Source organism: Xanthobacter tagetidis (assembly GCF_003667445.1).
GTDB classification, from domain to species: domain Bacteria; phylum Pseudomonadota; class Alphaproteobacteria; order Rhizobiales; family Xanthobacteraceae; genus Xanthobacter; species Xanthobacter tagetidis.
In genome coordinates, this window is record NZ_RCTF01000009.1 from 56413 (window position 1) to 114083 (window position 57671).

Below are 57671 nucleotides of genomic sequence, written 5' to 3' on the forward strand. Positions count from 1 at the left end.
GGCTACGCCGGAGAAATACAGGTTGGCGCGGAATCGGATCGGGTCGAGCGCCATGGAGAGATGGCGCGACAGGTCGGCGACGGTGTCGAGATTGATCAGCGAGATGGAGCGCATGAGCGCCACCGAATGCACGCTGACATCGGTGAACTGGTGCCCCGGCGCGTGCACGAGCACCGGGTTGCCCGGCAATGGCACACCCACCACGCCCGCCAGATGCTGCGCCAGCGCGGCGCTTCCCACCGCGTCGAGCGCGAAGGTCTCGGCCGCGTCGCCGTCTTGTACCTCCAGCCGGTCCGGCGCTTGGAGGAGGCGGGTGCGCAGGCGGGCGAGGCTCTCGTACTTCGCCAGCATCAGGAACTGGATCTTGGGCGCGGGCTTCGGATCGGCGGGATCGAACCGCAGGGAACCGTCGGTTACGGCATAGGCGCGGTCGCGAGGAAAACCCTGGCCCTGCGCCAGCGCCACGTCGGCCAACGGCTCGGCGGACAGGCCCTTCACCGGGTAGCGGAACAGACTGTCGATGCGCATCCGAGCCTCGCTGCAGGCATTCGAGCAGCAAGCTGAGGCCGCCGCCCCCCACCTTCAAGCACATTTGCAGGCACATTTGCGATCGGCCGTGCAGGCGCCGTCACGCGGCGCCCGCCGCCCGGCAAGGCGGGGCGCGGTCGTCGCGCCCCGCCTCTGCACGTTGCGCGGCGGCCGCTACCGGATGGACTCCGGCAGCGTCATCACGATCGCCGGGAATGCGATCATGAGCCCCAGGAAGAGGAAAAGCAGCGCGATGAAGGGCATGACACCGGAGATGACCTCCGATATCGGCCGCTTGGCGATGCCGGTGACGACGTAGAGCACCATGCCCACCGGCGGCGTCACCAGGGCGATCTCCATGTTGATGACGAACAGGATGCCAAACCAGATCGGGTCGATGTCGAGCGCCACCATCGCCGGGTAGAGGATCGGCACCACGATGTAGATCACGGAGATCACCTCGAGGATGCAGCCGAGGATGACCAGCATGACCATCACGGCCAGCACGAACATGGTGGCCGAAAGATCGAAGCTCTCGATGATCGACATCAGGCTCTGGCTGATCTGCAGCGTGGTCACGGCATGGCCGAGGATCACCGAGCACGACACCAGGAACAGGATCATGCAGGACGTGGTCATGCTGTCCATGAACACGGAGAACAGATCCCGCAGCTTCAGGGTGCGGTAGATCAGCAGCGTCAGGATCAGCGAATAGAGGACGCCGATGCCGGCGGCTTCGGTCGCGGTGAAGATGCCGAAATAGATGCCGCCGATGACGATGACCGGAAGGACCAGGGCGCCCGAGGCATAGCGGGTCTGCGCCCATCGGTCGGCCCAGGAGGCCTTGGGCAGCGGTATGTACTTGGAATCGGTGATGGCTCGCACGACCACATAGGCGATCAGCATCACCGTCAGCACGATGCCGGGCACGAGGCCTGCGGTGAACAGCTTGCCGACGGACTGGTCGGTGATCGCGCCGTAGAGCAGCAGCGGGATCGAGGGCGGGATGAGGATGCCGAGGGTGCCGGAGGCGGCGATGAGGCCGAAGGTCAGGCGCCGGTCATAGCCGCGATCGAGCATGGGCTTCATCGCCACCATGGCCATGCTCGCGGCGTTGGCGATGGAGCTTCCGGTGATGCTGGCGCCGATGGCGCTGGTCACCACCGTCGAGACCCCGAGGCCGCCCGGCAGATGGCCGACCCAGCGCGTGACCGCCTCGAACAGGATTTCCGTCACGCCGGCGCGCCGCAGAATCTCGCTCATGAGCACGAACAGGGGGATGGCGGTGATGAGGAAGGAATTGTTGGCCGCGTAGAGGGTCGGGCCGAGCATGGACAGAGCATGCGGACCGTCCAGCAGCACGGCGACCCCAAGTCCGATGATCCCGAGGCCGATGCCGATGGGGATGCCGGTGGCCAGAACGAGGAGCAGGACGACGATCAGTGTGAGGGCCATAATCTGCTCCCGTCAGACAGGAAGGACGGGATCGGCGGCAACAGGTGCCGCCTCGCGGTGCACAAGGCCGAGGCGAACCAGCGACCGCGCCAGGAATTCGAGCATCAGCACGCAGAACGATACCGGGATGATGGATTGGGGGATCCACAGCGGGATCCTGAGTTCGCCGACACTGACCGCGCCGAGAATCTGCGACAGCTCGACGAAGCTGATGCCGGACCACAGCACCATGGCGCAGAACACGGCGGCCACAAGGTCGGTCGCGGCGCCGAGGCCGTTGCGCAGGCGCGGGCTCAGGCGCGAGGTGATGAGATCAACTTCCAGATGCCCGTTCAGGCGCAGGACGTAGCCGGCGCCGAGGAAGGCGATGGCGATCACGCCATAGATGGAGAATTCGTTGCTCCATATGGTGGCATGTCCGAACACGCTGCGTGCGATCACCTCCCAGGTCACGGAGACGAACACGCACGCCAGTCCGGCAATCGCCAGGACGGCCGCGGCCAGGGATATCCAGCCGATCACGCGGTCCAAAAGCTTCAACATCGCTCACTCCTCCCCCGCAGGAGGCACGGCGGCGAACCGCCGTGCCGCGCCGCTCAAAGACCCTTCACCCATTCCACCAGGGCCTTGTCCTCGGCATCCGCGCGCTTGCCCCAGCTCGTATAGACCGGCCCAAGAACCGCCGCCCACGCCTGCTTCTGCTCCGGGGTGAGGATGGTGACGTTGCCCTTGGTGCGCAGGAACTCGGTGCTCTTCTGGTCGCGGGCGATGGATTCATCGACGCTCCATTCGAACGCCTCGCGCCCGGCTTCCAGCAGCGCCTTCTGGTTCTTCTCCGACAGCGAATTGAACTTGGCGAGGTTCATGTTCATGGCGAACACGCCGAACGCGACCTGCGCCACGGTGGTTTCCTTGCCGGCCTCCCAGAGCTTGCGGGAATCGATCGAGGATACGCCGGTGATGGCGCCGTCGATCGTGCCGCTCTGGATCGCGAGGTACATCTCGCCGGGGTCCATCGTCACCGGCGAGGCGCCGAGGATGCGCAGGGCCTCCGAGGCCAGCGCCCCGTAGCTGCGGATCTTCGCGCCCTTGAAGTCCTCGAGCTTCACCAGCGCGCGGTCGCGCATGGAGAAGTCGAACAGCGAGCCGAAGAACATGACGCCCAGCGGCTTCATGCGCCGCTTGGCCATCTTGCGGGTATAGGCCTCGAACAGCTGGCCGCCCGGCGCCCAGGCCTTGGCCGCGTGCCGCGCGTCGCGGAACAGGAAGGGCAGGTCGTTCAGTTCGGAAATGGCGTCGGCGGTCCACACATTGGTGAGGTTGTCGCCGATGTCGAGCGCGCCGGACGCCACCGCGGTGGGGATGTCGTGCGCCTTGTAGAGCTGGCCGGAGGGATAGACCTCCACCTTCACCTGGCCGCCGGTCTTCTCGGCGACGAGCTTGGCGAACAGCTTCTGCCCGTCGGTCATGTGGTGCGAGGCCGGCAGCGTGCCGGCATAGCGCAGCGTGACCTCCTGGGCCGACGCGGCCGACGGCACGGCGATCGCCGTAACGACAGCAGCCGCAATCACGTTCATCGCGTGCCTAAAGTCCATAATGGGCTCCTGCGTCATGTTTGGATACCGACGGCAATCAAATGCGCGGGCGGGCGGGGCGTCAAGGACGGAATAGGGCAGGGGGGCTGTCCTGGCGCGGGAAATGCAGCCTTCTTGCGCAGACGTCTAAAATATCCGCACCGTCTGGCGTCGCCTTAGTCAGTCCGGCTGCATGTGGGCGCGGATCATGCCGAGGTTCGGCGTGATGCCGAGGCCGGGCGCTTCGGAAATGCGCGCGAGCCCCGTTGCGGGCAGCGGCACGTCGACCACATCGGCCGCGAGATACCGGTGGGTCAGGCTGACGCCCCAGGCGGCGTCATGGGCCAGCGCCGCCAGATGCAGGCTCGCCGCCGAGCCGATGCTGGTCTCGGCGATCTTGCTCGCCACCACGGGGACGAGATCGTGCGCGCGCATCAGGTCGATGGCCGCGACGACGCGCGACAAGGGACCGAACTTCAGCGCCTTGAGGCCGGCGCCTGCGATCGCCCTGTCCCGTGCATAGGTCTTGAGATCGGCCAGCCCGTGCAGCCCCTCGTCGAGGCAGAGCGGGGTGGGATCCGCGCGGGCGAGGGCGGCGAATCCCTCCGCATCGCCGTCACCCACGGGCTGCTCCAGATAGGCGAGTCGCGCAGGCCGCGCGGCCGACAGGTAGGCCTGCGCCTGCGCGACGCTCCAGCCCATATTGGCGTCGGCGGAGAGGTGAGACTCGGGTCTGATCGCCGCGCGGACCGCCTGAGTCAGCCGCACGTCGGCGTCCACATCCGCCCGCCCCACCTTGATCTTGAAGTGGGTGAAGCCCTCGGCGAGGGCGCTTTCGGCCTCCGCAAGGAAATCCTTGGTGCCGATCATGGCGATCAGGGGCACGCGCTCCTGGCGGCGCGGCCCGAGAACCGCATGGAACGGCACCCCCCGGCGGCGCGCCAAAAGGTCGGTGAGGGCGATGGCGACGGCGGCCTTGGCCCCCGTATTGCCGCGGATCGCGCCATCGATCCGCTGCTCCAGCCCTGGCAGGCTGTCGCAATCCTGGCCGAGCAAAGCCGGCGCCAGCCGCTGGCGGACAGCGGCGGTCATCCCGGCGAGCAGTTCGCCGTTCATGGTGGGGGCGCTGGCGCTCTCGCCCCAGCCCCAATGGCCTTCGTCGTCGCCGATGCGGACGATCAGGTTCTGCGCGGCTGAGATGGTCTCGCTGGCCAGAACCATGGGCGTCCGCAGCGGAATGGCGACCGGGTAGATGTCGATGCGCTCGATGGTGGCCATGGCCGCTCCGTCACCGCACGTCTTGCATTTCGAGGCGGTTCGTTACAGACAGTAATCAATAGCGGATCGGTTTGAAAAGCAGGTGGCCCTTGGACAATCACATGGATGCACTTCTCGGCATCGGCCGGCTGGCGCGCGAAGCGAGCTTCGCGAAGGGACCGGAAGAGGCGCTGTGGGTCGTGACCCGCGCGCTGCCGTCCTTGTTCCTCGAACGCAATGACGGCGCCCAGCCGACCACGGCCTGCACGGCCTTCATCCTGACGCCCGACCGGCGGTTCCACCTCATCACCGCGCCGGTGAACTTCGCCGCCGAGCAGCATCACGAGAAGGTCGCTCTGGAGCTGGGCCACCCGGGCCATGTGGCGGCGACGCAGCAGCCGCTGCTGCTCGCCAATACCGGCCACCACACCTCGTTCGTGAAGATCCTCCAGACCTTCCGCGCCGGCTCGGCGATGTTCGCGCCGCTCATGTGGGGCAATGATTATCTCGGCTGCGTGATCTGCGCGAGCGCCGCCCAGAACACGTTCCGCGAGCGCGACCTGATGGTGCATCAGGCCTATGCGGCGCTGGCTGCGACGCTGTGGGTGGCGAAGGGCGGGCCGGCCTGGCTCGCCGCGCTCGACCTCGCCGCGCTGCCCGAGCGCACCGCCCCGAGCTGAATCGCGCACCAACTTAATGACGGAGAACGCGGTATCCGATCAGCGAGCGGTGCACGCTGATCGGCGCGTGCTCTAAAGCGGCGCCAGCTTTTCCCACGGGCTCTGGCGGTCGAGGGCGTCGGCCAAGCCGATCAGCCGCTCCTCGCTGCCGGCGCCGCCGATGAGCTGGATGCCGATGGGCAGGCCGCTCGCCGACGGCGCCGCAGGGACGCTGATGGCGGCAAAGCCCGCCAGATTGACGAAGGTCGTGAACACGGCCGAGGCCCGGGGCGAGGCGGCCTGTCCGTCGATCGTCGCCGGGAAGGCGTCCTCGCGCGGCCAAGGCAGCGCCGCCGCGGTGGGCGTCAGCAGCAGGTCCAGCCCCTCGAACACCCCCATGAGGCTCCGCCGCATGGCGTGCACGGCATCGAGCGCATCCAGATAATCGGTGGCCGCGAGCCCGAGGCCGGTTTCGGCCATGGCCGCGATAGGGGCGGTGACGCGGCCGCGCCAGTCCGGGAACCGGCGCACCGTGCGCGCCACGCCGGCGGCGGCAAGGGTGCCGAAGAGCCGGTTGACCTCATCCGGATCGTAGGGTGCCGGGATCTCCCGCACCCGGTGGCCCAGGCTTTCAAGCCGGCGGATCGCCTGCTGGTAGCTGCGGCGCACCTCGCCGTCGAGCGGCCAGCCCGGCAGGTCGCAGAACGCGCCGATCACCTGCGGCGCGGCGGCATCCTGAGGCGGGGCAGGGGCGATGGGAGGGGCGATGGCAGGGGCGATGATCGCCATCACCGCCTGCACGTCGCCGGCCGTGCGGGCGATGACGCCGATGGTCTGGAGATCGGAGGTCAAAGCGGGAAAGCCCGCCCCGCGCGCGATCCGCCCCACCGAGGCCTTGAGGCCGACGCATCCCGCATGGCTCGCCGGCCGCCGGGTGGAGCCGCCGGCATCGGTCGCGATCGCGATCGGCGCGATGCCGCCCGCGACGGCCGCCACCGCGCCGCCGCTGGAGCCGCCGGGCGACAGGCGCGTATCCCAGGGATTGGCCGTCGATCCGAACACATCGTTGGTGGTGAAGCCGGCGAGCGACAGTTCGGGCGTATTGGTCTTGCCGATGATGATCGCGCCCACGGCCCTGAGGCGCGCGACGGGCAGGTCGTCCTCCTCAGCCACATGGTCGGAGTAGAGCCGGCTGCCCCAGGTGGCGCGCAGCCCGCGCACGAACAGATTGTCCTTGACGGTGATCGGCACCCCGTCGAGGCCGGACAGGGGCGCCCCGCGCTGCCAGCGCGCGCGCGACTGCGCCGCCGCCGCCCGCGCGCCGTCCGCATCCAGGGTCACGACGGCATTGAGCGCGCCGTTCACCGCGTCGAGCCGGCCGAGGCAGCTTTCCAGCGCCGCGACCGGATCAGCCGTGCCCGCGGCGTAGGCCGCCGCGAGTTCCGCGGCGGAGAGGCGCCAGAGCACGCCGGCCGGGTTCATTGACCGAGGATCGCGACCGCGCGGATCGGGCTGCCGGTGCCGCCGCGGATCTTCAGCGGAAAGCCGATGAAGCGGAAGCGCCCCTTGCCGATCAGCGCCTCCATGTTCACGAGGCCCTCCACATGGGTGAAGCCCATGTCGCGGCATACCATGTGGACCTCGAAATTGTTCTTGCCCGGCCGGCCGGGGCTCACCGCCTCGACGCCGAACATGGCGATCTTCTTCGCCCCCAGCCACTCGGCCGATTCCTTGGTCAGACCGGGGAAGTCGGTGAGATATCCGGGCGTGTCGTAGCAGCGGTTGTAGAAGTTCATGTGCAGCAGCACCATGTCGCGCGGCCCGATGGTCACGCCCGCAGCCTTCTCGGCCGCCTCCAGGTCGGCGATCGAGATGTCCGACTTCAGCTCCTTGTGCGAGAGGTCGAGGCACACCGCTTCGAGGTAGAAATCCTCCAGCGGCAGCTCGTGGATCGCCTTCGCGCCCGGGTCGGCGTTGAAGTGCACCGGCGCGTCCACGTGGGTGCCCGCATGGTCGCCGATGGCGAGCGACAGGGTCGCCGACGAGAACTTCACGCCCTCCGCCTCGCGGATCTCGTCATGGGTGCTGTAGGGCGTGATGACGATGGACGGATGGTTCAGGAGCCGCGGCATCTTGTGGTAGATTTCACGGCTGAGATCGATGAATTGCATGCGGCCACCTATTTGATTGCTGACGGCAATTAAATGGGAAAACCGCGAGCCGTGCAAGCACGGGCCGTCGGAGAATCTGGGGCAGGGGGCTCAGGCCGCGAGCAGGAATTCCGCTAGCGCGAAGATTTCGGCGGCACGCCGGTATCCGGTCTGCGACACGTGGACCGGCGGCGGGACCTGGTTGACGCGGGAATACGTCTCGCCGAGCCCGTCACGCACGCCATCCGCATAGGCGCCCGCCTGCGGCACCGGCCCGGCGAGCGTGATCCGCTGCGGCGGCAGCACGCCGCTCGCCGGCGCCAGCTGGAGGCCGAGAGCCATTCCCGCATTGTGGAACAGGCTCGCCCAGGCGGGATCGCCGTCGTTGGCGCGGCGCACCGCATCGACGATCGCGCTCATCTCCTGACTGACGTCCTCGGCGCCCACGGGCGGCATGGCGTGCTTCACCGAGAGCTGGCGCAGCAGCGCATGGCCGGAGGCCAGGGTGGTGAGGCAGCCCACCGCGCCGCAGCCGCAGCGTTCGATGGAACCGGGCACCGGCGTGTGGCCCAGCAGGCGCTCGTCCTGCGTGCTGCGGTACGGCCGCCCGTCGATCATCACGCTGGTGCCGAGGCCGAGGGCGACGTGGATCAGCATCTCCACCGCCGGCTGGCCGACCTCGGGGTCCTTGCGCTGGTAGGCCTCGGCGCTGCTCAGCGCATTGCCGATGGTCTCCAGGCGCACCGGCATGCCCAGCGCCTGCTCCAGCGCGGGACCGACGGACAGCGCGGTGAGGGATCGGATGGAGGAGACGAGAACCGTGCCGCGCCCGTGGTCCACCGCTCCCGCGGTCACGAGGCCCATGCCCAGCACCCGCTCGCGCGGAAGTCGGGCCGAACGCAGGATCTTGCGCGCCTGCGCGGCGATGAAGCCGACCGCCGCCTGCCCGTCGAGATTGAGCACCTCGGCGAGCGGTTCGGTGCGGATCGCCTCGCCGGCGAGATTGACCAGGCTGAGGGTCTGTTCCGAGATGGCGAGGCAGGCGGAGAGCACATAGGCGCCGCCGGGATTGAGTTCGAGCCCGATATGGCGCCGCCCGGGCCGCGAGACGACGATCTCGCCCACCTCGCGAATCAGCCCCTGGTCGATCAGATCGCGGCTGATGCGCGAGACGGCGGCCTCGGTGAGATTGATGCGCTTGGCGATCTCCGAGCGCGAGATGCCCGACTGCCGCGCCACCTCGCGGACGATGTGCGTCCGGTTGTTGGAGCGGAGAATCTGGACACCGACCGGCTCCGGCCGTCGCTTGATCATCGAGACCTCGATTTCGGCTGCGTCTGCCAAGCCCCCGCCCGCGTGAATTTGGCGCGATCCGAGGGTCCAGTGCAAATGCCCGACGAGGCACCGTTCTGACAAGCGAAACAGGCAGAGGCCGGCATCCGCTCTGTGGGCTGCGGCCGTCGGCTGGCGAACGGCGGAAGAGCTACCGCCGGTGCAATCCTGCTGATCGAGGGGCGGCGCAACCGGGGCCGGCGCGCCGGGCCTGTATCATGCCACCGGCTGGAACGTCGGGAGCCCGAACCTGTCGGCCCAGGTATCAAGTCCTTCCGCTGCGGCAGGGGAAAGCGGAACGCCATGGGCCAGCGCATCCCGGCGCAGGTCCATCGCCCGGTCGCCCGGAACGCGCACGGCATCGTGCCCCGGCAGGGGCTTCGCGGCACGGCAGGCATCCACCAGGAAGTCGGACTGGCGCTCGAAGGCTTCGAGCCCCGCGAAGGCCTCGGGGTCGATCACCTGGATGAACACCGAAAGACTGGTGCCTTTCGGGGCGTCCGCGCGGCCGTACCCGGGCAGGCCCTGGGACAGCGCTTCCGCGATCAGGGCCCACGCATAGCCCTTGTGCCCATGGTCGAGACCGCCGGCCGGCAGCAGCGTTCCGGCCCGCTCCAGCACCGCATTCGGATCGTCCGTAGGCCGCCCGTCCGCCTCGATGGCCCAGGGCTGCGGAAAGCGCCCCCCCGCCTTCGCGGTCTGCTTTGCCGCATTGATGGTGGTGATGGAGGCGCTGACGTCGATGAGGATGGGGTCGGCGCTGGTCGGCACCCCGGCAGCGAAGGGGTTGGGCGTCAGAACGGCCTGTGCCGCGCCGAATGGGGCCACGCCCCTGACAGAGGGCACCGAGGAGGCGATCTGGATCATGCACCCCTGTTCGGTCGCCTGCCTCAGATAGGCGGACAGGGCGCCGATATGGTGGCTATCGGAGATGGCGACCGTGGCGATACCATGCTGGCGGACACGCTCCAAGGCGAGGCCCACGGCCTGACGCACCAGCCACGGACCCGGCAGCCGGCGGCCGCGCCAGGTGATGCATCCGCCGCGGTCGGAAACCACGTCCGGAGCGCCGGACAGAGCCATCGCACCGCTCGTGGCGGCCTCAAGGTAGAACGGCGCCAGCGCCACGCCGTGGGTGCGCCGCCCCATGGTATCGGCCTCGACGAGAATCTCCGCGACCGCGTCGGCCTTCTCCGCTTCCATGGCGGCAGCCTTGAAGATGGCCGAGACGCCCGCGATCAGCGTGGCGACGTCGTAGCGGCGGCCCGAATCTGCGGTGCCCGATGTCATTCAGTCCTCCGAGAACGCAGTCAGAGCGCCGCGGCGATCGCGCGCGGTTTCCGAGACGATGGTGAGCGAGGCGCGTATCAGCTCGCCTCCCGTGATGGCGAACGGTGCCTTGTACGCGGTGCTGACCGGATGGCCTGCATCGCGCCCGCAGGAGAGCCCGGCGGTCATGCCATGGGTCGGCCACGCCTTGAGCGACGTGCCCCGCGCGGTGCCGAGGCCGTCGCCCGAAAGCGTCAGGTCCAGTCCGCCATCCCCCGTGCGATCGAAGCAGGCGAGGATGCGTCCCCGGCCGGTGCGGGCATCGTCCTTGATGGCGACGCGGACCCGCTCGTCCTGCGAGAAGACGTATTCGACGACGAATTCCCCGTCCTGCGCGTAGAGGACGAGGCCGCCGAAGCCGCTTCCCCATGCCAGGATGACGCCGTTCAGGGCCGGCGCGGTCTTCTCGAACGTCGCCTCGATGGCGAAGCTGCGGCCGGTCACGTCCGGCGCCATGAGTCGGTCGATGCGGGCCATGTCCGGGAAATAGTCGTACCGGTCCCGCGCCTGGTCGCGGATCCGCTCGGCAGCCCGTTCCCATTCCCGGTCATCGAGCGGCAGAACGGAATATCTCTCCGCCTCCCGCAGCCAAAGCCGCGTCAGGCTGTCGAGGCGTTCGGGCTGTTCGGCGGCAAGATCACGGGCCTCCGAGAAGTCGGCGTCCAGATGGTAGAGCTCCCACCGGTCGCTCTCGGTGGGCGTGCCCTTCGTGTGGCGCGTCACCGCCTTCCAGCCCTGGTGCCACACGGCGCGGTCGCCGAGCAGCTCGAAATACTGCGTCTCGCGCGTGGTCGGCGCTTCGGCCGCAGCGAAGCTGTAGGCCATGCTGACGCCGTGGAGCGGCTGCTGCTCGATGCCGGCGAGCGTGCCGGGGGGGTCGATCCCCAACAGCTCGTAAATGGTCGGCGCGACGTCGATGACGTGGTGGAACTGGCCGCGCATGCCCTTCGCGCCCACGCCATCGGCGGCGATGCCCTTGGGCCAGCGCACCAGAAGCGGTGCGCGCACGCCCCCGCCATGGGTGTCCTTCTTGTACCATTTGAGCGGCGTATTGCTGACCTGCGCCCAGCCGGTCGGATAGTGGTTGTACGCGTCCGGGCCGCCGATCTTGTCGATATGGGCGAGCGCGCGCGCCGGCTCGTCCAGCTCGTAGACCATGTGCTTGCGCAGGTTGATGGCCCCGGTCGCGCCGCCTTCCGGGCTCGCGCCATTGTCGGACAGCAGCACCACGATGGTGTCGTCAAGAAGCTCCAGACGCTCCAGGTAGTCCAGCAACCGGCCGATATGCTGGTCGGTATGGGTCATGAAGCCGGCATAGGCTTCCTGCAGGCGAGTGCTGAGCCGAACGACCGCGTCATCCTTCTGGACATCATCCCACGCCGCGACGTCGTCGTTGCGCGGGGCAAGCTCGGTGTCGGGCGGCACGATGCCGCGTTCGATCTGGCGGGCCAGGCGGTCGCGCCGGACCTCGTCCCAGCCGTGATCGTAGCGTCCCTTGAACGCATCGATGAAGCGCGCCGGCGCCTGGTGGGGCCAATGACACGCGCCCAGCGCCAGATAGAGCATGAACGGACGATCGGGCGCGCTGGTGTGGTGATCCCGGATCATGGCGATGGAGCGATCCACCAGATCCTCGGTCAGGTGGTAGCCTTCAGGGGGATTGAGGTGGATCGGATGGTTGTCCACATAGAGTTCGGGATAGTATTGATCGGCGAGCGCGCCGTGAAATCCATACCAGCGGTTGAAGCCCTTGCCCAAAGGCCAGTTGTTGAACGGTCCCGAGGCGCCGTATTCCTCGGTGCCGGCCAGGTGCCACTTGCCCACGGCCATGGTGTTGTAGCCGGAAAGCCGCAGCACCTCGGGCAGGGTTCCGGCGCTCGGATAGATCCGCCCGTCATAGCCGGGCTCGCCATTGGCCCACTCGGCGATGATGCCGACGCCGACGGAATGCGCGTTTCGACCGGTCAGCAGACACGCCCGCGTGGGCGAGCACATCGCCGTGACGTGGAAGTTGTTGTACAGCAACCCCTCGGCAGCGATCCGGTCGATGTGCGGCGTCGGAATCTCGGAGCCGTAGCAGCCGAGATCGGAGAAGCCGACATCGTCCAGAACGATGAACAGCACGTTGGGGCGGGTCTTTCGGTCGGTCATTTCAAGCGCCGCGTTGGGTTCAGTTCTTCTCGAGGCCGGCCTTGGCGACCAGCGCCGGCCATTGGGCGATTTCGTTCTTGATGTGGCTCGCGAAAGCCTCCGGCCCGTTCGGCGGATAGGGAACCGCCCCGATATTGCGGATCTTGCCCTGGAGGTCCTGTCCCGCCAGCGCATCATGCAGCGCGCCGCGCGCCTTGGCGAGGATCGGTGCCGGGGTCTTGGCGGGGGCGAACAGGCCGAACCAGGGGACGACGTTCACGTCCGGGTAGCCGGCTTCCGCGATGGTCGGCACGTCGGGCAATGCGGTCAGGCGGCTGGGCGCAACCACGGCCAAGGCGCGCAGCGTGCCATTGGCCACATACTGGCCAACCAGCGAACTGCTGATCATCATCGCCTGGACGCGTCCCGCCAGGAGATCCACGATCGCCGGCGGCTGGCCCTTGTAGACGATGCCCATGATGTCGAGGCCGGCCACCTGCTTCAGCATCTCCATGCCGAGATGGTTCGAAGAGCCGTTGCCCGGATTGGCGTAGTTGAATTCGCCGGGCTTGGATTTCACCAGCGCGACGAATTCCTTGACCGTCTTGGCCGGCACGCTGGCGGGAACGACCAGGACATTCGGGCTGCTGGCGATCATCTGCAACGGTGCGAAGTCCGCGACGGGATCGAAACCCGGATTGCGCGACAATGCGGGGCTGACCGTGAAGGGAACCGACGCGAACAACCATGTATAGCCGTCCGGCTCCGCGCGGGCAACAAAGCGCGTTCCGATCATATGGTCGGCACCCGGACGCGGCTCGGTGACGATAGGAGTCTTCAGGACCGGCGAGAGCACGTCGCCCACTGCGCGCGACAGAAGGTCGATGATGCCTCCAGCGGCGACCGGCACGATGATGGTGATCGGGCGGTTCGGCCAGCCATCGGCTCCTTGAGCAAAGGCCGCGGTGCCGGAAAGCAGACCCGCCGCACCCGCCGCGCCGGTGGTGAGCGCAGCCTTCAGAATGCTGCGTCGGCTCAGGTTTCCGTCCATGGTTTCCTCCTCGTTTGCTTTTGTCGTTATCGCCGGGCCGGCGGGATTATCACGGGATGTCCACGCATACGGACCCGCCCCGTGGCAGGGCAATCCAGCCACCCGGACGAGCCGCAGGCGTCCCACGCCGTTGAACGCTGCCGGCGATCCTGCTTGCGCGAAGCGCTCGGCGTCAATCAGATTTTTGCTCATAATGCGCATCAGTTGGGAGCTGATGCGAGAATTATGATTGATATGCGCAAATCTGGCTGAGACAGCCGCTCGAAATTCAGCTAATTTGCGCATAGTACGCACGATGGGGCTTCCGCAGCCTGGGCCGGCCTGGCCTTCGGCCGGTGGCGAAGCCAGGTCCGCCCGGGTTCAAGCGGGCGCATCGGTGGCAGGATGTCCAAGGCGGGAAGGGCGGGACCGGACGTGTCGACGCGCTGGCTCATCATTGCTGACGATCTCACGGGAGCGGCCGACTGCGCGATCGCCTTCGCCCGCTGCGGTTTCGCCTCCCGCGTCCTCTGGGGAGCGACGCGGACGCAGGACGATGTCCCGGTCGTGTCCTACAATGCGGACAGCAGAGAGATCGGCGCGCAGGGCGCCGTCGGGCGCCAGATGTCCGCTCTCGATCGCCTCCACACGACCGATCGCATTCTTTTCAAGAAGATCGATTCGACACTGCGCGGCCATCCGGCCGTCGAGACGGCCGCCGCCATGGCGCTGCTGACGGGCCGTTTCGGCCGCGCCTTCGCGGTCCTCGCCCCCGCATTTCCGGCTGCGGGCCGCACGGTGGTGGGCGCCCATGTCCAAGTCGGCGGCGTTCCGCTGGAAGAGAGCGAGATCTGGCGGCGGGGGCATGCCTGCGCCAGCGCGAACCTCGTCGAGATGCTTGCGTCCTCAGGTCTCGGCGCGGCCCATGTGGATCTCGCCACCGTGCGGCGCGCGGCAGGGCCGGCATTGCAGGCCATCGCCGCATCCGGAGGCGTGGCGGTCTGCGACGCCGAGACCGATCAGGATCTCGAATTGATCGCCCGTGCCGCTCTGGCGGTGGACATGCCGGGCCGCTTCTTCATCGGCTCGGCCGGCCTGGCCCACGCCTTGGCCCGGCTCGGCCGAAGTTCCGCTTCAGAGCCTCCCGCGCCGTCGCCGTCGCGAGGCGGCACGCTCATCGTCGTCGGCTCCACGTCCTCCGTATCGCGTGCGAGCGCCGAGCGGCTCGTCAGCAGCGGGGATGCGCTCCGCCTGTCCGCCGCTCCTCGGATGCTGATGGAGGGCGCGCCATCCCACCGCGCCGCCTTCGTCGAACAGGTCGCCGCCACCCTTTCGGCCGGCCGGGATGCCCTGGTCGAGATCGGGATGGGGGACGAACCGCCATGTGCGGATGGGCCAGCGCTGGCGGCCGCCCTGGCTTCGGTGTTGGCGCCGGCTCGGCCGTTCCTCGGCGCGCTCGCCGCCACCGGCGGGGAGACCGCAGCCGCGCTGATGGGCGCTCTGGGCATCGATGGCCTTCACCTGGTGGAAGAGATCGAGCCCGGCGTCCCGCTGGGGCTCTCGCTCGGCCAGATCACCATTCCCGTGGCGACCAAGGCCGGTGCCTTCGGCAACGAGGGCACGCTTAGCGCCATCGCCGGCCGCCTCAGAGCCGTACGACTGAAAGGAAGCTTCTCGTGACCCGTCCTACCATCGCAATCACCATGGGCGACCCGGCCGGCATCGGACCGGAGATCATCATGAAGGCGCTGGCGCGGCCGGAGGTGCACGCCATCTGCCGGCCACTGGTGGTGGGCGACGCGGCGCGGCTGGTCCGGGCCGGGGACATCGTCGGCGCGGAACTCGCAGTGGATCGGCTGGAGCGCGCCGTCGACGCGAATTTCAGCGCCTCTGCGGTCCAGTGCGTCGATCTCGCCGTGGTTCCCGCGGATCTGCCGTTCGGCAAGATCTCGGCCGTCGCGGGGGATGCCGCCTATCGCTACATCACGAAGGCGGTGGAGATCGTCTCCGCCGGGCACGCGAGCGCGATCTGTACCGCGCCGCTCTCCAAGGAGGCCCTGCACGCCGCCGGCCACCGCTTCCCCGGCCACACGGAATTGCTGGCGCACCTGACCGGCACGCCCGAAGTCTCGATGATGCTGGTCTCGCCGAAGCTGCGGGTGATCCATGTCACCACGCATATCGGCCTGGTCGACGCCATCGAGAGGATCGAACCGGGCCTGGTGGAGCGCGTGATTTCGCGCGGCCATGACGTGCTGGTCAAGGCGGGCATCGCCGAGCCGAAGATCGGCGTGTGCGCGATCAATCCCCATGCCGGCGAAAACGGCCTGTTCGGACGCAACGAGGAGGCGGAAAAGATCGCCCCCGCCGTCGAGGCCTGCCGGGCCAAGGGATGGGACGTCCGTGGTCCCCTCGCTGCCGATACGCTGTTCTTCCTCGCCCAGCGCGGCGACTACCACATGGTCGTCGCCATGTATCACGACCAGGGGCACGGCCCGATCAAGGTGCTCGGCCTTGAGGCGGGCGTGAACATCACGGTCGGGCTTCCGGTGATCCGCACGTCGGTCGATCACGGCACCGCGTTCGACATCGCAGGCAAAGGCATCGCCGATGAGCGCAGCCTGGTGGAGGCGCTGCGCCAGGCGGCGGACCTGTCTCCGGCCCCGGGGATCGACTGAGCGCCGGCGGCAGGCAAATATCGCGCATCCAAGACCGGCCGCCGCACGCCGAGGGTGAGACATGCGAATGAAAGACCGCCGGACCCGCCTGCTCGATGCGCTGGCTGCCGGCGAGATGGACGTGGACGAGCTGGCCCGGCGGTTCGAGGTGTCGGCCTCCACCATCCGCCGGGACCTGCAGCGCCTTGATGGCGAGAAGGCGGTTCGGCGCACCTACGGCGGCGCCATACTCGCGAACAACCCCTCGGAACTGACGCTGGACGAACGGATGGCGGTCAACGGCGCCCAGAAGCGCGCCATCGCCCGTGCGGCCGCCGGCCTGATCGGTGAAGGGGAGACCGTCATCCTCGACGCCGGATCGACGGTGGCCGCGCTCGGGCAGCTGCTGCGTGGCCGCAGGCTCCGGATCGTCACCAACAATCTCTCGCTCCTGCCGTTTCTCGGGCGCGACCCCGGCCTCGAACTGATCGTGCTCGGCGGCAAGTTCCGGCCGACCAGCATGAGCACGGTCGGCGTCCTGGCCGTGGAGGCGATGCGCCGGATCACCGCCGACCACGTGTTCACGAGTGCCGACGGGATCGTGGCCGAGCATGGTCTGTGCGAGGCGAGCCTCGACCAGATCGCCTTGAAGAGCCTCATGATGAGCCAGGCGCGTCAGGTCGTCGTATTGGCCGATGCGAGCAAGCTCGGTCGAGCGGCCCAGCCGTTCTGGGCGCCGCTGCCGCCGCGCTTCACGCTGGTGACGGACGCGGCCGTGCGGGACGGACAGCGTCGCGCGCTCGAAGCGGCCGGCGCGGACCTGCGCATCGCCGAGGCGTCATAGGCTGCCGAGGCGGTGGCCGGCGGTCGAAGCGCATGCGGTCGCCGCGTCGCGCCATCGCCCGGCTGCGAGCGTGCTCACGCAGTCGCGGCGGGATATCCCGGCGCGTCCAGAGGGCGATCCGGCGCCTCGACGCTCAGGAGGCCGCTCAGTTCCGGCCCGGTCATGGGCGCGGCCATGGGGCAGGCGGCGCCGGGCAGCACCACCACGTCGAACAATTCCCTGACCGCCCCGTCGAGGCGGATCCATTCCACCACGTCGCCGGTGGCGAGCCGGATGATCTGGACGCCGCACCACGGCGCCCCGCCGCGCCGCGCGATCTCGGCCTCGATCGGCAGCCCCGAAAAGCTCAGGTCGCGCGGCAGCGACAGGGTGACGATCGCATGGCCGTCATGGAAGGCGAGGCCGCGCAGGAAGCCGGGACAGAAGGCGACATCCTCCTTCGCGCCGGTCGCCGGATCGATGCGCACCAGATAGCCGCGCGCGGAATCCAGCACCCACAGGAAGCCGTCGTGAAGCCGCGGGGAGTGCGGCATGGACAGGCCGTCCGCGACCACGGCGTCGTCGTCCACCCGAATCACCACGCCGCCGCCGACCCGGTGCTCGCGCCAGCCGTCCACCACATCGGTGCGCGCGACGGCGGTGACGTAGCGCACCCGTCCGTCTTCGAGGCACACGCCATTGAGATGGCAGCGGTCCTCGGCGGCGAGGCGGGACACGAACTTGGGCCGCCAGAGCGGCTTGAAGCTGGCCGCGTGGCTGAGCGTGGCGAGGCAGGAATACTTGGTGTTGACGAACACCAGCCGGCCGCTGGCCTCCACCGCCAGTTCGTGCGCGTCGAGATCGCCGGTGACGAACGCGGCCCGCGGCACGTAGAGGCGGTCGAAATGCGTGTTGGCGCGCTCGTTCGGGCCGAGCATGTTGGACAGGCGCCAGATCTGGAGCAGGGAGGCGAGAAACAGGTCGCCGCCGCGGCTCCACAGCCCCATGGCGCGCGTGAAATCACGCTGGTGGAACGAGAGGTTGCCGTCGCCGAACTGGCCGATGAGGAACAGCTGGCCCGACTGGTAGGACGAGAATGCGAGGCTCGCCCGGTGCTGCACAAGCCAGTTCGCGAAGGTGCGCGAACAGGAAATCTGCGTCGCGTCGGGCGCGAGCGCGCCTGTTTCGCTTCCGGCCGCCTGGGGCAGGCCGTCTGCGATCGTCTCTGACTGATTCATCGAGAAGTCCCCGGCCGAACCTTCGGGCCTGCGAAAGCCGGCGTCAATATCGGCCCCCGCGATGCCACCTTGTTCAGGTTGCGGGACCCTCGACGGGAGATATGCGTCAATTCGGAACGCCGTTCCCCATTGCGATTTCCCTGGTGCGGGAGCACTATGGAACCGCTAGGCATGCTGGGGGCGGGAATGCTGGGTGGCGGTGTTGCGTTGAGCCGTGGTGTCCGCACCACGGGATCGTCGGTCTATGGTGCGTCCACGGCGCGCATGCTGCTGTCGACCGCCCTCACCACCTCCCTCTGCGGCCTCGTCCTGGTGGCGGCGCCCGTTGCAGGCGGGCCGGCGGCGGCGCAGACCGCAGTCACCATTCCCTATTCCTACAATCCGCCCCAGGGGGAATCCGGCAAGCACGGCAAAGACGTCTCCAACATTGACGACAATGCCAACGGCGGCGACGGCGACCCGGGCGCCGCCATCGGCGCCACGTCCATCGTCATTACGGGCGGGACGACCGGCACCTATACCATCTCCACGACCACCACGGGCGGAGACGGTGGCCGCGGCGGGAACGCATCGGTCGATCCGGGCGACGGCCGGGCCCGGGGTGGCACCGGCGGCGCGGGCGGCGCGGGCGGCGCCTTCACCGCGGTCGTCTCCGGCGTCACCGCCTCGGCATCGTCCGACCCGCAGATCACCATCCGCTCCGTCGGCGGCGCCGGGGGCAAGGGCGGCGACGGGTCGAGCACGGCGGGCCGGGGCCTCGGCGGCTTGGGCTCTACGGGCGGCAGCGGGGGAGCGATCAACCTTACGCTCAGCGGATCGAGCATCGCGTCGTCCGTCGGCTCCATCGTCATCTCCTCTAAGGGCGGTGTCGGCGGCAAGGGCGGCGATGCGGACACGCGCGGCGGCGACGGCGGCACGGCGGGCACGGGCGGCGACATCATCGTCTCCCTGACCTCCTCGACCATCACGAGCGGCAGCGGCCTTGCCGTCAGCCTCATTTCCTCCGGTGCGGAAGGTGGGAAGGGCGGGCGGAGCAATGCCACATTCAGTGCCGTCGACGGGGGACGCGGCGGCGACGGCGGCGGCGGCGGGTCGGTGCATGCCACCCTGACCGGCGTCTCCGTGACAAGCTCCGGGGCCGGCGCGGTCTACGCGGCGTCGCGCGGCGGGGACGGCGGGCGCGGCGGCGAAGCCGATTCCACCTCGGCCAACGCGACCGGCCATCTGGGCGGTCGCGGCGGCGATGCGGCGAGCGTGACCATCGTCGTGTCCGGCACCATCCAGGCGGCGCAGCCCGGCATCATCGCGCGGGCGGACGGCGGCACCGGCGGTCGCGGCGGCTACGGCTACGGCGGATTCAGCGATTCGTGGGGCGGCGACGGCGGCAGGGGCGGCGACGGCGGCACGGTGGCCGTCACGATCCAGCCGCAGACCCAGATCACCACCACGGGCGATGCCGCCGCCGCCATCGGCGTCTACGCCAATGGCGGCGCGGGCGGCAGCGGCGGCGATGCGCGCTCCGATTGGACGGCCAAGGGCGGCGACGGCGGAGCCGGCGGGGCGGGCGGCGTCGCCAGCTTGAGCGTCCTGGGCGGCGCTGTCATCACGACCAGCGGCGATCAGGCCCACGGCATCATCGTTGCCGCCAATGGCGGCGCGGGCGGCAACGGTGCGCCGGCGAACGATTCGGCCAACGAGTCCGGCGGCGCGGGAGGCTCGGGCGGCAATGCCGCGGCCGGCACCGTCGTCAATGTCAGCATCGCCGCAGGGGCGACCATCCAGACCAGCGGATACGCTTCCAACGGCATCGTCGCCCAGAGCCTCGGCGGCACCGGCGCCAACGGTGCCTCGGTGGGCGGCTTCGTCACCAGTTCCGGCGGCGTCGCCGGCCCGGGCGGCAGCTCGGGATATGTCTATCTGAAGTCGGCGGGCAACGTGTCCACCACCGGCAACGGCTCGGTGGGCATCGTGGTGCAGTCGGTGGCCGGCGGCGGCGGCAATGGCGGCTCGGCAGACGCGGTTTTCGTCTCCATGGGCGGCAACGGCGCCGTCAGCGGCGCGGCCGGCGGCGCCACCGGCATCAATACCGGCAGCGTCACCACCACCGGCAACTACGCCCACGGCATGCTGGTGCAGTCGGTGGGCGGCGGTGGCGGCAACCTCGTCATCGGCGACTGCGGCGCCTCGGGAGCCGGCTGCGTCGCCGTGGGTGGCTCCGCCACAGGGTCTTCCGGCACCGGCGGCAGCGCCGCAGCGACCGCGAAGAACTACGGCTCGATCACCACGAGCGGCAAATTCTCCGACGGCGTTCTCGCCCAGTCGGTGGGCGGCGGCGGCGGCAATGGCGGCGGCTCCGGCGGCGTGGTGTCGCTCGGCGGGCAGGGCGCGGCGGGCGGCAACGCCGACACGGCAACGCTGTACAATTCGGGCCGCGTCTCGACCTCGGGCAAGAACGCGCTCGGACTGGTGGCGCAGTCGGTGGGCGGCGGCGGCGGTCGGGGCGGCGGCGCCATCAGCGCCGGCATCGGGGTCTCGGCCGCGATCGGCGGCGGCGGGGGCACCGGCGGCAATGGCGGCAACGTCTACCTGACCAATTCCGGCGCCACGCCCGGGACGCTGACCGTGTCCACGGCGGGCGACTACGCCACCGCGCTCCTCGCCCAGTCGGTGGGCGGCGGCGGCGGCGCCGGCGGCAGCGCGGTGGCGGACACGCTCGAAGGCGTGGCCCTCACCATCGGCGGCACCGGCGGCGATGGCGGCCATGGCGGCACCGTCCACGTGGACAACACCGCCCGCATCGTCACCACCGGCGACCGGGCGTCGGCCATCCTCGCCCAGTCGGTGGGCGGCGGCGGCGGCTCCGGCGGCAGCGCGCTGTCGCAGAGCGCGGGCCTCTATTTCGCCGCCGCGGTGGCGCTCGGCGGCTCCGGCGGCTCCGGCGGATATGGCGGCAACGCCTATGTCACCAATTCCGGGCAGATCGCCACCAGCGGCCTCGATTCCATGGGCATCGTGGCGCAGTCCATCGGCGGCGGCGGCGGCAATGGCGGCTCATCGGCCGCCAAGAGCATCTCCGCGGGCATCGATGCGTCCGTCTCGGTGAGCGCCAGCATGGGCGGGACCGGCGGAGATGGCGGTTTCGCGCAGGACGTCTCGGCGACCAATTCCGGCACCATCACCACCACCGGCGCGGGCGCGACCGGCATCCTGGCGCAGTCCATCGGCGGCGGCGGCGGCACGGGCGGCGACGCCAGCGCCCTCGGCGTCAGCGTGTCCAGCGGCATCGCCGTCACGGTTTCGGCGGCGCTGGGCGGATCGGGCGGAACCGGCTCCAATTCCGGCGACGTCTATGTCGGCAATTCCGGCATCATCAAGACCTCCGGCAATTTCGCCGACGCCATCATCGCCCAGGCCATCGGCGGGGGCGGCGGCAATGGCGGCGTGGGCACCACGTCGTCGAACGCGGCGTCGCTCTCCGGCAAGACCTCGGTCACGCTCTCGCTGGGCGGCGGCGGCAGCGGCGGCAGCGCCGGCGACGCCTATGACGTGGCGGTGGTCAATTCCGGCAGCATCAGCACGTCCGGCACCAGCGCGCGGGGCATCCTGGCGCAGTCGGTAGGCGGCGGCGGCGGCACCGCGGGCGGCGGCACGGCCGACGCCTCGGGTGGCACCGTCGATCTGACCGTCAGCCTGGGCGGAACCGGCGGGGGCGGGGGCAAGGGTGGCGCTGTCACGGTGATCAACACCGGGCAGATCATGACCACCGGCGCCGACGCGGATGCGATCCTGGCGCAGTCGGTGGGCGGTGGCGGCGGCACCGGCGGGTCCGCCTCCGGCAAGACCAGCACCAAGTCCACCGACCTTCAGGAGGGCTCCGGCAGTTCCTTCACCCTCGGCGCCCAATTGGGTGGCAAGGGCGGCATGGGCGGCAATGGCGGAGATGTCATCGTCACCTCCACGGCCTCCGGGCCCGTATCAACCGTGCAGATTCTCACCACCGGAGACCACGCCTCGGCCATCGTGGCGCAGTCCGTCGGCGGCGGCGGCGGCAAGGGCGGCGCGGCGGCGGGCTCCGCAAGCGGCGGGCAGGCGAGCCTCGACTTCGCCCTGGGGGCGACCGGCGGCAATGGCGGCTATGGCGGGACCGTATTCGTCACCACCAACGCGACCATCGAGACGCGCGGCGACCAGTCGGTTGCGATCCTCGCCCAGTCGGTGGGCGGCGGCGGCGGCATCGGCGGCAACGCCAATGCCATCGCATCGTCCACCATCGGGCTCGGCGCAGCGATCGCCGCACAGGGCGCCAACGGCAATGCGGGCGGCGCGGTCACCGTGAACACCGCGGGCAAGATCACCACGTCCGGCAAGATGTCGGATGCCATCCTCGCCCAGTCGGTGGGCGGCGGCGGCGGCAAGGCCGGATCGGCCGGCGCGGACGCCCATGCCTCGGGCGGCCAGTCCGTGTCGGCGACGCTCACGCTCGGCGGCTCCGGGGGGCAGGGCTCCTATGGCGGCGCCGTCACCGTCACCAACCGGGCCGCCATCGCCACCGCGGGTGAAATGTCGAACGGCATCCTCGCTCAGTCGGTGGGCGGCGGCGGCGGCAAGGCCGGCTCGGCCACCTCCAAGGGGGACGGCGGCAGCTATTCGATCAATGCGAGCCTCGGCGGCGCGGGCGGCGCCGGCTCCCAGGGCGGCGCGGTGACCGTGTCGAATTCCGGCACCATCCTCGTCGCCGGCGACCATGCCAGCGCCATCCTGGCCCAGTCGGTGGGCGGGGGCGGCGGCGTTGCGGGCGCCAGCGCGGCGGCGAGCGCGTCCAAGACCGCGAGCCTCGGCTTCGCCCTCGCCGGGCAAGGCGGCTCGGGCGGCGACGGCGGCGCGGTGACGGTCACCAGCACCGGAAACATCCGCACCGAGGGCCAGAGCGGCGTCGCCATCCTGGCGCAGTCCATCGGCGGCGGCGGCGGCGCGGCCGGCAGCGCGACCAACGCGGCGACCGGCAAGTTCGCCGTCGGCGCGGCCATCGGCGGCACGGGCGGCGGCGGCGGCGATGGCGGCTACGTCACCGTCAACCTCTACAATGCCAAGCTCGGCAGCCTCGTCACCACCGGCAATTCCGCCGACGGCGTGCTGGCGCAGTCCATCGGCGGCAGCGGCGGCAATGGCGGCGCCGGCTCCGGCAAGGCGGACGGCGCGGGCGGCAACAGCGCGAGCCTCGATGTCGCCGTGGGCGGCGGCGCGGGATCGGGCGGCAAGGGCGAGAAGGTCGTCGTCAACAATGGCAGTTCGTCCGCCAAGGGGGTGAACATCACCACCCTCGGCACCGGCTCGAACGGCCTGGTCGCGCAGTCCATCGGCGGCGGCGGCGGCAAGGGCGGCGCCGGCACCTCGTCGAGCGCCGCCACCGGCGCGTCGTCCACCGCCACCCTGACGGTCGGCATCGGCGGCAATGGCGGCTCGGGGAACGTGGGCGGCAACGCCTATGTCACCGTCGCACGCGGCACCATCGCCACCGGCGGCGACCATGCCTCCGGCATCGTCGCCCAGTCCATCGGCGGCGGCGGCGGCATCGCGCTCGCGACCCATGCGGCGGCGGACGGCACGAAGGCCGATGCGGCCGTCAGCGCCACGCTCGGCGGCTCGGGTGGATCCGGCAATTCGGGCGCCACCGCCTCGGTGCAGAACGGCGCCGACATCATCACGCTCGGCACGTTCAGCTATGGCATCCTCGCGCAGTCCATCGGCGGCGGCGGCGGCAAGTCCGGCACGGCCGGCAACGCCGCGAAGGGGGGCACGGCGGGCGTCGGCCTGAGCCTCGCCGGATCGGGCGGCAGCGGCAGCAATGGCGGCACCGCCACCGTGTCGACGTCCGGCAGCGTCTACACCTTCGGCCACGGCGCCACGGCGGTCCTGGTGCAGTCCATCGGCGGCGGCGGCGGCGCGGCGGGCAGCTCCGACAATGCCGCGACGGGGAAGATCAGCGTCGGCGCGGCCATCGGCGGCACCGGCGGCGCCGGCGGCAACGGCGGCACGGCGTCGGCCACGCTGGGGGCCTCCGGCGGCGGCCAGATCATCACCACCGGCGACGCGGCGGACGGCGTCCTCGTGCAATCCATCGGCGGCGGCGGCGGGTCTGCCGGCGCGGGCACGGGCAAGGCCGACGGCAAGGGCGGCAGCGGCCTCAGCCTGACCGTCGGCCTCGGCGGCGGTGGCGGCAGCGGCGGATACGGCGCCGCGGCGAGCATCACCAACGGAACCGGTGCCAAGCCCGGCGCCACGGCCTTCACCATCGCCACGTTCGGAACCGGTGCGAACGGCCTCGTCGCCCAGTCCATCGGCGGCGGCGGCGGCAAGGGCGGCGCGGCCTCGTCCACCGCCGGCGGCGCCGACGCCGCGAACATCTCCGCCACCCTGGGCGGCGCCGGCGGGACCGGCAGCTACGGGGGCAAGGCCAGCGTCACCAATGCCGGCGAGGTGCAGACCTCGGGCGACCATTCGAACGCCATCCTGGTGCAGTCCATCGGCGGCGGCGGCGGCAATGCGGTATCCACCGTCTCCACCGCATCGGGCGAGAGCGCCAAGCTGAACCTCTCCGCCGGCCTCGGCGGCAGCGGAGGGTCCGGCGGCGACGGCGGCGCGGCCACCGTGACCAATTCGGGGCCCCTCTTCACGTCCGGCGATTTCAGCAACGGCATCCTCGCCCAGTCCATCGGCGGCGGCGGCGGCTCGGCCGCCGTCACGGGAGACAGCGGCACCGGCGGCACGGCCGATGTCAGCCTGTCCCTGAACGGCAGTGGCGGGGCCGGCGGGTATGGAAAGACCGTGACCGTCACGACGACGGGCGACATCTACACCACCGGAACCGGCGCCAGCGCCATCCTCGCCCAGTCCATCGGGGGCGGCGGCGGCTTCGCCGGCAGCGCGCAGAACGCCGCCACCGGCCAGGTCGCGGTGGGGGCGATCATCGGCGCGTCCGGCGGCTCGGGCGGCAATGGCGGCCTGGTGAACGTCTACGCCCAGGGGGCCATCACCATCTCCACCACGGGCGGGGCGGCCGATGCCATCGTCGCCCAATCCATCGGCGGCGGCGGCGGCGTGGGCGGCGCCGGCAAGACCAAGGCGGACGGCAAGGGCGGCAACAGCTTCGCGCTCTCGGCGACCATCGGCGGCAACGGCGGCAGCGGCGGCTACGGCGAGGCGGTCACGGTGGTGTTCGGCAGTGGCCGTTCGTCCGTGATCTCCACCGGCGGCCACGATTCGGCAGGCATTCTCGCCCAGTCCATCGGCGGCGGCGGCGGCAAGACTTCCCTGGCCTCTTCGTCGAGCGGGGATACCGGCGGCGCGGCGAGCGTCGGCGCCACCTTGGGCGGAACCGCTGGCGGCGGCGGCAGTGGCGGCTCCGTCACCGTCACCGTCGACGGCGTGATCCAGACCCTGGGCGCCGGGTCAGACGGCGTCCTGGCGCAATCCATCGGCGGCGGCGGCGGCAATGCCTCCGCGGCCAACAGCGTGGCGAGCGGCGGCCAGAACACCGTGACCGCCACCCTGACCCTCGGCGGCGCCGGCGGTGTCGCGGGCGACGGCGAGACCGTCACCGTCACCCAGAACGGCACCCTCCTCACCTTCGGCGACCACGCCAACGGGCTCGTGCTCCAGTCCATCGGCGGCGGCGGCGGGCGCGCCTCGACGGTGGCCACCGATTCCGGCAATGGCAGCTTCGCTGCCTCGGTCGGCCTCGGGGCCTCAGGCGGCGCGGGCGGCAGCGGCGGCAATGTCTTTGGCAATGTCTACGGCACCATCCAGACCTCCGGCGACGCCGCCATCGGCGTGCTGGCGCAATCCATCGGCGGCGGCGGCGGCATCGCCGTGACCAGTTCCTCGACCTCTGGCGGCAGCCACGCGGTCTCTCTGACGCTCGGCGGCGACGGCGGCAGCGGCAGCAATGGCGGGAACGTCACCATCGACCTTGGCACCTCGTCGGTGATCCGCACCTCCGGCGCCAATGCGTTCGGCCTGCTCGCCCAGTCGGTGGGCGGCGGCGGCGGCATCGGCGGGACCGGCAGCGCGGACGCCACCGCGGCCGTCGCGTTCGGCGGCGCGGCGGGGCAGGGCGGCGGCGGCGGCAACATCTACGCTCTGGCCGCCGGCTCCATCTCGACCACCGGCAGCGGCGCGGCCGCCATCTTCGCCCAGTCGGTGGGCGGCGGCGGCGGCATCGGCGGCACGGCATCGAGCGCGGTCTTCTCGATCTCGGACAGCCTCCAGGGCAGCGGCGGCGGCAACGGCAATGGCGGCGCGGTCAGCGTGAGCCTCACCGGCACCGCCGTGACCAGCGGCGACAACGCGCCGGTGATCGTCGCCCAGTCCATCGGCGGCGGCGGCGGCCTCGCGGTCACCGCCGACGGCGTCGGGCTCGGCTCGGCCGGCGGATCGGGCACGGGCGGCGTGGTGACGGTGCTGGTCTCGGGCCGCGCCATCGCCACCGGCGACAATTCGGCCGCCATCTTCGCGCAGAGCCTCGGGCCCAGCGGAAACGGGCAGATCCAGATCGTCGTCGCCGAAGGCGCCGTGGTGCAGGGCGGCACCGGCAGCGCCGCCATCGTGGTCTCGGGGGGCGAGCAGAACGTCGTCTCCATCGAGAAGGGCGCGGTGGTGTCCGGGCTCAGCGGGATGGCCGTGCACGGCGGTGCCAACGACGACGCCGTCGTCAACAAGGGCACGCTGAACGGCAGCGTCGATCTCGGCGGCGGCACCAATGGGCTCATCAACGAGTCCACCGGCACGTTCAATTCCGGCATGGTCGTCAGCGCGACCGCGCCGACCGATACGTTCTCCCGCAACGCAGGCCCGGCCGAGCCGCGCTTCATCAACCACGGCACGGTCAATCCCGGCGGCCTCGGCGTGATCGCGACGACCAATATCGCGGGCGGCATCGGTTCCGACGGCGTGGTTCAGGTTGACGTGGATTCGGTCTCGGCCCGCAATGACGAACTCCGGGTCATCGGCGGCGCGACCCTCTCCGGCATCATCGATCCGCGCGCGTCCACCATCGCTCCGGGCGACAGCTACACCTTCTTCTACGCCGACCATCTGACCAGCACCGCCGTCACCAAGGACAGCGGGCTTGCCTATAGCTGGGACCTGCGGGTGGACGATCACACGCTCACCATCAGCCCGGTCGCGCATTTTGTGCCGCAGGGCGTGTGGCTGTCGGGCAACCAGGCGTCCGTCGGCACGACCCTCCAGCGCGTGTGGGACAGTGGCGACATCGGCGGCATGTCCAAGGTGTTCAGCGGCCTCATCGACATCAACGGCCCGTTCGCCTACCAGGCGGCGCTCGGCCAGCTCTCGCCGCAACTGCTCCAGGGGCCGGCGGGTCTGCGCGTCGGCGAAAGCCAAGCCTTCCTCGACCGCACCATGAGCTGCCCGGTGTTCGTGGCGGACAGCACCCAGCTCCAGGAGGACCGCTGCGCCTGGGCGCGCGTGATCTATGGGCGCGGCAGCCAGGCCACCACCGCCGAAATGCCGGGCTTTGCCTCCGACAGCCTGATCTTCCAGGCCGGCGTCCAGAACGAGCTGACCTCCAACCTGTTCCTGGCGCTGTCCGGCGCCTACCAGCAGTCGTCCATCTCCAGCACCAGCGACTGGTTCTCGGCCACCGGAAATGGCGGCGACATCGGCCTCGCGCTCAAGTATCAGACCGGGCCCTGGCTGCTCTCGGCTGCGGTGGATGCCGGCTGGATGTCCTACGACAACACGCGGTACATCCCCATCGTCGGGGGCCGCGCGGCCAGCAGCTCGGACGTCTACAACCTCGCCGGCCGGCTTCGGGCATCCTACGAATTCTCGTTCGCGAACTTCTATGCACGCCCGCGCCTGGACCTCGATCTGATCCATGTGAGCATGCCGGCCTTCGCCGAATGGGGCCGGACCGGCGCCGAGCTCTCGGTTGCCGCCTCCAGCCTCACCACGTTCGTAGCGACCCCGGCGGTGGAGTTCGGCGGCCGTATCGACATGGCGGACGGGGTGGTGCTGCGGCCCTATCTGACGCTCGGGGCGTCGTTTGCCTCGAACGACGCCTGGCTGACCACAGCCCGCTTCCAGGCGGCCCCCCTGTCGGCCGGCAGCTTCATCACCACGACGCCGCTGCCGGACATTCTGGGCAATCTCGATCTCGGACTTCAGGCCGTCACCCGCGACAACCTGGAACTCAAGGTCGAGTACGGCCTCAATGCCGGCCAGGACTATATCTCCCAGCGCGGCATGGCGCGGTTCGCGGTGCACTTCTGAGCCGCGGCGCGCCGTTGCCGGATCGACGATGAGCGTGTCTGGACGATAAGCCTGTCCGGGCGCGGCAAAGACCCCGCCCCGCCGCAAACCGGGCGGGGCGGGGCAGCCGCCATGCCTACCGTACCAGCTGCGGCAGGAACAATACGATCTGCGGAAACGCCGCCATCAGGGCCACCACCGCTGCCGCCGCGAACGCAAAGGGAATGATTTCCCGCGAGATGCGCTCGATCGGAACCTGCGCGATGCCGGTGATGGCGAACAGGTTGGTGCCCACCGGTGGCGTGAACAGCCCCAGCATCAGCGCGCAGATCGAGACCAGCGCCATGTGAAGCTGGTCGATCCCGGCGGCCGATGCCGTTGCGGCGAGGATCGGCGCCAGGATGATGACCAGCGAGGTCGCCTCCACGAGGCAGCCGAGGCCGATCAGGATCGCCGTCAGCACCAGCATCAGCAGAACGGTGTTGCCGCCGGAGAAATCCGTCAGCACCGTTCCCACCAGTCCGGGCGCGTCGAACAGCGCCAGGAAGAACGAGAACGGTCCAGCCGCGGCGATGATGAAGCCGAACGTTCCGGTCGCCGTTGCGGTGTTCATGGCGGCCCCGCCGAGATCGCCCAGTCGCAGCCGTCCGGTCACGAAGCCGAAAAGCGCGACATAGGTGGCCGCGAGCACCGAGGCCTCGGTGACGGTCACGACGCCGCCCAGGACACCGCCCAGCACGATGGCCGGAGCGACCAGCGCGGGAACCGCGTCCAGCACCGTGCGGCCAAATCCGACCTCTTCCTCACCGTCGAGCGGCATGTCGGCGGTGGCAAAGGCGCGTGTGCGCCAGACGACGATGACGAGGAAGGAGAGGCCGATCAGGATCCCGGGCACGATGCCGCCGATGAACAGCGCAGACACCGACACGGTGGGCGCGATGCTGGCATAGATCACCATGGGAATGGAGGGCGGGATGATCGGCCCAAGGCTTCCGCCCGCCGCGATCATCGCCGCGGAGAATTCCTTCGGATAGCCATGGCGGGTCAGCATGGGGATCATCAGCATCCCGATCGCCACCGTTTCGGCGAGCCCCGACCCGGTCATGCCGCCGAAGAACATGCAGGCGACGACGGTGGCCGCACCCATGCCGCCGCGCCAGCGCCCGACGATCTTCCGCGCCAGTTCACCCAGCGAGCGGGTGAGACCGACCATGTTCATCAGCTCGCCCATCAGGATGAAACCCGGAATGGCGAGCAGGGGAAACAGCTTGACCTGCGAGACCGCCTTCTCGGCGATGAGGTGCAGCGGGACGATGCCGCCGAAGAGCAGGATGACGGTGGTCGCGAACAGCATCGCCAGCGCGATGTCGAGCGAGAGGATCAGCGCCCCGAGGAACGCGACCGCGAGCCAGATCAGATCGCTCATTTGCCTTCCTCCCCGGCGCTCCACTCGGCGGCGTCGGGCTGCGGCCAGATCAGGTTGCGCAGCATCGCCCAGATCGCCAATGCGAGGCCCACGGGCAAGGCAGCCCATTCCAGCACCACCGGCAGATCGATGCTCGCGAACCGCTGGCCGCGAAAGACCCAAGCCATCTTCACCGCGACACAGAAGAAGGTGATCAGCAGGCCGATGCCGATCAGCGTGACCAGACGGTCGACCACCGCGCGGAGCCCCGGCGGCAGGCAGGCCGTGCCGAGCGTGAAGCGGATGCGCGCGTGGTCAGCGAAGGCCACGCCGGCCCCGACGAAGACGATCCACAGGAACAGCACCAGCGATATCTCGTTGGCCCAAACCAGCGGGCTCCCCAGAAGCTCGCGAAGGACGATGCCGGCCAGCAGCACGCCGATCATGGCGAGGACCAGGATTCCACCCAGCACGCGGTATCCGCGGCGAACACGCTCGAATATTGTCGTCATGACCGTTCCAAAAGGAGGAGCTGCGTGGAAGGCGGGCGGGGCCGTGCAGCCCCGCCCGGAGGGGCTACTTCTGCGCGTCGAGCACCTTCTGGATGGTCTCTTTGGGGATCTTCGCCGTCACGAGCTCGCTGTCCCAGATGCCGCGGCCGGCCGCGCGCCATTCCTTGAGCTCAGCCTCGGTCGGCGTGTAGATCTTGCCGCCCCGCTTGCGGAACTGAGCCAGCGACGTCTCGCGCAGCTCGCGGTTGTACTGGTAGGCGCGTTCCTCGAACAGCGTCATCGCGCGCTGGAACGCGGCCTTCTGCTGTTCGTCCATCTTGTTGAAGCTCTTATCGTTGATGACGAGGATGCGGTAGACCGCGAGCGCGTCGATCTCCGTGCCGTGCTTCACCACCTCGTCATGCTTCAAGAGCGTCAGCCAGGCGGGCTGGAGGTGCTCGCCGTTCACCAGGTCCTGCTGCAGTGCGGAGTAGGTCTCGCCGATGTCGACCGGCGTCGGGATCGCGCCCATGCGCTTCCAGAATTCCTGCTCCAGCGGCGTCGCCGTGGTGCGGATCTTCAGCCCCTTGGCGTCGGCCGGGGTGCGGATCTCGCGGCTGTTGTTCCACAGGATGCGATAGCCGCCGCCGCTCGGGGCAAAGGCGAGCGCGCGGAGCCCCAGGTTCTTGCGCATGGTCTCGCCGATCTGCTGGCCGATCGGGCCGTCCCAGACCTTGCGGCCGTTGTCCATCTCGGACCACAGATAGGGCAGGTCCGAGAACAGCATGGAATCGGTCTGCTTGGTCATGTTGCAGGTGCAGGCGATGGCCATGTCCACCAGCCCGCTCTGCGCCGCGCTCATGCCGGCGATCTCGTCGAACAGCGCGGAGGCGAAGAACGGCTTGAGCGTGACGGTGCCGTTGGTCTCCTTGGAGAGAAACTCGGCGGCGTCCTTGAGCGCGCGGCTGTCGTCCATGCCCGCCGGCGACGCAGAACTGAGACGCAGCGTTACTGAAGGAGATTTTGTGAAATCAGCGGCATTCGCCGCCGAGACTTGAAGTGCTGTAGCGAGCGCTGCCGTCAACAGGCATCGTTTGATCGTGGACATTCAATCCTCCCTAGTACTGTTCTTCGCTCTTTCAGAGAGATGCCCCGGTTCTGAGCTGGGGTATGGGATCATGACCGGTGTAGATCACGTCCGGGCGCAGGGCTCGGATGCGATCGAGGCTGGCGATGGACTGCCCGAGGTCCTGGAGAATTCCGTTGGGAAGGTCGTCGGTGTAGTTGCGGTTGAAGGGCACCGCGTCCGACGTGATCACTGCGCGGCCCTCTTGCGTCGGCAGAACGATGCCTTGGAGCCCCGGCGTATGGCCGCCGAGCGGCACGAGGCGCAGGCCGTTCGGCAGTTCCGCCTCGCCCGCGACCAGCTTCAGGCGCGGCGAGCCGAGCAGTTCGCGGATGACGTCGTGCCGGCCGAAATAGCGGTCGATGGCGGGATGGGTGCGCAGCGGATCGTCGAAGAAGTCCGCCTCCGCCCGCTGCAGCCAGACCGTGGCGTTCGGCATGGCGTCGACGGCGCAGGCGTGATCCCAGTGCAGGTGGGTCAGGATCAGCGTGCCGACATCCTCGGGGCCGATACCGTAGGGCGCCAGCGCCTCCTGCAGCCCGCGTTCGACCGTGATGCCGCGGCGGGCGGCTTCTTCCGTCGTCAGCCCGGTATCCACAACCGTGATGCCGTCCGGCCCGTGGACCAGCCAGAACCGGTAGACCAGCGTGAGCATCCGCCCGGCGTCCGTATGCAGAAGGAACGACGAGCTGTCAGCCTGCCGTCGGGCAACCTCGACCGGCTCGACGCGGAACGGGGCGCCCATCACCCCGCCTCATCCACGCCGCGCGCAGCTTCGGCGCGGGCGAATTCTTCCATCAGGATCGGCACCGCGAGGTTGCACGAATGAATGCCCATGACCGTGGTCAGCTGGATCGTTTCGAGGATTTCCTCGCGCGTCGCCCCTTCGCGGATCGCATTCTGGATGTGCCGACGCACCCCGGGCCCGTAGAGGTGCGTGGTCGCGGCGTTGATCGCGATCATGATCAACTCCTTGGTCTTCTGCGGCAGCGGCCCGTTGCGGTGGGGAACGCTGCGAAACGCCAGGTAGGCTTCCAGGAACTCCGGATCGAGCGCCTCGAACTGCGCCCACAGCGGATTCCAGTCCTGCGACAGGCGCTGTCTGCGGGTGAGGGGATAGGGGTCCTCGCTCATGGGCTGGTCTTCCTCAGCGGGCATCGGCCAGCACCAGATCTGCGCCCCGCTCGCCGATCATGATCGCGGGGGCATTGGTGTTGGATGACGGGATCTCGGGAAATACGGAGGCATCGATCACCCGCAGGCGGTCGACGCCGCGGACCCTGAGCTGCGGGTCCACGACCGATTGGGCGTCGCCGCCCATGCGGCAGCTGCCCGCCGTATGCCATGCGGTCTGGCCGGACCTGCGGATATAGTCGAGCAGCGCCTCGTCGGTTTCCGCGCTGCCGTTCGGCTGGTCCTCGCGGACGATCACGCGGCTGAACGACGGGGTTTCCGCCAGCCGCCGGATCAGCTTGAGGATGCGCAGGACCCCGTCCACATCGTCGGGGTGATCGAGATAGTTCGGCTGGATGGCGGGCAGGGCGGTCGGATCCGCCGTCTTCGCATGCACCCAGCCGCGCGACTTGGGCAGCAGCAGGAAGCCGCCCACGGTGAAGCCGGAGAACGGGTCGATCCCGCCGGCCTTCGAGCGGGAGTAGCGATCCTTGCCGCTGATCATATACAGCCGGATCATGACATCAGGGGCGGCGAGCCAGGGCGCCGAGCGGGCGATCGCGTGAGCGGTCGACGAGGTGCCCGCCAGGAGCCCGGTGCGCGTGAGGACGTACCGCAGGCCGGACAGGAGCCTGAACATGGGGTTGCCGACCACGTCGTTGATGGTCCGCAGCGTCCGCGTCTCATAGGTCCGGCGGACCTGGAGGTGATCGCTGAGGTTTTCACCCACCGCCGGCAGATGATGCACGACCGGCAGGCCGAGGCTCTCAAGGCGGGCGCCGTCGCCGATGCCGGACAATTCGAGCAGATGCGGCGAAAGGATCGCGCCGGCCGAGAGGATCACTTCGCCATTGGCCAGCGCCAGGGTGCGCTCGCCGCCACGAATGAACTCGACGCCCGCTGCCCGCTGGCCCTCGAACAGCACGCGCGTCACCCGCGCGCCGGAGACCACCTTGAGGTTGGGCCGGCGCATCGCCGGGTGCAGGTAGGCGACGGCGGTGGACCAGCGCCGGCCGCGGAAGGCGGTCTGTTCCAGATAGCGGGCGCCCTCGTAGCTCACCGCGTTGTAATCCGGGGTCGACGGGACCCCGAGTTCGCCGAGCCCGGCGAGGAAGGCATCCGACACCGGATCGGGCGAGCGGACGCCCACGTCGGTAATCCGCATCGGACCATCTTTTCCGCGCCCGGCGAGGCGGGAATAGGCGTTGGATTCGAGTTTGCGGAAATAGGGCGTCACATCACCCCAGGACCAGCCGGGCAGTCCATTCTCCGCCCACCGGTCGTAGATCGCCGGATCGCCCCAGATATAGGCCATGCCGTTGATCGCGCTCGATCCCCCCAGCACCCGCCCGCGCGGCGAATAGATCTCCAGCCCGCCCATGTGCGGCTGCGGCTCGGAGGTGAAGGGCCACACATAGCGTTCGTTCGTGAGCAGCTTGCCGACGCCAAGCGGAATGTGGATCCAGACGTTGCGATCCCGCTCGCCGGCTTCGAGCAGGAGCACGGAATGCTTTCCGCTCTCGCTGAGGCGGGCGGCGAGCACGGCGCCGGCAGAGCCGGCGCCGACCACGATATAGTCGAACGTCCCCAGCATGGCTCACGCCGTCCGGTGCTGGAAGGAGTCGCGCCGGAAGCTGTACAATGCGGCCGGGTCCACCATGACGTCGATGACGGCAGGCTTGCCGCAGCCGAGCGCCGCGCGGATGGTGTCGCCGAGGTCGGCCGTCCGCTCGACCCGGTAGCCCTTGGCGCCATAGAGCTCGGCCACCTTGTCGAAGGGCGGATTGTTGAGATCGGCGCCGATGTAGCGCTTCCCGAAGAAGTCGCGCTGATAGGCCTTCTCCGCGCCCCAGCAGCCGTTGTTCATGACCACGGTGACGGTGTTGATCCCGTAATGGACCGCCGTTGCCAGCTCCGAGAGGGTCATCCCGAACCCGCCGTCTCCCATCAGGCTGATCACCGGGCGATCGGGGCACGCCACCTTCACGCCGAGGCCGCAGGCGAAGGAGAAGCCGACCAGGCCGAAGTCGAGCGGCGTGAACAGGCTCCTCGGACGGTCGAAGCGCAGCGCGTCGGTTGCCTGGAGGCACAGTGTGCCGGCATCCATCGTCACGGCCGTGCCGGCGGGCATGACGCCGCGCAGCTCGTGGAACAGGCCCGACGGCACGATGGGAAAGGCCTCAAGATCGGCGTCGTCGTCGCGCTGGCGCAGATACGCGGCGCGCTCCTTGCGGAAGCCGGCGCTCCAGGCCTCGACGGCCCGCCGGTCTTCGAGATTGCCGAGCGCGTCGCAGAGCTGCTGCGCCGCGGTCGCTGCGTCCGACCAGATGCCGAGCGTGATGGGAAAGTACCGTCCCAGCGCGGTCGGCTCGATCTCCACCTGGATGATCTTCGCGTCGCGATTGATGTTGTCGTACGAATAGAACGTCGAATTGAACCCGAGCCGCGTTCCGAGCGCGAGGATGACGTCGGCCTCCCGGACCAGGCGCGACGCCACGGGATTTCCTCGCGGCCCCATCTGTCCGCCATTGAGCGGGTGATCGGAGGGAATCGCGTCGCCATGGCCGGGCGAGGTGACGATCGGGGCGTTGAGGCGCTCGGCCAGAGCGAGAACGCTCGCCGTGTTTGCCGTGTTCTTGATGCCGCCCCCGGCGATGATGACCGGCTTCGACGCCTGTGACAGCAAGGCGGCGGCCGCCACCACGCTGTCGTGCGGCGCCGCCGGGACGACGGCGGGGCGATACGTCTCCGGCCGCGCCATTGCGGCAAAATCCTCCGACTTGGAAAGGATGTCCCGCGGCAGGTTCAGCTGCACCGGCCCGCGCCGCGGCGCCATCGCGGTGCGGAACGCCTCGCGCATCATCTCGGGAACACGCGCGGTCTCGGTGACGGTCCAGGTCTTCTTGGTGATGGGCCGGAACAGCGCCTGCTGATCCACCTCCTGGAAGGCATCGCGGTAGACGTGGCCGGACGAGAGAGAGCCGGCGAGGGAGACGACCGGCGAATAGGCCGCGGCAGCCTGGGCGAGACCGGTCACGAGGTTGGTCGCGCCGGGACCGTTCTGTCCTGCGAGGATCACGCCCGGATTGCCGCTGGCGCGGGCATAGCCGTCCGCCATGTGGGTTCCGGTGCGCTCGTCGCGGACGCCGATGAAGTCGATGCCGTCTGCGTCGTACAGCGCATCGAACATTTCCATTGTTGCCGAGCCGATCAGCCCGAACACATGGCTCACGCCTTCGGCCTCCAGTGCGGCGACCGCCGCCTGCCCACCCGACATTTTGGTCATTCTTATGCCCTTCGTTTCTCAGGCCGGGCCGGCAGAACCCGATGTCGGAAAGAAAACAAAATTGTTCACAAAACTCAAGATGGCGTGGGGAAAATTTATTAACGATTTGAAATGTCGTTTAAATATATAAGAGGGCCCCCTTCGCGTGGACCGCCTTCGCGAAGATAGGTATGTTCACAACGGCCTTCCGGGTGGCCAAGCGTGACCGTAGGCCAGGGAAGGCTGGAGGGCATTCGTGGGGAAGGGCGCCGGGCGATTGCGATCGCTCCTCGGAGCCTTCATGAAACGCGTCATTTCGGGCACGCGCGCTTTCAGCCATATTGCATCGCGCTGCGCCGCGGCAGGCTGAACGGAATTCGGAACTGCCGTACGGGCGATGGACGGGCCATGAGTCGACTGAAGAATCTCCACGAGGTGCGGATCCCCGGCGCTATCGATCCGGCGAAGGCGCAAGGTCGCGGTCGCGAAAGCCCGCCGCATGCGAGCCGGGTCTGGCGGATCGTCGAAGTCCTCCAGGAGCGCATCGCCAGCCAGCAGCTGCGCGGCGGCGAGCGCCTCCATGAACAGGCCCTGGCCACGGAGTTCGGCGCCTCCCGGACGGTGATCCGGGAGGTCCTCGGATCCCTGGAGCAGCGCAGCCTGGTCCAGCGCATCCCCAATCGCGGCGCCTATGTGAAGGGCCTCGGCGAGAAGGAGGTCCTGGACATATTCGAGATCCGCGAGTGGCTGGAGGCTCTGCTGACGCTGCGCGCGACGCAGAACGCGCCCGACGGCCATTGGGTGCGCTTCATCGCGCTGTTCGAGGGGCCGCTGGCCGCCAGCATCCAGGCGGGAGATTTGACCGCCTACAACGACGCGCTTGAGGACCTGCGCCTGGAAACCGCCAGGATCGCCGACAACGAGATCGCCAACGGCTTCATCTATCAGGTGCTGGACCGCGCGCGGGTGATCAAGATCCGCGTCACCCTGTTGCCCGGGCGCGCCGAGGCCGGACGCCTGCTGCACCTGAAGATGCTGGGCTGCATGGCCGGCCGGGACGGGGAGGGGGCGCAGCGCTACAAGCGGGAGATCATCTCGTCTGCGCGAGATCTCTTCGTGAAGTACAAGGCGCTGATCCTCTGATCGAGCGAACCGCCCCCGCGGGCGGTTCAAGACCACGCCCGCGTCCCGCTGGTGCGCGCGAGGGCTCGCCGGACTCTCGTGCGCTCTAAGTCCGCCCTAGAGCACGCGCCCGCTCAGAAGCGGACGCTCAGCCGCGCGTTGAAGCCGTTGTCGCTGACCCCGTCGCCAAACTGACCGGTATAGGCCACGCCCAGGGTGGCGCCGGGGGCGAGGCGCATGTCGAGCCCAGCCTCCAGAACCGCGGCGTCCTGTGCGATCGGCGCGCCGGTGATGGTGAAGGCGTCGGAACCCGCAAAGGCCTGCGTCACCGTGGGCAGCACGTCGCCGAAGGCGTGGCGCCAGCCGACGCTGCCGCGCAGCGTGGCCGTGGTCGGGCCGAGCGCGACGTCCCTGGCGAGGCGCAGGCCCAGCGTGGTGAAGGTGGTGGCCATGGTCTGCGCGTCGCCGGTGAGCGCCGCCGCGCCGCCCTGTTCCCGGTAGCCGTCCTGGTGCAGGCTCACATAAGCGAGGTTGGCGAACGGCTCGAAGGCGATGCCGGCGGCGTCGATCCGGTAGCCCAGCTCGCCGAAGGCCTGCACGGTGCCGGCATCATAGTCCGCCGAGAGGTTGTCCCTGTAGCCCGTGAAGGCGACCGACCGGCTGGTGGAGATGTCCTGGAGCGTATAAGCGAGGCCGGCGCGCAGCGCGAGCGGTCCCCAGGTCCGTCCGCCATAGAGGCCGGCATGCCAGTTTTCGCTGCTGCCGGAGGCGTTGCGACCCGAGATGGAGAAGGCGGTGTCGCTGTAGCCGCCGGCCACGCCGAGCCGCCAGCCGTCGCCCACCATGGCATCGGCGCCGATCAGGAAGCCGCCGGTGGAATCGGAGACGGCGGCGGCGTTTCCGGTGCCGTCCATCTCGCCCCAATTGCCGAAGCCGGTGGTCCAGAAGGCGAAGCGCTCGGTGGTGGCGGGAGCGGCGACCGCGTTCAGCGCCTTCGAGGCATCCGCGCTCTGCACCGCGCCGGGTGCGGCATAGGCGCGGGCCGTCGTCTCGTCGAGGGCGACGACGGGGCCGCTTGCCGCGCCCACGCCGCCCTGCGCCGCGCGCAGGCGGTCGTTCAGCGCGCCGCGGATCAGCGAGGACTGTTCCATGAACAGGCTCTGCGTCGAGGCGTGGACCTCGCCGGAAAGCTGGTCGAAGGCCCACCGCGCCTCGCTCGCCGAGGTGAGGAACAGCAGCGAATTGTACAGCGCCAGCGAGGGGCCGGTCTGGGGCAGGGTGCCGAGCGCGGTGGCGGTGGCGTACTGGTTCGGGGTGGCCGCGACGGAGGTGAAGGGATCGGGCGAGGTCACGGTGATGACCACATCCACCCCCGTGGCGGAGGGGTCGGTCTGCGCCGTCAGGAACAGAGCGCTCGTGGTGACCTCGCCGAAGGCGCCGTTCACTCCGCCGGCCGCCTCCAGGATGGTGTAGCTCTGGCCGTTCACGTAGCTCGCCTGGGGGTCGAGCGCGATCAGCTTCAGCGCCGCGCCGTTGATGGTGGCCGTCCCGGTTGCCGAGATGAGGTCGCTGTCGCCGTTGCCGGCGATCTCCACCTCATAGGTCGAGCCCGCCGCGAACGTCACGTCGCCCGCCACATGATAGGTGCCGATGGAATTGCCCGGCGCCAGCGTGCCGCCGGCCGCGACCTGCACCGAGCCCGTTGTGCCGATGCCGCCGAGGGTAGCGCCGCTGCCGACCAACACACCGCCGGCCAGCGACGCGCCGGGATGGGCGGCGTCGCCCACCACCAGCTTGCCGCCGGACACGGTCATGAGGCCGTCGAAGCTGGAGACGCCGTTCAGCGTCAGCGCGGCACTGCCGGCCTTGGTGAAGCTGCCGCTGCCGGTGATGGCGCCGGCATAGACGCTGTCGGCGGTGACCGTGGTGGTGAAGCTCTTCGCGCCGAGGGCGAGCGTCGCGCCCGTTGCGGTGCCCGAGAGCGCGCCGACGGTCACGGCACCGGTGGCGGCGGTGATGTCGAACACGGCCGTCTCGCCGACGAGCGCCAGCGAGCCGGTGGGCGAGAGCGCGCCCGCGCCGGATAGCGCCAGGGTGCCGGCCTCGATCACCGTGCCGCCGGTGTAGCTGTTGGCGCCGTAGAAGGTGAGCGTGCCCTCGCCCTGCTTCACCAGCGCGCCGGCGCCGGTGAACACGCCCTCGGCGCCGATGCTGAAGCCCTTGCTGTCGATATAGCCGCCGCCGGCCGCGAGCGTGATGGTGTCGGCGCCGAACAGGTAGATGAAATAGTCCTCGTTGCCGGTCGCGCGCAGCACGCCGCCGTCGAAGGTGACGCCGGTCGTGGCGGCATCACCCATGAGCTGGCTGGTCTCCAGCACGCCCCGTCCATCGGTCGCATTGCCCGAGAGGGTGAGGGTGGAGCCCGCGGCGACATAGACGGCGGGCGTCTTCACCACGCCGCCGCTTTCGATGGTCAGGGCGCCCGTGCCGCTTCCGCCGACATTGATGCCGCCGAAGGTGGTGGTCAGCGTCGAGACCGCGGTCTCGCCCTCCTTGCGGCCGACGATGAGCGAGGCGACGCCGCTCTCCGCGCCCAGCGTGATTGCCCGGAAGGAAATGGTGTCGGTGGTGCGGACCTCGATGGTTCCGCCGGACGAGACGATATAGCCGTCATAGTCGAACGCGCCGGTGAGGGTGAGCGTGCCCGTGCCCGCTTTCGCCACCCCGAACCCGCCGCTGAAGGCACCGGCATAGGTGCCGTTCTCGGACTGGTCGATGGTGAGTTCGTTCGCAATGACGATGTTCCCTCCCGACCCGCCCGAGAGATTGGCGAAGCGGGTGGTGCTGGACAGGCTCGAAATATCCAGCGTGCCGTCGACGGTGACGCTCGCCGCATCCGCGAGGCTTCCCGCGCCCGTGAGCTTCAGAGTGCCTTCGCTGATGGCGACGGCGCCTTCATAGCCGAGGCTTTTCGTCAGCGTCAGCGTGGCGCTGCCCATCTTGGTCAGGGTGCCGGTGCCGGTGATGCTGCCGGCATAGGTGTCGGCCGTGGTCTGGTCGATGGTGAGGCCGGTGGCGCCGGCCGTGATGGCCGCTCCCGCCTGCGTGCCGGAAAGGTTGGCGATGGTGGTCGCGGCGGACAGGCCCGAGAGGTCCAGCGTGCCGTTGACGGTGACGCCGGTCGCGTCGGCCAGCGTCGCCGCGCCGGTGAGCTTCAGCGTGCCGGCGCTGACGAGGACCGCCATGCCGTCGCCGACGCTGCCCTCGGTGATGGTCCAGGCCGAGCTGCCGGACTTCTCCAGCGTGCCGAAGCCGCTGGCCGCAAGGGTGCCGAGCGTGCCGGTGAAGGCCGCCGAGGTGTTGTTGCTGCCGCCGAGCACCAGGCGATCGCTCGTACCGGCGCCGGTCACGGCGCCGGTGATGGTGCCGAGCGCGCCGTCCCCGTCTGCGCGCAGTTCCAGCGTGTTGGTGCCGCCGGTGAAGGCGATGGCGGCAGCGGTGCCCGAACCTTGCGATCCGCCCGCGATCGAGGCCGCGGCGCCGTCGAGGACGATGCTCAGATTGGCGCCGGTGATGCCGGCGCCGCCGGTCGGGTTGGCCCCCTCGCCGGAGGCGCCGCCCGTGACCGACGACTGGACAAGAATGTGCGTCGCGCCGGTGCTGCCGCGCGCGTCGATGCCGGCGCCGCCGATGCCGGCCGAGGCGTACTGGGACTGGGTTTCACCGCCCGCGCCGCCGGTGACCGCGGCCTTGATGACGAGCGTGGTGTCGCCGGTGGTATTGGTCAGCAGGATGCCGTTCCCGCCGAGGGAGGACGAGGCCCAGGACAAGCCGGCGGAGCCGCCGGTGACTGCGCCCTCGAAGGTGATGGCGGTGTCGCCCGCGGCGCCGTCGAGGACGAAGCCGCTTCCGCCGTTGCCGCCCACGCCCGCCACATCGCGCGGCCCGCCGCCATTGCCGCCGGTGAGCGCAGCGCCGATGGTGAGCGTGTTGTCGCCGGTCGGCTGGTAGACGACGAGGCCGCTGCCGCCATTGCCGCCGGTGGCGGCCCAGCCGTGGTTGCCGCCATTGCCGCCGGTGATCGTCTCCGCATGGGACGCGGCGATGGTGCCCGTCTCGCCGGTCAGGCCGGTGATGACGGCGCCGAAGCCGCCGCCGCCGCCGCCGCCGCCATACACGCCTTCGCCGCCATTGCCGCCATTGCCGCCGGAGACCGACCCCGGCAGGTCGCCGAGCACGCCGACATAGCCATGGGCCCCCCCGCCACCACCGCCGCCGGCTGCGACGTACTGTTGCCCGTCGCCGCCATCGCCGCCGGATTGCCCGGGCTGGCTCCCCCCAGCACCGCCCAGGCCACCGGCGAACGAGGCGTCGCCGCCATTGCCGCCCGCGCTCCCGCTGCCGCCGCCGCCGCCGGAGCGGCTGCTCGTGTCGCTCGCGCCCGCGCCGCCCGCGACCCCGGTGCCGGTGACGCTGGCCGCCCCGCCCACGCCATCGCCGTCAAAGACGTAGCTTCCGCTGCCGCCATCGCCGTCCGCCGCGCGGGCCGGGGCCAGGGGCGAAAGCAGTGCCGCGAGCACCACCGTGCCGGCGACCGAGCCGAGGAGCCTCGCCCGGCGCTGCGCCGACGACGGCGCGACGTTGGACGTGTACCCCAGGGAGCGCATGCTCCCGTTGCCGCTCTCGAACCGCATAGGACGACCCCACCCGACTTGGCCTTGGATGACACCTAGGGACATACGGCCAGCGCCGCGTCATTCGCCACCGTCGAAACGCGGTACCGGCGGATGTGGTCAGAGAATGTAACCCAACGGCGCGTCGGGGCGGGCGGGTGTCCGGTGCGGCCCGCCGGTGATCGCCTGCGGCCTACGTCCTGCGGCGAGCGGTGGGTGTTCGGGCCTACTCGCAGCCTGCGGGACGTTGCGCGGCGCCGAGCCGGCCGCGCTGAATCTCCTGGTTGAAGAACCGTCTCGTCTGATCGTTGGGCTTCACGCAGGATTGCTGCACCAGACCCAGCCCCTCCGCAGTGTTCTTGGCGAGGCCCGGGGGATCACCGAAATAGAGGGAGCGGCCCAGAAGCGACATCGAATCGGCATCCCCGGCGTCGATCGCCCGGCGCAGCAGGGCCTCCCCGCCACGGATATCCTGGGCGAGCCCGTCAGCGCCATAGAGCAGCATCGCCCCGGCGTCGCGCATGGCGGTGACATAGCCGGCATTGGCCGCATCGAAGAAATAGTCGAACGCCCGCCGGGTGTTGGGCTGCACGTAGGTGATGCCGCCCCCGTTGTAGCTGCCGCGATAGAGGATGCCCATCTGCCGCTTGGCCGGCAGCGAGCCCGCGCGAGCGGCAGATTCCCAAAGGCCCCGCGCCACGTCCATGTCGGCGAAGGCACCGGCATTGTCGCCGCCGCGGCCGCGGTCGAGGGCGCGGCCGGAATAGGCGCGCCCAAGCTGAAACGTGTAACGGCGCTGGTCGCGGGCGTCGCGCGCTTCGGCACGGGCGCGCGTGCAGGCGTCGATGCCCTCGGCCATGCGCTGCGCCACGGGCGCCGCGCTGAACGTGCGTTCGGGCTGGTATGGCAAATCGGGATCCCCCTCCAAGGCCAAGAGGAAGTCGCACTGATCTCCCGCGTCCGAGGTGCTGGGCGCCGGCGGCGGCGCGGCGGGCGCGCTTGGCGGGTCGGCGCTCGGGGTCGGCGGCGGCGGGAGCCGGGCCACGCTCACCTGCCGCGTCGCCAATGCGCCGCCCGGAACGGCCGCCATCGTGATCGCGCCGGTCTGGGCGGGCTGCTGCGGCAGAACCGTCCCGTCGAGGGTGAGCACATAGCGCCTGCGGGTGCTGTCCTCTGCCAGGAGGCGAACGCGCAGCCACGGCACGGAGGCCTCAAGATTGGCTGCCGGCGGCGTCCGCAGCAGCCATCCCTCGAACAGGCGGACCCAGGCGGCACGCCTTATCTCGGCATCGACCGCAGCCGGAGCGAACACGTTGCGGCTCGTTTCCCGGAAGTGGGGCTCGGCCGCCAGGGTCAACTCGTAGCCGTGGCGTCCGCTCCCCGCCAAGATGGCCGCAAGGACGAAGAGCGCAAGCAGCAGCAGGGCCGCCCAGGCGGGCGCCGGGAGGCGTCGCACGCCTGTGCCTCGTCCGCCGGCGGTAGACGCGGCCTGGTGTTGCGGCTCCATCCCGAGCTCGGGCGCCTTGGAGAGATCGGGAAGCGGCGGGAGAGGAGGTGGGGCAGGGGGTGTAACCGGCGGGAGCCGCGGCGGAGACGCCGGCGTCGGCGCGGGCTTTGGATCGGGCGTCGGCTCGGGCGTGGATGAGGGCGCGCTGGTGCTGCGCGAGAGCCGGACCCCGCGCGGCAGCGCTGCCGATCGGGTCAATGCCGGCCACGAGACCGTCCCGAGGCTGCCGGTCTGGTCGTCGAGGATCTCGACCATCACCAGTTCGGCGATATGGTCCACCACCTCGGGGCCGACACGGACCTGGCTGCCCGCGCCCCCATCCACCGGCCGGCCTTCGATCCAGGTGAGGCCCGATTGCCAGCCGTCGGGCCCGAGGTCGCGCGGTTCGCCGTCGAGGCGGCGAAAGGCGAGCAGAACGGGCGCGTGCGTCACCGGCCGGCCGAGGTCGATCACGGCATGGCCCGGCCCCGCGGCCTCGTCTTCCATCACCCTGAGGCCCATCTTCCCCCACCCCGCCTAGAAGCAGTCCGCAATCGCGTCGCTGGCCCGCAGGCCGCGGGATTCGAAGGCGGCGTCGAGATTTCTGCGAACCCGGATGCGATAGCTATCGCTCGCGCAGGCCCGGCGGAACAGGTCGAGCCCCCGCCGTGCATCGGCCGCAACCCCGCGATCACCGAAATAATAATAGGTGCCGAGATTCACCGCCGCCGGCGGATAGCCGGCCTCGATCGAGCGTTCGAGCCACTGGAGGCCCGCGGGCGCATCCTTCGTCAGGCCGGGCTTGCCGCCCTCAACGAGCAGGGCGCCGGCGCTGCTCATGGCGACCGGATTGCCGGCCTCCGCGGAGCGGACGAAGTATCTCAGGGCCTGGGGAAAATTGGGCGGAACGAAGTTTAAGCCGGCCTGCGTGTTGAAATACTCATTGTTCAAGAGAGCCAGATAGTTGAGCGCAAGCGGCGAGCCGAGGCCCGCGCCGACGCCCCACCAGCGCGTGGCCTCGGCCATGGCCATCCGGGCCCCGGCCGCGTCGCCGGCGCGCGCGAGGGCGACGGCCCGGTCCGCATAGGCCGCGCCGATCTGCGCCGCATAGCGCCGCTTCTGCCGGGGATCCTGGGACACCTGATAGGATTGCTCGCAGTGCTGGATGGCGAAATCGATATCCGCCGCTGTTTGCTGGGTCGGGAAGTCCGGATTGTAATAGGCCCCGCCTGGCGGGCGGTCGGGATCCAGCATTCCGGCGGTGCGCAGGTCGCACTCGCGCTGGGAATCGACCTGGGGCGCCGGCGGCGCGGGACGGGGCGCCGGGGCGGGCGCCGGTTGGGGTTGCTGCCGCGGCAGGCGTTGGACCACCACGGGCTCGATCGAGACGATCTCCCCGCCGGGACCGCGGACCAGCGCGTGCGCGGTGAGCTGCGCCGACCAGGCCGCTGGCAGGCCCGATGCAACGGGCGCGATGCGGAAGACCGCGTGGCGCCCGTCGTCGCTGACGAGGTCCGCCTTCATCCAGGGCGCTTCTGTGCTGAAGCCCGCCGACAGACCCAGCGGCCGATCGATCAGCCAGCCTTCGAACAGCCGAACCCAGCGGGCGCGACGCGCGGTGACGGTGACCGCATCGGGATCGAATCTGGCGGCCGAGATCTGCCGGAAGCGCGGCTCGCGGTCGTACGCCGCGTCATAGCCGTAATAGCCCAGCATCGCCATGAGCACAGGCACGAGCGCCAGCAATACCAGCAGCAGAACGAGGCCGAGGACGGCGCGCTTGCGCTTTGAGCCGCCGGCCTCCGGCGATGAGCCGGTATCGCGTGTCGCGCCCTCCGGTGCGCCGGCTTTCTCATCGGCGGTGTTCGCTTCCGCGCCGGGGTCCGGCGGCAGGATGGGCGGCAAGATCGGCGGCGGGGCAGGCGGCGCAATCGGGGGAGAGGGCACGGGCTTTTCGCCTCGGCCGATCTCAGGGGGGCGATCTCGATCGGCGCCCCCGGGCCGCTGCTCCCCCAACAGGCGCCGCCCGGACAGCTCGGCCGCATGCGGGATGGACGGCCACGCCACGGTGCCGACGACGCCTACCCCGGCGAGGGCCACCTCCACCTGCACCAGCTCGCCGATGTGGTTCACCACCGCTGGGCCCACGCGGACGATGCTGCCACCCGGCGTCACCACCTGCGCATCGAGCCAGGCCTGGCCGGACTGCCAGCCGTCCAGGCCGAGATCCCGCGTGATGCCGTCGGATCGGCGAAAGGAGAGGCGAACTGGCGTCTCGCCGGCGGGTTGGCCGAGATCGATGAGGGCAAAGCCCGGACCGCTGGCATCATCCTCACGCACGCTCAGGGCCATGTCCCACCCGTCTCCTCGCCGCGGTCCCGCGATCCGAAGCGTCGCGATGGCCTTCTGTGGCATCGGCTCTGCCGTTTGGGTTGGCAGCGCGCGGCCAGTCCATGACAGGCATCAACGGCGCCGGTTGCACCTGCCACGCCTCAGTTCAGCACCTGTGCCCTGGCGAATTCAATTCCACAATGACATCTTCGCCCAATACGGGGAAAGGTTCGCCCGACCACGCCCAGGTCAGGGCCCGCGGTCGTAGCATTCCGGCAGCACGCTGCGGGCGCTGCGACGATTGCCCCGGAACTTTTCTTCGAGATGGTTTCGCGCTTCGGTCATCCACTCCGGCCGCGCGCAAGCGCGGCGATAATAATTGAGCCCCTGATCTTCGCGTTTTTGAAAGTCTCTTCGCCCGAAATAGTAAAGTGCACCAAGATCAAGCAGGGGCTGTATGTAGCCCAGATCGGCGGACTGCTTGAGATAATTGATGCCGGTCTCGAGATTTTTGGCGCCGCCGTCGTCGATGAGGCGCACTCCGGCATTGCGCAGGCCGACGGCATATCCACCTTCGGCGGATGCGAGAAAATAGACGAAGGCGGCGCGAGTGTCCTTCGGGACAAAGGAATAGTTGTTTGCCTTGCTGTTGAACCAGCCGTCGTGGAGCAGGCCTATGTCATTGCTCGCCACCGCCGAGCCGCGCTCCGCCGCCTTGGTCCACCATTGCCGCGCGGCCTGCATGAAGGATTGGGCGGCAACGGTATCGCCCGCTCTGGCCAGGGAAACGGCGCGGCTGGCGGTGGCGAATCCGGCCTGCTGCTCCATGCGGCGCTGTTGGATCGCGTCGCCCGTCAAGCCCGCGGCAGCGACGCACTTGGCGATCGCGACGTCTTCCGTGGCCCGGTCGGCCAGAGGAAAAGGTGCCATGGACGCCGGGACGGTTGCCGGGCGGTCGGGATCGAAGATTGACGAGGCGAGTTCGTCGCACCGGCGCACGGCATCGCTGAGAGCAGGATCGCTCGACGCCGCCACGGATGGCGGCGACTGGGGCGGCTTGCTGAGCATCGTCGCCGCGAAGCCCAGAATGGCAAGGAACGGAATCACGGCCGCGGTGGCTGCGATCAGCCAATCGGTGCTGATGCGCGAGCGCTCCCGGTGCGCCTCCGTGCCGGCAGCCTCCGCGGGCGGATCCCCGCGCGGTCGCGTCGTGGCAGGCTGCGGTGCGGGCTCAGGGGCGGGCCTATCGGCCTTTGGCTGCGCGGCCGGTTCCGCCGGTTCTGGATTGCGAAGGAGCTGTGTCGCCGGTACCGCGGTGGCTTCGTGCAGCAGGTCGGACGGGACCGTTGCGGCCTGCGCCGGAGCCGGCGGTGGCTCGGGCTCCTGGCGGGCAGGCGCCGGCGGGGAAGGCCGGCTCGGGGAAGGCTGGATAGGGGATGACGGGGCGTTGCGCAAAGGCCTGGCCGCGGGCGCCGCGACGGCCGGCGGTTGCGGAGCAGCCTCGCGGGTCAGAGGCAGCGCTTCCGGCCGATCCGGCGCGGCGAAGCGCGGGCGCCGGAAGCCGTCAGGCAGCACCTCTGCCACGGAATGGAGAATGCTCGGCCACGCGATGGTGCCGATGACCCCATCGTCAGCGCTGCGGATTTCCACCGGCACAAGCTCGGCGATGCGGTTGACCACCTCCGGGCCCACCCGCACCCAGCTTCCGCCTGCCGATACAGCCTGCGTCTCGAACCAATGGACGCCCGACTGCCATCCCTCAGCGCCGAGGTCGCGCGGCTCGGCATCGAGGCGGCGAAAGGCCAGGCGCACCCCGCCGACGATCGGGCGACCGAGATCGATAACGGCATGACCGGGCCCGGTGTCGAAATCCTCCAGGACGCGCACCGCCATGATCGTCGCCTCAAGCCTGCGGGGCCGGCCTCAGGACGTCGAGGACATCCTTCAGCTTCGCGTTCTGCTCCAGGTCGATGGTGATGCCCGCGACATCCTTGGCGTTGTCTTCGAGGACCTTGTAGAAGCCGTGCTGCCAGTCCACGGCATAGGTTTCGGCAAAGTTGCGCGGCGTTTCGGTGAGGCCCGATGCGTCGAAGACCACCGGCGGCGCGGCGAACGCCTCGCGTTCTCCGTCGTGCGTCACCACGACCGGGCGCTCCGAGGAGGGCTGCCGTGAGAGGCCGAAGTCGCCGACCAGATCATTGATCAGGGTGGCGGCAATGACGGCGACCTTGTCGCTCGACTGCTCGATCTTGTCGAAGGCGAGCAGGGTCCGCAGATCCTCGGCGATGCGCTTGTTGAGAGCGGAGCGCTGGGCGAGGCTCATCAGCTCGTTGACGATGGTTTTCGCGGCCTCGGCATCGAGCCCGGTCATCTCCAGGAAGGCGTCGTTCTCCGGCACCCGGCGCAGTTGAACCATCCAGCGCGAGATGGCCGCATTGGCGAGGCGCAGTTCCCGTTCATCCTCGCCGCGTGGACCGGAAGGCGGTCGGGGCGTGCCGGGGGCCGGCGCGGGGCGCGTGCCAGGGCGCGGTCTGGCAGGGACGGACTTCACAACGTCGTCCGAAGCGCCGCCGGTGGCCGCTGCGGCGATCCGCCCGGCACCCTGGAGGCTGTTGAACAGGAAGTCGGCAAGGTCGATGGGGTCGATCACGAGGGTTCGGAGCAGAGAGCCGAACGTGCCGCGGTCCAGGGTCACGTCGAGGCAATCGAACAGATGGTCGGCCGCGATGCGCTTGGCCTCCAGCCGCTGGGCGATGTCCGTGTCCTGGTAGAAGCGCCGCAGCAAATCGTGCAGGTCCCGGGCAACTTCGTCGAGGCGTCCGGAAATCTGGTTCAGCTTGAGTTGCGGATGGCAGATCGGCACCAGGTTCTCGACGATGTAGCCGACGCCGCCGTCATTCAGCTTCAGCGCCTCGTCGAAGGCGCGCGCGGGGCTCGCGAAATGCTCGGCCGCCTCGGGCAGGCCGATGAAGCCTTCGCGCAAGGCGGCGATGCGTTCGGTCTTCTCGTCGAGGAAGGCGACCTCCCGCCTGTCCTCGTAGCGGATGATCGCCTCGGCCGGATAGTTCGGGTTGCGGAACCAGAAGGTGTTGCGGAACGGCGCGTCCGGGGTCCAGCGCCGCGGCCAGGAATGGGCCTTGCCGAAGTAGCTCAGCAGTGATGCCTCGATCCGGTTGCGAAACCTCAGGCCCGGCTCGGTGCCGGTGTCGCCGGCCTTGTCCACGAAATGGGTGTCGAACCAGGTCAGTACCAGGAACAGCAGCGTCGGCCCGCCGCGCCGCGCTTCGGGGGTGCGGCCGTGGGTGGAGCCGATCCAGTCGTTCACGAGATCCGGCAGCGTCACCACCTCCATGACGCTCGGGCGGATGCAGAGCAGCATGGAGGTGAGTTCCTGCTCGGCGACATACCGGTCGAAGAGATAGGCGATCTTGCCGCGCAGGAAGGTCTCCTTCAGCGCGTCCTCCTTCTCCTCGAAGAAGACTTCGAGATGGACCTTCTGCCGGCTGCGTGCGCCGGGGAAATCGAGCAGATCAGTGTCGTCGAAGAACGGGCGCGGACGCTCGTTCATCTCGATCTGCAACTCGGCGGTGAGAGCGGCAGCGCGGGCCCGGGGCAGCCGCACCTGGGCGCCGCTGGCGGAGCGCAGGTCCACCGCATCCCCGCCCTCGTCGGCAAGGCCGGCCAAGGTCGCCACGTCCAGTATGGAGCCGGTTCGCGGTATCAGGGCCGCAATGGGCGCGAACGCCTCGTCGGGCCTGCCGAGCTTCACGATCGCATCCGCGAGCGCGGTATAAATCCGGGTGAACGGCGCGTGGCCGCCCCACAGCATGCTGAACAGCTCGGCGCGCCCGGCAAGATCGAGCTGGGGCACGAGGCGGCGCGCGTCTTCCCAGAAGCGTCCGAGAGCGTCGAGCAGGCGCGCGCCGCCGAAATGCTTCTGGCAGTATTCCTCCAGGTCCAGGACGTCGTCCTCGGTCAGGCCGCTCGGGACCGGCGCGCGGCGCGCCAGAGCGGACAATGCGGAGGACAGCCGCCCAGGATCGGGAACGCTTTCCTTGGTCTGGTCGCCGTCGAAGAAATAGCTGTTCGCCAGAATCTTGACGACATCCATCTCGGTCAGCAGGCGCAGCCGCACCGGGAAACCGGGCGGCGTGGGCACCGCCGGGCGGCGGATGGTGAAGCGGGTGACGAGGCCGGTGGATTCCTTCTCGCCGATCGGGTTGATCTCCGAAAGGAAGTCGACCGGGTCCAGGCCGTCGAAGCGGGCCTTCAGCGGTCCTTCCGCCGGGCGGGCGAGCACCTCCACCAGGTAGGATTTGCCCGCCTGGCTCGGGCCGAACACGCCGACGCACATGGGCCGCTGGGCCGCTTTCGCGAGGCGCTCCGCCCGCAGGGCGCCCTTGCGCAGCATGCGGGTGAGGCTCTCGCGCTCGCGGGCCACGAGGTCGGCGTTCTTGTCGTCGTTCACCCAGGCCTCGGCGATGCGGGCGTTCTGGGCAACGTCCTGGCACCGGCGGGCGAGGTGCTGCGATGACGGGTCGGTCATAAAAAGATCCTCAGCCCACGGAAAGGATGCCGGTGTCGAGCCAGTATCCCTGGTCGCTGTTCAGGGTGTTGAGCACGAGCTCCATCTTGGCGCGGACGTCCACGCCCTTGGCGTCGAAGGCGCTCTCGATGCGGAATTCCTCCTTCATGGATTCCGCCCGCAGCACGGCGTCGGGAATCTCCTCGTCGCGCTGATCGTCGCCATTGCGCTCCAGCACGATCTCGATCGGCCGGCTCACCCGCGCCACGTCGAGGCCGGGCCGCATGCGCAGCCGGTACAGCGGCGAGGCGATCCAGCGCTCCAGCGGCAGCTGGCGGTAGCCGAGCCACATGGGCGCGTAATAGGCGAATGTCGCGCGCTGGCCGGCGCTGCCGCGGCGCTGGTCGAGGTCGATGTCGCGGAAATAGAGCTTGGAGTTGAGCAGGCGACCATCGCGCTCCATCTCGCCGATGTATTTGGCGGTCGAGCGCAGCCCGAGCCGGGCGGTGAAGATCGTGAAATTGGTGATCTGGCTCTCGGCGAGGGCGCACAGCATGCCGCCCACGGCGGTGGTGGTCTTGGGGTCGCCGATGCGCCGGTTGTCCGAGCTGCGGAACGGGAACCACCCGCCGGTCTTGTAGAGATGCAGCGGAATGACCCGCTCCGGCCGGATCGCCAGCTTGTTGACGATGAGATCGACCACCGCCGGCAAGCGAGAAGGCCGGCCCGACAGCAGCAGCACGTCGCAATCCAGCTCGTTGATGGCCTCGCACATGTTGTTCACCACATGGTCGAGCACCGAGTGCACGACCTGGGCGATGATGGCGTCGTCGTGCTGGAACAGGCAGTCGGCGACGGCGAAATCCGTCGCGCCCTGCTCGCGCGCGGGCAGGTCGATGAAGTCGGTGATGCGCCGCGGCGGCAAGGCGAGGCGCGCGGTCTTGTTGGTCGCGCCCGCGAAGAAGTCGGTGAGCGGGCGGGGGCCCGGCGGCACGTCGGTCTGCGCGCCCCGCTGCTCCGCCTCGGACAGGATCTTGAGCGCGATCGGCTCCAGGACGCGCAGCACGAACTGGCGGCGCAGGTGCTTTTCCTGCTCGGCCATGTTGGCGCGGTCGCCGCCGAACCGTTCCAGCAGGAAGCCGCGGGGGTCGGGGTGCCCGGTCTCGGCGAGGCGGGTCTGGATGGCGGGCAGGACGAGGCGCTCCACCACGCCCTTGAGGATGTCGTCGCCCGCCGTGCGGAATCCTTCGCGGAAGTTCTGGGTGGGCTTGATGGCGCGCCCTTCCAGATAATAGGTGGTGATCATGAGGTCCGAGGTGCCGCCGCCCACGTCGATCGAGGCGATGCGCACCGAGGGCTCGGGCACGGCGGCCGGCGCCGGCTGCTGCTCCGGCTCGGAGAACGGGCGCTTCTTGCCCATCAGCCGCATCAGCGCCTCGGTGGACCCTCCCAGCTTGCCCGTGATCTCTCCATAGAGGTAGACGAACTGGACGCAGCTGGCCTCGTCCCAGCTCACATGCACCTCGGGCAGGACGAGGCCCGGCGGCGGGTCGTCCCACCAGCCCATGAGCTTCCAGATGAGCTTGACCGCCCCCTCTGCCCGCGAACGCATCAGCCGCTGTTCCTGCACCGAGATGGCCGGGGGCAGGGTCATGATGATGCGCCGGAGCTTGCGCGGGGAATCCTTGGTCTTGCGCTGCTCGCGGACCGCCGGATTGTTGATCATGCTGAGCGCGTGGCAGAGGATTTCCGCCACCATGAACGTGAACAGCGAGGAGCGCGAGAAGGACAGGCGCGTCGCTCCCAGCCGGTCGTCGGCGCTCATCGGGAAGCCATAGCGCTTGCGGTCGATCTCCAGTTGCTCGATCACGTCGCCCTTGAGATTGACGAACTGGCGCAGCGCCCGATCGATCAGCGGGCTCGTGCCGTCGGCGGCATAGTCGCGCTCCGGAAAGCGCCACTCCTGGTTCACCGCCTTGACGTCGCACAGATAGCGTTTCGGGCTGGACAGGCCGGTGCTCGCCTCGTTGCCCTGGGCGCCCTGGCGGAAGCGGGCGGCCTCCGGCCCCACCCGGACAGGGCTCGGCCAGAAGAAGGCGCGCGCCCGCGCCGAGCGCACCGACAGGTGCTGGCGCCCGAACCGCGCCTCGGAAAACTCGATATGGCTTTCGAACGGCTCGGTATAGGTGCGCTCCGGTTCCGACAGGTCGCGCAGGCCGAGCACCAGGGAATTGTTAAGGTCGACGCTGTCGTCGTTGGGATGGGATTCGATGAGGATGCCGCAGGTGCGGCTGTTGCCCACGTCCAGGATGAGATCGACCGACACCGGCTTGATCACCGGATTGGCCGAGACCGTATCCACCAGCCGCATGATGCGCGGCTTCACCGTGATCGAGAGCAGTTCGAGGAAAGCGAGATAGCGGGCGCAGTCCTCCAGCGCATGGGGGAAGTCGCTGGCGCGCAGCGGACGGTCGGGATTGAGCGCCTGCTTGAACTCGCGGAACATTTCGGAAAGCCAGGCCGGCACCCAGTCCTGGAACCCGGCCAGCATCCTGCCCTCGTCGCCCGGAATGGGCGCGCCGAGGAACCAGGCGATGTCGGCGAAGGAATAGGCGAAGCGGAACTCGTGGTCGTTCGAGGCGTCCTCCCGGCTCGGCGCGGTGTAGGGGCGGTTCTGCCGCCGCTCCATGAGCTCGGTGTCGAAGGCGAAGATGACGCGGTGGCTGATCGCGCTGCCCGGTCCCCGCTCCGGCGCCTCCACCACCCGCACGCGCGCCCAGTTGGTCGGGCCGTGGTCGAGCGCCTCCACCCCGCCGGCGCGGCTCTTGATGCGCAGCATGGGCACCGGCACCCATTTCTCGCTGAACACCTCCAGGGCCTTGCGCTCGTCGATGGTGTAGGTGTGATCCGCGGGCAGCTCGGGGCCGTCATAGGCGCGCGACGGATTGGCTTCGTCCCAGGCGGTGATGAGCTCGTAGGTGCTTTCGCCGTCAGAGTGGCCGACCTCCCGCTCGATGAACCTGCGGGAGAAGCGCACCACCTGGTCGATGTTGAACCCGTACTCCACGAACTGGATGCCGCTGTTCGGCACCAGCCGGATGGTCGGACCAAAATCGACGAGCTTCGCGTACATGTCCCCCGAACTCCTGCCTTCAACAGCCCAAGCGCACCGTTGGCCTAAGCTGAAGCCACTGGTGAGCGTCCCCCAATCATATCCGCAGACTACGATGAGGTGCACCGGATATGATATTAAAAGATTACGTAACCACTATTTACTGGGTAAGAGGCCACGTAAATTCGAATAAGGGCCTCCACTGCTTGAGGGGGGATGAAGGGACCGTGCCTTCAAAAACTTTGACATCTCGCCCATTGACACGAAGAACAGCAGAAAACGGAATGGACGAACGTCTATCCTCGTTGAGACTGTGAAGTTTGACAAAAACTTTATAGATACCGCGCATGGATGGTTCTTGCGGAAAAATCATGTGTTCGACCGGCGCCTGCAACTCTCCTCCGATATTCATGTCCCTCATCAACCTGCCACCGCAGCCGGTGAGCCCTGAATGGGAAACCTGCGTTCCGTCTGGGCAAATGATCTTCAGGTCGAGGTCGGGCCTGCCGTTCCACGCAAGAGTAATCTCAACATTTCCCCGCTCCAGCTGGCTCCTGCGCTCCTCGATGTCGGGAACGGACTGCGGTCGCGGGGCCGGTGGCGCCGGCGGCGGACACTCGGCCGTGCAGCGCCCGGTCTTCTCGGCCAGGGCAAGTTCCCGCGCCTTCAGCTGGGCTTCCGCCGCCCGCTGCTCGGCTTCGACCGCCTTCAGCGCGGGACTGTCGGTGATGGCGGGGCAGTGATCCGGCAGGATGTGGCGGAGCACGCTTGGCCAGAGCGGCCCGAGGCCGCAGGACAGGAGCAGCCGCGCGGCCACCGCCAGCGCGAGCAGCGTCAACAAGATCCAGGCCAGGATGCGAAGGATCATCCGCCGCCGGGCGGCCGGGTCCGGGGGAGGGGGCGATGAGGTCGACGAAGCAGGCGCTTCGGGCGGCGGCGGGGCGTCTCCGCCCGAAGCCGCGCCCGAAGCGGCGCCCGACGCGGCGGCGAGGCTCCGGTCCGACGGTCGCCGGCCGGTGAGGGCGCCTGCGGCATTTGCCGCCGACACGGTCATGCCGGACTGCAGCCGGTAGCCCCAATCCACCAGGACCGGACGCCCGTCCACCACGTAGATGCGCGCGGCGTCCGGCACCACCAGCGCATCGCGCAGGAACCGGGCGAGTTCCTGAGAGACGGCGCCCTCGGAGGTCATCCGCTCGGCCAAGGCGTCGATGTCGGCCTGCAGCTGAACGAGCTGGGTATAGGCGCGGCTGGCCGCGTCCTGCGGGAGCGCGGCGAGCTGGACCGCCTCGCCCGTGCCCTTCACATACCAGGCCGTATCCGCCTCGCCCGTGCCCATTGCGCCGAGCGGAACCGGCTCGGCGAACAGATAGGCGTGGTCCGGCCCGAGCCGGCTCGCCAGCAGCGAGACGAGTTGGTCGTATTGGCCGATCAGCTTGGGATTGACCGGCTCAAGCCCGCGCCGGCTCGTCTCTGTGACCTTCGTGACCTCGGACATGGCGCTGGGCTCAGTTCTGCCGGGGAGTCTGAACGGGAGGGGCGGCGCCGCCCGCGGCGGGCGCTGGCGGCCCGCAAACGGCGTCGTCCTTGGGCGGGGTGACCGAATGGCTCGACAGGAAAGCGGCGATGCCGTCGCTGCCCAGCGCGTAGCGGGCGACCACCGGCAGGTCACGGGCGTCGGCGGGGATGCCGAATGTATTGATCCCGAGCACCCGGTCGCACATGTCCACCAGCGGACCGCCGCTGTTGCCTTTGGAAATGTCGGCGCTGTGCACGATGAACGTGACGCCGGCGCCTTCATGCGGCTGGAGATGGTTGATGATGCCGGCGGTGAAGTTCGGCACCAGCCGTGCCGCGCTCGACGCGTCGCCGCGGATCAGGCTGGCGAAGGCATCGTCGTTCCCCATGACGAGACCGGGGAATCCGGCCGCGATGGCGTTCTGCATCAATTCCGGCCTGGTGGTGAGCTTGAACGGCGCAGCGTTGGCCTGTGGCGCGACCCTGAGCAAAGCATAATCGTCCAGTCCGTCGCCGCTCGTGGCGATCACCTGGGCATCCACCACCCCCACGACCTTGCTTGCCACCTTGGCCTGACGCCGGTCTTCCACCACGTGCTGGTTGGTGACGATCAGATCCGGCGCGATGAAGAAGCCCGACCCGGTGTAGTTCCCCGAAATCACCAGCACCACGCCCTTGGAGATGCGGTCGGCCTTGCCCGTCATCTGTGGGGTCTGCGGCGGGCCGGCGGGCGCGGGGCTTCCCGGAGCGGGCTGCGGCGGATCGATCGCCGTCATCCGCGGCGGAAGGGCCGTGCTTTGACCCTGGCGCTGGAGGAAGGCCGGGCAATCGAGAAGCAGGAGGGCATCGATCTGCGCGATGCGTTGATTGGTCCGCTCCAGAACCGAGCGGGCGATTTCGAGCGCGCGCGCATGCTCCGGCGTGATCCATTTGTCGCCCGGAAAGGCCAGCACGCCGGGTATGAACGACAGTGCGAGGGCGATGCCGGCCCCCAGGCTGCCCAGCACGGCGCAGCGGCCATGCGGCTTAGGCTCGCCCGGAACGGATGCCGGCACCGCGGCGGCGGCGCGCGGCGCGCCGGTCTCGGCCTCGGGCTTCGCCGCAGGCGCCATCGCATGCGCCGCCTGCGGCGACGAAAAACGCCGCACCCATTCCGCACGGGATGCCACCGGCGCCGGGAAGTCGCCGGCATGGGCGCCGAGGATGCCGGCAAAGTGCCGGACCCGGGCGGCCTCGTCTTCGATCAGCCCGGCGGGGAGCATGCCCCAATCCACCAGCACGGGCTGCCCGCCGACACTGAGGATGGAGCCGCTCGACAGCAGGTTGAGCATCGCCGAGACGCGGGCGCCATTGGCCGGATCGTAGATCAGCGGACGCAGCGCGGCGAGGCGGGTCTCCAGAACCCGCGTGACGGTAAGCGCAGACGATGCGTCCAGATCCTCCAGAGGCCGGACGATGCCCTCATGGCGGGCATACCAATCCACGCGCGAATGCGCCGCTCCATTGCTGCGCGACACGCGCGGCTCTGCGAACAGCAGCGCGACCTCACGCCCAGAGCGCTGGGAGATGAAGCCAAAAAGATCTGCGAAAGACTCGATGACCGGGGTGTCGTCTATGGCGATGAGCGATACATTCTGAAGGACACGACCGCCTACGAAAAAATCAGCTCCTGTTTCCACGTCAGCGCTCGCTCGTTAGGGCCTCTCGCAGCACTCGACACATCGAATTTCAATTGGGCATTCTCAAAAATGTATAAAATTCCAACGCAGAACAACATTCGAAAACAGAACGGTTCTCATTTCTACTATCTGCGTCTTTGATTTCTGGATAACTTTGCATCGATGCAGAAAATCATATGCAATATATTATATAAATGGCAATCGGAATTTTTCGATCGGGCTGGAAGTTGACGTTACGTCGTTCGATCGGCGGCGGGGTGAAACGTAGCGCGCGGGGCGCGCGGCCGCATACCCCAAATGGAGTAGATCGCCCGAAGATCGCGGGGGTGCTCCGGCCGGGCTCTGACCATCGTCGTGAGGCCCAACGGAAAATTCGCATCACGCGGCGGGCCTTCGCATCGAGCCGGTCGATTTCGCTCGCGCACGGCAGTTCGGCCGCTTCGGCCTTGCGTGAGGGAGCCGCCTGCACGGTGAGGCTCTGATCGTCGAGATGGATACTGACCCCGCGCAGCCCGCCCACGTCGATCAGCAGGCCCGCTGGCGGAAGGGGTGGGATTCGAACCCACGGTGGGGTTTCCCCCACGGCGGTTTTCAAGACCGCTGCCTTAAACCACTCGGCCACCCTTCCTCGGCCTGGCGCGCGGGCGCCGGGTGAACGCTCATACCTCATGGCTTCCCCTGCCGTCGAGGCGGCTGTGCGGGGGCAGGGGAGGGAGCCAGGGGAGGGATCCGCGCTGGCCGCCGGGCCCGGGCGTCCACGCCGATATCGCGCTGTGGGGCCTTCGGCGCGCAGGAAAAACGTCACATTCCGCAAGGACCTCGTTTACCATGTTCCGGTTTATGCCGCATTTTCGCCGACATTGCCCCGCCCTTTGGCTGGACTGACGGGGCATCGGCCTCGGATCGCATGCATCCGCCGCGCGCGCCGATTCCGGCCGGGCCGGCACCGACGAGGGACAGGGATGAAGCCGACGTCAGACCGCCAGGCATCGGACGGCGCACCGCTCGGGCGTGCGCCGCGACGCCACGCTGCGGCGGGCGGCCTTCATCGGGCGGGTCTGCGCGGTGCTGGCCTTCGCAGTATCGGCCTTGCGCCCGCCGCGAGCCTCGTGCTCGCCGCTCTGGCGCTGGCCGGCTGCAGCGTCGCCGACAAGCTCTCCACCATCGATCCTGAACTTGGCGTGTCGGCCAGCCCCAAGGTGGTGGCGGACGGCGATCCCGTGCCGAAGGGCGGCGGCTACTACAAGCTCGGCAAGCCCTACACCATCGGCGGCAAGCAATATGTGCCGCAGGACAATCCCAACTATGTCGCCGAGGGCACCGCGTCCTGG

Annotated in this window: 34 protein-coding genes and 1 tRNA gene (2 of these 35 only partly in view); 7 read left to right on the forward strand and 28 right to left on the reverse strand. The window is 69.3% G+C overall.

All coding sequences use genetic code 11. The features are described 5' to 3' along the window. From D9R14_RS12360 to D9R14_RS12380, 5 genes are all read right to left on the reverse strand, one after another. A protein-coding gene (locus D9R14_RS12360; RefSeq protein ID WP_121623638.1) for an MOSC domain-containing protein crosses the window boundary here: on the reverse strand, positions 1-528 show its 5' portion. Its footprint begins 240 nt before the window's first position; only the first 528 of its 768 coding nucleotides appear in the window; the start codon lies at positions 526-528; its stop codon lies off the left edge, out of view. Between the two features lie 174 nt (positions 529-702). Next, positions 703-1983 carry a TRAP transporter large permease gene (locus D9R14_RS12365; RefSeq protein ID WP_121623639.1) on the reverse strand — a complete coding sequence of 427 codons (1281 nt, stop codon included), beginning with the start codon at positions 1981-1983 and terminating at the stop codon, positions 703-705. Positions 1984-1995: 12 nt separating this feature from the next. After that, the gene (locus D9R14_RS12370) at positions 1996-2526 is read right to left on the reverse strand and encodes a TRAP transporter small permease (RefSeq protein ID WP_121623640.1); all 531 of its coding nucleotides are present in this window, start codon (positions 2524-2526) and stop codon (positions 1996-1998) included. 53 nt (positions 2527-2579) lie between these two features. Beyond that, positions 2580-3578: a TRAP transporter substrate-binding protein gene (locus D9R14_RS12375; RefSeq protein WP_170168595.1), complete on the reverse strand. Its 999-nt coding sequence runs from the start codon at positions 3576-3578 to the stop codon at positions 2580-2582. A 159-nt stretch (positions 3579-3737) separates the two neighbouring features. Further along, positions 3738-4835, reverse strand: coding sequence for a mandelate racemase/muconate lactonizing enzyme family protein (locus tag D9R14_RS12380; protein ID WP_121623642.1), 1098 nt, complete (start codon positions 4833-4835; stop codon positions 3738-3740). Between the two features lie 101 nt (positions 4836-4936). Here D9R14_RS12380 and D9R14_RS12385 point away from each other — a divergent pair, with 101 nt between their 5' ends. Beyond that, complete coding sequence (locus tag D9R14_RS12385) at positions 4937-5494, forward strand: GAF domain-containing protein (RefSeq protein WP_121623643.1); 558 nt, start codon at positions 4937-4939, stop codon at positions 5492-5494. Positions 5495-5566: 72 nt separating this feature from the next. Here D9R14_RS12385 and D9R14_RS12390 read toward each other — a convergent pair whose 3' ends face one another. The 6 genes from D9R14_RS12390 to D9R14_RS12415 all read right to left on the reverse strand — a co-directional run bounded on the left by D9R14_RS12390 (position 5567) and on the right by D9R14_RS12415 (position 13657). Continuing rightward, positions 5567-6955: an amidase gene (locus tag D9R14_RS12390; RefSeq protein WP_121623644.1), complete on the reverse strand. Its 1389-nt coding sequence runs from the start codon at positions 6953-6955 to the stop codon at positions 5567-5569. Beyond that, positions 6952-7644 (reverse strand): cyclase family protein, encoded by a 693-nt coding sequence (locus tag D9R14_RS12395; RefSeq protein WP_121623645.1) that lies wholly within the window; start codon positions 7642-7644, stop codon positions 6952-6954. Before D9R14_RS12395 ends, D9R14_RS12390 begins: the two co-directional genes overlap by 4 nt. 90 nt (positions 7645-7734) lie before the next feature. Beyond that, positions 7735-8937: an ROK family transcriptional regulator gene (locus D9R14_RS12400; protein ID WP_121623646.1), complete on the reverse strand. Its 1203-nt coding sequence runs from the start codon at positions 8935-8937 to the stop codon at positions 7735-7737. 234 nt (positions 8938-9171) lie between these two features. Beyond that, the gene (locus D9R14_RS12405; RefSeq protein WP_121623647.1) at positions 9172-10245 is read right to left on the reverse strand and encodes an Ldh family oxidoreductase; all 1074 of its coding nucleotides are present in this window, start codon (positions 10243-10245) and stop codon (positions 9172-9174) included. Further along, entirely contained in the window at positions 10246-12435 is a 2190-nt protein-coding gene (locus D9R14_RS12410; protein ID WP_121623648.1) for an arylsulfatase, read from the reverse strand. A 19-nt stretch (positions 12436-12454) separates the two neighbouring features. Beyond that, the gene (locus D9R14_RS12415; RefSeq protein WP_170168596.1) at positions 12455-13657 is read right to left on the reverse strand and encodes a Bug family tripartite tricarboxylate transporter substrate binding protein; all 1203 of its coding nucleotides are present in this window, start codon (positions 13655-13657) and stop codon (positions 12455-12457) included. A 222-nt stretch (positions 13658-13879) separates the two neighbouring features. Between D9R14_RS12415 and D9R14_RS12420 the strand changes: the two genes are divergently transcribed. The 3 genes from D9R14_RS12420 (at position 13880) to D9R14_RS12430 (ending at position 16945) form a co-directional block, all read left to right on the forward strand. Next, positions 13880-15124: a four-carbon acid sugar kinase family protein gene (locus tag D9R14_RS12420; RefSeq protein WP_121623650.1), complete on the forward strand. Its 1245-nt coding sequence runs from the start codon at positions 13880-13882 to the stop codon at positions 15122-15124. After that, the gene (gene pdxA, locus D9R14_RS12425) at positions 15121-16122 is read left to right on the forward strand and encodes a 4-hydroxythreonine-4-phosphate dehydrogenase PdxA (RefSeq protein ID WP_121623651.1); all 1002 of its coding nucleotides are present in this window, start codon (positions 15121-15123) and stop codon (positions 16120-16122) included. The genes D9R14_RS12420 and pdxA overlap by 4 nt, the downstream gene beginning before the upstream one ends. 67 nt (positions 16123-16189) lie before the next feature. Beyond that, positions 16190-16945 (forward strand): DeoR/GlpR family DNA-binding transcription regulator, encoded by a 756-nt coding sequence (locus tag D9R14_RS12430; protein ID WP_245420788.1) that lies wholly within the window; start codon positions 16190-16192, stop codon positions 16943-16945. Positions 16946-17019: 74 nt separating this feature from the next. Here D9R14_RS12430 and D9R14_RS12435 read toward each other — a convergent pair whose 3' ends face one another. Next, entirely contained in the window at positions 17020-18162 is a 1143-nt protein-coding gene (locus D9R14_RS12435) for a TIGR03032 family protein (RefSeq protein WP_121623653.1), read from the reverse strand. A 207-nt stretch (positions 18163-18369) separates the two neighbouring features. On the opposite strand from D9R14_RS12435, the gene D9R14_RS12445 reads away from it, so the two are divergent. Continuing rightward, on the forward strand, positions 18370-28455 hold the full coding sequence (locus D9R14_RS12445) for an autotransporter outer membrane beta-barrel domain-containing protein (protein WP_170168597.1): 10086 nt from the start codon (positions 18370-18372) through the stop codon (positions 28453-28455). Between the two features lie 115 nt (positions 28456-28570). Here the strand turns inward: D9R14_RS12445 and D9R14_RS12450 are convergent, their stop codons facing one another. The 7 genes from D9R14_RS12450 to D9R14_RS12480 all read right to left on the reverse strand — a co-directional run bounded on the left by D9R14_RS12450 (position 28571) and on the right by D9R14_RS12480 (position 35915). Further along, entirely contained in the window at positions 28571-29860 is a 1290-nt protein-coding gene (locus tag D9R14_RS12450; protein ID WP_170168598.1) for a TRAP transporter large permease, read from the reverse strand. After that, positions 29857-30351, reverse strand: coding sequence for a TRAP transporter small permease (locus D9R14_RS12455; protein WP_121623657.1), 495 nt, complete (start codon positions 30349-30351; stop codon positions 29857-29859). Before D9R14_RS12455 ends, D9R14_RS12450 begins: the two co-directional genes overlap by 4 nt. Before the next feature lie 64 nt (positions 30352-30415). Then, positions 30416-31438 carry a TRAP transporter substrate-binding protein gene (locus D9R14_RS12460; protein ID WP_121623658.1) on the reverse strand — a complete coding sequence of 341 codons (1023 nt, stop codon included), beginning with the start codon at positions 31436-31438 and terminating at the stop codon, positions 30416-30418. 31 nt (positions 31439-31469) lie between these two features. Next, entirely contained in the window at positions 31470-32201 is a 732-nt protein-coding gene (locus D9R14_RS12465; RefSeq protein ID WP_121623659.1) for an N-acyl homoserine lactonase family protein, read from the reverse strand. Beyond that, complete coding sequence (locus D9R14_RS12470) at positions 32201-32590, reverse strand: carboxymuconolactone decarboxylase family protein (RefSeq protein ID WP_121623660.1); 390 nt, start codon at positions 32588-32590, stop codon at positions 32201-32203. The genes D9R14_RS12465 and D9R14_RS12470 overlap by 1 nt, the downstream gene beginning before the upstream one ends. A gap of 13 nt (positions 32591-32603) precedes the next feature. Then, a complete protein-coding gene (locus D9R14_RS12475; protein ID WP_210210844.1) occupies positions 32604-34199 on the reverse strand; it encodes a GMC family oxidoreductase in 1596 nt (531 codons plus the stop codon). A gap of 27 nt (positions 34200-34226) precedes the next feature. After that, a complete protein-coding gene (locus D9R14_RS12480; RefSeq protein ID WP_121623662.1) occupies positions 34227-35915 on the reverse strand; it encodes a thiamine pyrophosphate-binding protein in 1689 nt (562 codons plus the stop codon). A 201-nt stretch (positions 35916-36116) separates the two neighbouring features. Here D9R14_RS12480 and D9R14_RS12485 point away from each other — a divergent pair, with 201 nt between their 5' ends. Further along, positions 36117-37037, forward strand: coding sequence for a GntR family transcriptional regulator (locus tag D9R14_RS12485; RefSeq protein ID WP_147453019.1), 921 nt, complete (start codon positions 36117-36119; stop codon positions 37035-37037). Positions 37038-37150: 113 nt separating this feature from the next. Here D9R14_RS12485 and D9R14_RS12490 read toward each other — a convergent pair whose 3' ends face one another. The 9 genes from D9R14_RS12490 to D9R14_RS12530 all read right to left on the reverse strand — a co-directional run bounded on the left by D9R14_RS12490 (position 37151) and on the right by D9R14_RS12530 (position 56968). Further along, positions 37151-41683: an autotransporter domain-containing protein gene (locus tag D9R14_RS12490; RefSeq protein WP_147453020.1), complete on the reverse strand. Its 4533-nt coding sequence runs from the start codon at positions 41681-41683 to the stop codon at positions 37151-37153. A 232-nt stretch (positions 41684-41915) separates the two neighbouring features. Next, positions 41916-43697 carry a tetratricopeptide repeat protein gene (locus D9R14_RS12495; RefSeq protein WP_147453021.1) on the reverse strand — a complete coding sequence of 594 codons (1782 nt, stop codon included), beginning with the start codon at positions 43695-43697 and terminating at the stop codon, positions 41916-41918. 15 nt (positions 43698-43712) lie between these two features. Beyond that, positions 43713-45527, reverse strand: coding sequence for a tetratricopeptide repeat protein (locus D9R14_RS12500; protein WP_121623666.1), 1815 nt, complete (start codon positions 45525-45527; stop codon positions 43713-43715). A 228-nt stretch (positions 45528-45755) separates the two neighbouring features. Further along, positions 45756-47399 carry a tetratricopeptide repeat protein gene (locus tag D9R14_RS12505; protein ID WP_121623667.1) on the reverse strand — a complete coding sequence of 548 codons (1644 nt, stop codon included), beginning with the start codon at positions 47397-47399 and terminating at the stop codon, positions 45756-45758. 10 nt (positions 47400-47409) lie between these two features. Continuing rightward, positions 47410-50052, reverse strand: coding sequence for a virulence factor SrfC family protein (locus D9R14_RS12510; RefSeq protein WP_121623668.1), 2643 nt, complete (start codon positions 50050-50052; stop codon positions 47410-47412). Positions 50053-50062: 10 nt separating this feature from the next. Beyond that, a complete protein-coding gene (locus D9R14_RS12515) occupies positions 50063-53164 on the reverse strand; it encodes a virulence factor SrfB (protein ID WP_121623669.1) in 3102 nt (1033 codons plus the stop codon). A gap of 139 nt (positions 53165-53303) precedes the next feature. Further along, positions 53304-54641, reverse strand: a complete 1338-nt coding sequence (locus tag D9R14_RS12520) for a hypothetical protein (protein ID WP_121623670.1) — start codon at positions 54639-54641, stop codon at positions 53304-53306. A gap of 10 nt (positions 54642-54651) precedes the next feature. Continuing rightward, positions 54652-56340, reverse strand: coding sequence for a S1 family peptidase (locus D9R14_RS12525; RefSeq protein WP_147453022.1), 1689 nt, complete (start codon positions 56338-56340; stop codon positions 54652-54654). Positions 56341-56878: 538 nt separating this feature from the next. Further along, positions 56879-56968, reverse strand: a tRNA-Ser gene (locus tag D9R14_RS12530). Positions 56969-57449: 481 nt separating this feature from the next. Between D9R14_RS12530 and D9R14_RS12535 the strand changes: the two genes are divergently transcribed. After that, on the forward strand, positions 57450-57671 hold the beginning of the coding sequence (locus D9R14_RS12535) for a septal ring lytic transglycosylase RlpA family protein (RefSeq protein ID WP_245420790.1). Its footprint extends 597 nt past the window's final position; only the first 222 of its 819 coding nucleotides appear in the window; its start codon is at positions 57450-57452; its stop codon lies off the right edge, out of view.

Bases quoted from the DNA above. Each gene is read 5' to 3' on its own strand.
- D9R14_RS12480 (WP_121623662.1), bottom strand. From the start codon at position 35,915: ATGACCAAAATGTCGGGTGGGCAGGCGGCGGTCGCCGCACTGGAGGCC.
- D9R14_RS12400 (WP_121623646.1), bottom strand. From the start codon at position 8,937: ATGATCAAGCGACGGCCGGAGCCGGTCGGTGTCCAGATTCTCCGCTCC.
- D9R14_RS12520 (WP_121623670.1), bottom strand. From the start codon at position 54,641: ATGTCCGAGGTCACGAAGGTCACAGAGACGAGCCGGCGCGGGCTTGAG.
- D9R14_RS12460 (WP_121623658.1), bottom strand. From the start codon at position 31,438: ATGTCCACGATCAAACGATGCCTGTTGACGGCAGCGCTCGCTACAGCA.
- D9R14_RS12455 (WP_121623657.1), bottom strand. From the start codon at position 30,351: ATGACGACAATATTCGAGCGTGTTCGCCGCGGATACCGCGTGCTGGGT.
- D9R14_RS12380 (WP_121623642.1), bottom strand. From the start codon at position 4,835: ATGGCCACCATCGAGCGCATCGACATCTACCCGGTCGCCATTCCGCTG.
- D9R14_RS12390 (WP_121623644.1), bottom strand. From the start codon at position 6,955: ATGAACCCGGCCGGCGTGCTCTGGCGCCTCTCCGCCGCGGAACTCGCG.
- D9R14_RS12395 (WP_121623645.1), bottom strand. From the start codon at position 7,644: ATGCAATTCATCGATCTCAGCCGTGAAATCTACCACAAGATGCCGCGG.
- D9R14_RS12510 (WP_121623668.1), bottom strand. From the start codon at position 50,052: ATGACCGACCCGTCATCGCAGCACCTCGCCCGCCGGTGCCAGGACGTT.
- D9R14_RS12500 (WP_121623666.1), bottom strand. From the start codon at position 45,527: ATGGCCCTGAGCGTGCGTGAGGATGATGCCAGCGGTCCGGGCTTTGCC.
- D9R14_RS12490 (WP_147453020.1), bottom strand. From the start codon at position 41,683: ATGCGCTCCCTGGGGTACACGTCCAACGTCGCGCCGTCGTCGGCGCAG.
- D9R14_RS12365 (WP_121623639.1), bottom strand. From the start codon at position 1,983: ATGGCCCTCACACTGATCGTCGTCCTGCTCCTCGTTCTGGCCACCGGC.
- D9R14_RS12405 (WP_121623647.1), bottom strand. From the start codon at position 10,245: ATGACATCGGGCACCGCAGATTCGGGCCGCCGCTACGACGTCGCCACG.
- D9R14_RS12505 (WP_121623667.1), bottom strand. From the start codon at position 47,399: ATGGCGGTGCGCGTCCTGGAGGATTTCGACACCGGGCCCGGTCATGCC.
- D9R14_RS12410 (WP_121623648.1), bottom strand. From the start codon at position 12,435: ATGACCGACCGAAAGACCCGCCCCAACGTGCTGTTCATCGTTCTGGAC.
- D9R14_RS12470 (WP_121623660.1), bottom strand. From the start codon at position 32,590: ATGAGCGAGGACCCCTATCCCCTCACCCGCAGACAGCGCCTGTCGCAG.
- D9R14_RS12465 (WP_121623659.1), bottom strand. From the start codon at position 32,201: ATGGGCGCCCCGTTCCGCGTCGAGCCGGTCGAGGTTGCCCGACGGCAG.
- D9R14_RS12375 (WP_170168595.1), bottom strand. From the start codon at position 3,578: ATGGACTTTAGGCACGCGATGAACGTGATTGCGGCTGCTGTCGTTACG.
- D9R14_RS12450 (WP_170168598.1), bottom strand. From the start codon at position 29,860: ATGAGCGATCTGATCTGGCTCGCGGTCGCGTTCCTCGGGGCGCTGATC.
- D9R14_RS12370 (WP_121623640.1), bottom strand. From the start codon at position 2,526: ATGTTGAAGCTTTTGGACCGCGTGATCGGCTGGATATCCCTGGCCGCG.
- D9R14_RS12385 (WP_121623643.1), top strand. From the start codon at position 4,937: ATGGATGCACTTCTCGGCATCGGCCGGCTGGCGCGCGAAGCGAGCTTC.
- D9R14_RS12495 (WP_147453021.1), bottom strand. From the start codon at position 43,697: ATGGGCCTCAGGGTGATGGAAGACGAGGCCGCGGGGCCGGGCCATGCC.
- D9R14_RS12435 (WP_121623653.1), bottom strand. From the start codon at position 18,162: ATGAATCAGTCAGAGACGATCGCAGACGGCCTGCCCCAGGCGGCCGGA.
- D9R14_RS12430 (WP_245420788.1), top strand. From the start codon at position 16,190: ATGAAAGACCGCCGGACCCGCCTGCTCGATGCGCTGGCTGCCGGCGAG.
- D9R14_RS12515 (WP_121623669.1), bottom strand. From the start codon at position 53,164: ATGTACGCGAAGCTCGTCGATTTTGGTCCGACCATCCGGCTGGTGCCG.
- D9R14_RS12415 (WP_170168596.1), bottom strand. From the start codon at position 13,657: ATGAGCAAAAATCTGATTGACGCCGAGCGCTTCGCGCAAGCAGGATCG.